Source organism: Deinococcus deserti VCD115 (assembly GCF_000020685.1).
GTDB lineage: Bacteria > Deinococcota > Deinococci > Deinococcales > Deinococcaceae > Deinococcus > Deinococcus deserti.
Window position 1 is genome coordinate 172,366 of record NC_012528.1, and the last position, 55,521, is coordinate 227,886.

56 protein-coding genes and 3 pseudogenes (1 of these 59 only partly in view) are annotated in these 55,521 nt (G+C 64.1%); 32 read left to right on the forward strand and 27 right to left on the reverse strand.

The annotated features are described in order from the left end of the window. Together DEIDE_RS16785 and DEIDE_RS16790 are read right to left on the reverse strand one after the other, a co-directional pair. Positions 1–745, reverse strand: the beginning of a protein-coding gene (locus DEIDE_RS16785; protein WP_012694928.1) for an ABC transporter substrate-binding protein. It extends 788 nt beyond the left edge of the window; only the first 745 of its 1,533 coding nucleotides appear in the window; it begins with the start codon at positions 743–745; its stop codon lies off the left edge, out of view. A 24-nt stretch (positions 746–769) separates the two neighbouring features. Further along, a complete protein-coding gene (locus DEIDE_RS16790) occupies positions 770–1,492 on the reverse strand; it encodes a FadR/GntR family transcriptional regulator (RefSeq protein ID WP_012694929.1) in 723 nt (240 codons plus the stop codon). A 313-nt stretch (positions 1,493–1,805) separates the two neighbouring features. On the opposite strand from DEIDE_RS16790, the gene DEIDE_RS16795 reads away from it, so the two are divergent. After that, the gene (locus DEIDE_RS16795) at positions 1,806–2,933 is read left to right on the forward strand and encodes an N-acetylneuraminate epimerase (RefSeq protein ID WP_012694930.1); all 1,128 of its coding nucleotides are present in this window, start codon (positions 1,806–1,808) and stop codon (positions 2,931–2,933) included. A 202-nt stretch (positions 2,934–3,135) separates the two neighbouring features. Continuing rightward, entirely contained in the window at positions 3,136–3,294 is a 159-nt protein-coding gene (locus DEIDE_RS16800) for a hypothetical protein (protein WP_162485743.1), read from the forward strand. Between the two features lie 36 nt (positions 3,295–3,330). On the opposite strand, the gene DEIDE_RS16805 is transcribed toward DEIDE_RS16800, so the two are convergent. Next, positions 3,331–4,074 carry a tyrosine-type recombinase/integrase gene (locus tag DEIDE_RS16805; RefSeq protein WP_162485744.1) on the reverse strand — a complete coding sequence of 248 codons (744 nt, stop codon included), beginning with the start codon at positions 4,072–4,074 and terminating at the stop codon, positions 3,331–3,333. Between the two features lie 28 nt (positions 4,075–4,102). On the opposite strand from DEIDE_RS16805, the gene DEIDE_RS16810 reads away from it, so the two are divergent. After that, on the forward strand, positions 4,103–4,330 hold the full coding sequence (locus tag DEIDE_RS16810) for a metal-sensitive transcriptional regulator (RefSeq protein ID WP_162485772.1): 228 nt from the start codon (positions 4,103–4,105) through the stop codon (positions 4,328–4,330). 84 nt (positions 4,331–4,414) lie between these two features. Here DEIDE_RS16810 and DEIDE_RS16815 read toward each other — a convergent pair whose 3' ends face one another. The 4 genes from DEIDE_RS16815 to DEIDE_RS16830 form a co-directional block, all read right to left on the reverse strand. Beyond that, positions 4,415–5,461, reverse strand: a complete 1,047-nt coding sequence (locus DEIDE_RS16815) for an Atu2307/SP_0267 family LLM class monooxygenase (RefSeq protein WP_012694933.1) — start codon at positions 5,459–5,461, stop codon at positions 4,415–4,417. Beyond that, entirely contained in the window at positions 5,445–6,713 is a 1,269-nt protein-coding gene (locus DEIDE_RS16820) for an NAD(P)-binding domain-containing protein (RefSeq protein ID WP_162485773.1), read from the reverse strand. The genes DEIDE_RS16815 and DEIDE_RS16820 overlap by 17 nt, the downstream gene beginning before the upstream one ends. A gap of 215 nt (positions 6,714–6,928) precedes the next feature. Further along, positions 6,929–7,516, reverse strand: a complete 588-nt coding sequence (gene wrbA / locus DEIDE_RS16825) for an NAD(P)H:quinone oxidoreductase (protein WP_041228176.1) — start codon at positions 7,514–7,516, stop codon at positions 6,929–6,931. A gap of 257 nt (positions 7,517–7,773) precedes the next feature. Beyond that, complete coding sequence (locus DEIDE_RS16830; RefSeq protein ID WP_012694936.1) at positions 7,774–8,205, reverse strand: MarR family winged helix-turn-helix transcriptional regulator; 432 nt, start codon at positions 8,203–8,205, stop codon at positions 7,774–7,776. Positions 8,206–8,701: 496 nt separating this feature from the next. Here DEIDE_RS16830 and DEIDE_RS16835 point away from each other — a divergent pair, with 496 nt between their 5' ends. From DEIDE_RS16835 to DEIDE_RS16845, 3 genes are read left to right on the forward strand one after another with little or no spacing between them, the layout of a single operon-like run. Continuing rightward, a complete protein-coding gene (locus tag DEIDE_RS16835; RefSeq protein ID WP_012694937.1) occupies positions 8,702–9,118 on the forward strand; it encodes an Rrf2 family transcriptional regulator in 417 nt (138 codons plus the stop codon). A gap of 56 nt (positions 9,119–9,174) precedes the next feature. Continuing rightward, positions 9,175–9,804: an NAD(P)-dependent oxidoreductase gene (locus DEIDE_RS16840; RefSeq protein ID WP_012694938.1), complete on the forward strand. Its 630-nt coding sequence runs from the start codon at positions 9,175–9,177 to the stop codon at positions 9,802–9,804. A 17-nt stretch (positions 9,805–9,821) separates the two neighbouring features. Beyond that, positions 9,822–10,457 (forward strand): DsbA family protein, encoded by a 636-nt coding sequence (locus DEIDE_RS16845; protein WP_012694939.1) that lies wholly within the window; start codon positions 9,822–9,824, stop codon positions 10,455–10,457. Between the two features lie 159 nt (positions 10,458–10,616). On the opposite strand, the gene DEIDE_RS16850 is transcribed toward DEIDE_RS16845, so the two are convergent. After that, the gene (locus DEIDE_RS16850; protein WP_012694940.1) at positions 10,617–11,513 is read right to left on the reverse strand and encodes a LysR family transcriptional regulator; all 897 of its coding nucleotides are present in this window, start codon (positions 11,511–11,513) and stop codon (positions 10,617–10,619) included. Positions 11,514–11,648: 135 nt separating this feature from the next. Between DEIDE_RS16850 and DEIDE_RS16855 the strand changes: the two genes are divergently transcribed. From DEIDE_RS16855 to DEIDE_RS16890, 8 genes and pseudogenes are all read left to right on the forward strand, one after another. After that, the gene (locus tag DEIDE_RS16855) at positions 11,649–12,530 is read left to right on the forward strand and encodes a sulfurtransferase (protein ID WP_012694941.1); all 882 of its coding nucleotides are present in this window, start codon (positions 11,649–11,651) and stop codon (positions 12,528–12,530) included. A gap of 94 nt (positions 12,531–12,624) precedes the next feature. Continuing rightward, on the forward strand, positions 12,625–13,278 hold the full coding sequence (locus DEIDE_RS16860; RefSeq protein ID WP_012694942.1) for an SCO family protein: 654 nt from the start codon (positions 12,625–12,627) through the stop codon (positions 13,276–13,278). Next, on the forward strand, positions 13,275–14,099 hold the full coding sequence (locus DEIDE_RS16865) for a cytochrome c oxidase assembly protein (RefSeq protein WP_012694943.1): 825 nt from the start codon (positions 13,275–13,277) through the stop codon (positions 14,097–14,099). The genes DEIDE_RS16860 and DEIDE_RS16865 overlap by 4 nt, the downstream gene beginning before the upstream one ends. A gap of 482 nt (positions 14,100–14,581) precedes the next feature. Continuing rightward, positions 14,582–15,034: a DUF1775 domain-containing protein gene (locus DEIDE_RS16870; protein ID WP_012694944.1), complete on the forward strand. Its 453-nt coding sequence runs from the start codon at positions 14,582–14,584 to the stop codon at positions 15,032–15,034. A gap of 49 nt (positions 15,035–15,083) precedes the next feature. Beyond that, positions 15,084–15,497, forward strand: a complete 414-nt coding sequence (locus tag DEIDE_RS16875; RefSeq protein ID WP_012694945.1) for a copper resistance CopC family protein — start codon at positions 15,084–15,086, stop codon at positions 15,495–15,497. Next, positions 15,494–16,306 carry a CopD family protein gene (locus DEIDE_RS16880; protein ID WP_012694946.1) on the forward strand — a complete coding sequence of 271 codons (813 nt, stop codon included), beginning with the start codon at positions 15,494–15,496 and terminating at the stop codon, positions 16,304–16,306. The genes DEIDE_RS16875 and DEIDE_RS16880 overlap by 4 nt, the downstream gene beginning before the upstream one ends. 378 nt (positions 16,307–16,684) lie before the next feature. After that, positions 16,685–17,557: pseudogene (locus tag DEIDE_RS16885) on the forward strand (sulfurtransferase). A 90-nt stretch (positions 17,558–17,647) separates the two neighbouring features. Beyond that, a complete protein-coding gene (locus DEIDE_RS16890; RefSeq protein ID WP_012694948.1) occupies positions 17,648–17,851 on the forward strand; it encodes a hypothetical protein in 204 nt (67 codons plus the stop codon). 475 nt (positions 17,852–18,326) lie between these two features. Here DEIDE_RS16890 and DEIDE_RS16895 read toward each other — a convergent pair whose 3' ends face one another. From DEIDE_RS16895 to DEIDE_RS19330, 3 genes are all read right to left on the reverse strand, one after another. Continuing rightward, positions 18,327–19,091, reverse strand: a complete 765-nt coding sequence (locus DEIDE_RS16895) for a nuclear transport factor 2 family protein (protein WP_041228178.1) — start codon at positions 19,089–19,091, stop codon at positions 18,327–18,329. A 187-nt stretch (positions 19,092–19,278) separates the two neighbouring features. Beyond that, positions 19,279–19,695: an Rrf2 family transcriptional regulator gene (locus DEIDE_RS16900; protein WP_012694950.1), complete on the reverse strand. Its 417-nt coding sequence runs from the start codon at positions 19,693–19,695 to the stop codon at positions 19,279–19,281. Between the two features lie 670 nt (positions 19,696–20,365). Continuing rightward, the gene (locus DEIDE_RS19330; protein ID WP_162485745.1) at positions 20,366–20,545 is read right to left on the reverse strand and encodes a hypothetical protein; all 180 of its coding nucleotides are present in this window, start codon (positions 20,543–20,545) and stop codon (positions 20,366–20,368) included. Between the two features lie 101 nt (positions 20,546–20,646). On the opposite strand from DEIDE_RS19330, the gene DEIDE_RS16905 reads away from it, so the two are divergent. From DEIDE_RS16905 to DEIDE_RS16935, 7 genes are all read left to right on the forward strand, one after another. After that, complete coding sequence (locus DEIDE_RS16905) at positions 20,647–21,489, forward strand: IclR family transcriptional regulator (protein ID WP_012694951.1); 843 nt, start codon at positions 20,647–20,649, stop codon at positions 21,487–21,489. 9 nt (positions 21,490–21,498) lie between these two features. Beyond that, positions 21,499–22,032 carry a tripartite tricarboxylate transporter TctB family protein gene (locus tag DEIDE_RS16910; protein WP_012694952.1) on the forward strand — a complete coding sequence of 178 codons (534 nt, stop codon included), beginning with the start codon at positions 21,499–21,501 and terminating at the stop codon, positions 22,030–22,032. 11 nt (positions 22,033–22,043) lie between these two features. Continuing rightward, complete coding sequence (locus DEIDE_RS16915) at positions 22,044–23,537, forward strand: tripartite tricarboxylate transporter permease (RefSeq protein ID WP_012694953.1); 1,494 nt, start codon at positions 22,044–22,046, stop codon at positions 23,535–23,537. 169 nt (positions 23,538–23,706) lie between these two features. Then, positions 23,707–24,702, forward strand: coding sequence for a tripartite tricarboxylate transporter substrate binding protein (locus DEIDE_RS16920; RefSeq protein ID WP_012694954.1), 996 nt, complete (start codon positions 23,707–23,709; stop codon positions 24,700–24,702). A 31-nt stretch (positions 24,703–24,733) separates the two neighbouring features. Further along, entirely contained in the window at positions 24,734–25,729 is a 996-nt protein-coding gene (locus DEIDE_RS16925) for a phosphoglycerate dehydrogenase (protein ID WP_012694955.1), read from the forward strand. 125 nt (positions 25,730–25,854) lie between these two features. Next, positions 25,855–26,544, forward strand: coding sequence for an RraA family protein (locus DEIDE_RS16930; RefSeq protein WP_041228179.1), 690 nt, complete (start codon positions 25,855–25,857; stop codon positions 26,542–26,544). Positions 26,545–26,682: 138 nt separating this feature from the next. Beyond that, the gene (locus DEIDE_RS16935; RefSeq protein ID WP_012694957.1) at positions 26,683–27,240 is read left to right on the forward strand and encodes a hypothetical protein; all 558 of its coding nucleotides are present in this window, start codon (positions 26,683–26,685) and stop codon (positions 27,238–27,240) included. Positions 27,241–27,375: 135 nt separating this feature from the next. Here the strand turns inward: DEIDE_RS16935 and DEIDE_RS16940 are convergent, their stop codons facing one another. The 3 genes from DEIDE_RS16940 to DEIDE_RS16950 form a co-directional block, all read right to left on the reverse strand. Then, on the reverse strand, positions 27,376–28,113 hold the full coding sequence (locus tag DEIDE_RS16940; RefSeq protein ID WP_012694958.1) for a hypothetical protein: 738 nt from the start codon (positions 28,111–28,113) through the stop codon (positions 27,376–27,378). Between the two features lie 505 nt (positions 28,114–28,618). Next, a complete protein-coding gene (locus DEIDE_RS16945; RefSeq protein ID WP_012694959.1) occupies positions 28,619–29,041 on the reverse strand; it encodes a hotdog fold thioesterase in 423 nt (140 codons plus the stop codon). Further along, complete coding sequence (locus tag DEIDE_RS16950; protein WP_012694960.1) at positions 29,038–29,613, reverse strand: PaaI family thioesterase; 576 nt, start codon at positions 29,611–29,613, stop codon at positions 29,038–29,040. The genes DEIDE_RS16945 and DEIDE_RS16950 overlap by 4 nt, the downstream gene beginning before the upstream one ends. Positions 29,614–29,911: 298 nt before the next feature. Here DEIDE_RS16950 and DEIDE_RS16955 point away from each other — a divergent pair, with 298 nt between their 5' ends. After that, positions 29,912–30,520: a TetR/AcrR family transcriptional regulator gene (locus DEIDE_RS16955; RefSeq protein ID WP_012694961.1), complete on the forward strand. Its 609-nt coding sequence runs from the start codon at positions 29,912–29,914 to the stop codon at positions 30,518–30,520. Beyond that, the gene (locus DEIDE_RS16960) at positions 30,507–31,946 is read left to right on the forward strand and encodes an MFS transporter (RefSeq protein WP_012694962.1); all 1,440 of its coding nucleotides are present in this window, start codon (positions 30,507–30,509) and stop codon (positions 31,944–31,946) included. Before DEIDE_RS16955 ends, DEIDE_RS16960 begins: the two co-directional genes overlap by 14 nt. A 122-nt stretch (positions 31,947–32,068) precedes the next feature. On the opposite strand, the pseudogene DEIDE_RS19935 reads toward DEIDE_RS16960, so the two are convergent. The 6 genes and pseudogenes from DEIDE_RS19935 to DEIDE_RS16985 form a co-directional block, all read right to left on the reverse strand. After that, positions 32,069–32,233: pseudogene (locus tag DEIDE_RS19935) on the reverse strand (alpha/beta hydrolase fold domain-containing protein); the annotation flags it as partial. Positions 32,234–32,493: 260 nt separating this feature from the next. Next, complete coding sequence (gene rhaS / locus DEIDE_RS16965; RefSeq protein WP_012694963.1) at positions 32,494–33,495, reverse strand: rhamnose ABC transporter substrate-binding protein; 1,002 nt, start codon at positions 33,493–33,495, stop codon at positions 32,494–32,496. A 72-nt stretch (positions 33,496–33,567) separates the two neighbouring features. Beyond that, positions 33,568–34,572, reverse strand: coding sequence for an ABC transporter permease (locus DEIDE_RS16970; RefSeq protein ID WP_012694964.1), 1,005 nt, complete (start codon positions 34,570–34,572; stop codon positions 33,568–33,570). Then, the gene (locus tag DEIDE_RS16975; protein ID WP_041228057.1) at positions 34,569–35,594 is read right to left on the reverse strand and encodes an ABC transporter permease; all 1,026 of its coding nucleotides are present in this window, start codon (positions 35,592–35,594) and stop codon (positions 34,569–34,571) included. Before DEIDE_RS16975 ends, DEIDE_RS16970 begins: the two co-directional genes overlap by 4 nt. Further along, positions 35,594–37,181, reverse strand: a pseudogene (locus tag DEIDE_RS16980) (sugar ABC transporter ATP-binding protein). The gene DEIDE_RS16975 and the pseudogene DEIDE_RS16980 overlap by 1 nt, the downstream one beginning before the upstream one ends. Beyond that, positions 37,123–37,464, reverse strand: coding sequence for an L-rhamnose mutarotase (locus tag DEIDE_RS16985; protein ID WP_012694968.1), 342 nt, complete (start codon positions 37,462–37,464; stop codon positions 37,123–37,125). Before DEIDE_RS16985 ends, DEIDE_RS16980 begins: the two are co-directional and overlap by 59 nt. A 121-nt stretch (positions 37,465–37,585) precedes the next feature. On the opposite strand from DEIDE_RS16985, the gene DEIDE_RS16990 reads away from it, so the two are divergent. From DEIDE_RS16990 to DEIDE_RS17025, 8 genes are all read left to right on the forward strand, one after another. Further along, entirely contained in the window at positions 37,586–38,371 is a 786-nt protein-coding gene (locus DEIDE_RS16990; RefSeq protein ID WP_012694969.1) for a DeoR/GlpR family DNA-binding transcription regulator, read from the forward strand. Continuing rightward, positions 38,368–39,558 (forward strand): L-rhamnose isomerase, encoded by a 1,191-nt coding sequence (rhaI, locus tag DEIDE_RS16995; RefSeq protein ID WP_012694970.1) that lies wholly within the window; start codon positions 38,368–38,370, stop codon positions 39,556–39,558. Before DEIDE_RS16990 ends, rhaI begins: the two co-directional genes overlap by 4 nt. A gap of 74 nt (positions 39,559–39,632) precedes the next feature. Beyond that, entirely contained in the window at positions 39,633–41,717 is a 2,085-nt protein-coding gene (locus DEIDE_RS17000) for a bifunctional rhamnulose-1-phosphate aldolase/short-chain dehydrogenase (protein WP_012694971.1), read from the forward strand. Next, on the forward strand, positions 41,707–43,200 hold the full coding sequence (locus tag DEIDE_RS17005; RefSeq protein ID WP_012694972.1) for a rhamnulokinase: 1,494 nt from the start codon (positions 41,707–41,709) through the stop codon (positions 43,198–43,200). Before DEIDE_RS17000 ends, DEIDE_RS17005 begins: the two co-directional genes overlap by 11 nt. A 29-nt stretch (positions 43,201–43,229) precedes the next feature. Further along, positions 43,230–43,973, forward strand: coding sequence for a (Fe-S)-binding protein (locus DEIDE_RS17010; RefSeq protein ID WP_012694973.1), 744 nt, complete (start codon positions 43,230–43,232; stop codon positions 43,971–43,973). Then, positions 43,970–45,472, forward strand: coding sequence for a LutB/LldF family L-lactate oxidation iron-sulfur protein (locus DEIDE_RS17015; RefSeq protein ID WP_012694974.1), 1,503 nt, complete (start codon positions 43,970–43,972; stop codon positions 45,470–45,472). The genes DEIDE_RS17010 and DEIDE_RS17015 overlap by 4 nt, the downstream gene beginning before the upstream one ends. Then, a complete protein-coding gene (locus tag DEIDE_RS17020) occupies positions 45,469–46,098 on the forward strand; it encodes a LutC/YkgG family protein (RefSeq protein ID WP_012694975.1) in 630 nt (209 codons plus the stop codon). Before DEIDE_RS17015 ends, DEIDE_RS17020 begins: the two co-directional genes overlap by 4 nt. 116 nt (positions 46,099–46,214) lie before the next feature. Next, positions 46,215–46,565, forward strand: coding sequence for a potassium transporter TrkG (locus DEIDE_RS17025; protein WP_012694976.1), 351 nt, complete (start codon positions 46,215–46,217; stop codon positions 46,563–46,565). A 131-nt stretch (positions 46,566–46,696) separates the two neighbouring features. Here DEIDE_RS17025 and DEIDE_RS17030 read toward each other — a convergent pair whose 3' ends face one another. The 6 genes from DEIDE_RS17030 to DEIDE_RS17055 form a co-directional block, all read right to left on the reverse strand. Beyond that, complete coding sequence (locus DEIDE_RS17030; RefSeq protein ID WP_041228059.1) at positions 46,697–47,410, reverse strand: 3-keto-5-aminohexanoate cleavage protein; 714 nt, start codon at positions 47,408–47,410, stop codon at positions 46,697–46,699. Between the two features lie 94 nt (positions 47,411–47,504). Next, complete coding sequence (locus DEIDE_RS17035) at positions 47,505–48,287, reverse strand: sugar phosphate isomerase/epimerase family protein (RefSeq protein ID WP_242403021.1); 783 nt, start codon at positions 48,285–48,287, stop codon at positions 47,505–47,507. Positions 48,288–48,352: 65 nt separating this feature from the next. After that, on the reverse strand, positions 48,353–49,771 hold the full coding sequence (locus tag DEIDE_RS17040; protein ID WP_012694979.1) for a CehA/McbA family metallohydrolase: 1,419 nt from the start codon (positions 49,769–49,771) through the stop codon (positions 48,353–48,355). A gap of 55 nt (positions 49,772–49,826) precedes the next feature. Then, positions 49,827–51,041 (reverse strand): ABC transporter substrate-binding protein, encoded by a 1,215-nt coding sequence (locus DEIDE_RS17045; RefSeq protein WP_012694980.1) that lies wholly within the window; start codon positions 51,039–51,041, stop codon positions 49,827–49,829. 71 nt (positions 51,042–51,112) lie between these two features. After that, complete coding sequence (locus tag DEIDE_RS17050; RefSeq protein WP_012694981.1) at positions 51,113–51,931, reverse strand: carbohydrate ABC transporter permease; 819 nt, start codon at positions 51,929–51,931, stop codon at positions 51,113–51,115. Next, on the reverse strand, positions 51,928–52,854 hold the full coding sequence (locus DEIDE_RS17055) for a carbohydrate ABC transporter permease (RefSeq protein WP_242403022.1): 927 nt from the start codon (positions 52,852–52,854) through the stop codon (positions 51,928–51,930). The genes DEIDE_RS17050 and DEIDE_RS17055 overlap by 4 nt, the downstream gene beginning before the upstream one ends. Before the next feature lie 335 nt (positions 52,855–53,189). On the opposite strand from DEIDE_RS17055, the gene DEIDE_RS17060 reads away from it, so the two are divergent. Next, positions 53,190–54,026: an HAD family hydrolase gene (locus DEIDE_RS17060; RefSeq protein WP_012694983.1), complete on the forward strand. Its 837-nt coding sequence runs from the start codon at positions 53,190–53,192 to the stop codon at positions 54,024–54,026. Positions 54,027–54,306: 280 nt separating this feature from the next. Here the strand turns inward: DEIDE_RS17060 and DEIDE_RS17065 are convergent, their stop codons facing one another. Beyond that, on the reverse strand, positions 54,307–55,203 hold the full coding sequence (locus DEIDE_RS17065) for an alpha/beta fold hydrolase (protein WP_012694984.1): 897 nt from the start codon (positions 55,201–55,203) through the stop codon (positions 54,307–54,309). Between the last annotated feature and the right edge of the window lie 318 nt (positions 55,204–55,521).

The following is a 55,521-nucleotide window of genomic DNA, read 5'->3' on the forward strand; positions in this document are numbered from 1 at the left end:
CGTCCAGGGTCAGGTACGTGAAGTCGATGTTGCCGCTCTTCAGGGCCAGGACAGCGGCCGCCTGCTCCTTGAAGTAACGGTTCACCAGCCGGTCAACTTTGGGTTTGCCTTTGTAGTAATTGGGGTTGGCTTTGAGTTCGACGTACTGGTCAGGCACGTGACGGCTCCACATGAATGGGCCGGTTCCGACGGGTTCGGTACGCCACCAGGTGGAGGTGCGCAGTTCCCGGGCGGGGATTTTTGAGAGTTCGTGCTGAGGCAGGATCATGAAGCTGGTCAGGGCGTCGAGCAACGCCGCGTTGGGCTTGCTCAGGGTCACGACGACCGTCCGTGTATTGGGAGTCTGGATGCTTCGGATGTTGCCGAACTTCGCAGCGAATGCGCTGCCGGAGTCCGGGTTGTTGGCGAGTTCAAGACTGAATTTGACGTCCTTGCTGGTGAAGGGTTTGCCGTCGTGCCATTTCACGCCGCTTTGCAGGATAAAAGTGTATTTCTTGCCGCCGTCCCCGACCACCCAGGAGCTGGCAAGGTCACCACTGATTTTCTTGAACCCGGCGTCATACAGCACGAGGGTGGAGTAGTACTTGTTCAGCCAGGTGAACCCGGCGGTATTGGTGAGCGGGTTGAACTGTTGCGGTGCGCCTCCTGGGCCTTGATCGAAGGCGCCAGTGATGACCTTGTCGGCGGAGGCGGTGCCCAGGGTGGTCAGGGCGAGGGTGAGGGCCAGCACGGAACGCTTGATCATGGTGTTCTCCTGTTGGGGTAGAGGTCAGGATGCGGGGGTGGAGCGGACGTCAGTGACGAGCGTGGTGTCGGTGGATGGAGCGAGGCGTTCGTTGATCTGCTGGAAGTGGGCGTGCATGGCCTGCGTGACCTTGGCTGGTTTTCTCTGACGCAGGGCGTCGACGATGGCCATGTGGTCCTGAGCGGTCTGTTCGAGGTTCCAGTGGGTGGCGCCAGCGCTGCCGTGCAGTCGGCGGAACACTTCCCAGAACAGTTCGACGAGGCGGTTGAGGAAGAGGTTGTGCAGGGGGCGGTAGAGCACGAGGTGGAATTCGCGGTCTTCATCCTCGAAGGTCTCGCCGCGCTTGGCTTTGTCGATCATCTGCTGGGCGAGACGGTGGAGCTGGTCAATCTGTTGCGGGGTGGTGTGGCTGACGACCATGCCGACGAGCCCTTCTTCGAGGGCAGTGCGGACCTGCAACAGGTCGCGCAGGGATTTCCCGTCGCTGGCGAAGGAGTAGGGCAGGTTTTCGAAGATGCTGTCGAAGGTGAAGGCTTTGACGTACAGGCCTTCGCCTTGTCTGGCTTCGAGGATGCCGACGGCTTCCAGGGTCTTCACGCCTTCGCGCAGGGACAGGCGGCTCATGCCCATGTCTTTGGCCAGCTGGCTTTCGGAAGGAAGCAGATCGCCGGGTCGCAGGTGGTGTTCTTCGATGTAGCGTTTGATGGCGATTTGTGCCTGGCGGTAGGCGGGTACTTTGGTGGTCATGCGGCCTCCTGCATGCGAGAGGTCTGTTCCGAGCGAGAACATCAGATATCTGATAGGTAGATTGAGCATAAGGACTGTGACCTCAAACGTCAAGCACCGGTCATGGGTTGCCTGATCAGCATTCATCGCGCTCCCTCAAGGCCTTCTGCAAGGCGAAATAACCCGACTCAACACGTGAGCAGGTGACTCAGACAGGTGCTGTTTGACAGAACACTATGCCCCCGATACGATGCTCCTGCTTCTCGTCACTTATCAGACATCTAACCTCAGATAACTGAGCTGCGGGGTAGTGTTCCGCTCGCTGGAGGTCCTTATGAGCAGCATGTTTCGGTCTGCCGCCCAGGGCGGCGACAGCGGTGGCGAACACGGCGGCACCTATCCTGACCTGCCGCTGCCGCTCACACATGGCGTGGGCGGAATCATCGGTACGACCGTTTACGCTGGACTGGGCACCGCCGGGCAGAAATTCTTTGCACTGGACCTCACGCAACCCAACCGCGTATGGACCGAAGTGGCTGCCTTTCCCGACCCTGCGCGTGACCAGGCTGCGGCCGCCGTGGCAAACGGAAAACTGTACGTGTTCGGTGGAATCGGGAAAAGCACGCCTGAGGCCACCACCGCGGTATTTCATCAGGTCCACGTCTATGATCCAGGTGCCAACACCTGGGCCATGCTGAACACCCGCGTTCCCCGGGAAATCGCTGGAGGCAGCGCCGTTACCCAGGGCGACCGGATCCTTCTCTTCGGCGGTGTCAACCGCACCATCTTCGACAGGTACTTTGAGGACATGGCGGCCGCCGGAACCGACAAGGACAGAAGAGACACAGTGACACTCGCGTACTTCAACCAGCGACCTCAGGACTACCGCTTCAGCCGGGACCTTCAGGCCTACTCTCCCGCCACCAACACCTGGGAATCCCTGGGGGTTGTGCCCTTCGCTGGTCGGACTGGAGCCGCCCTCCACTTAGAGGGCAATATCCTGACCGTGATGAATGGCGAGCTCAAACCTGGCCTCCGCACGCCCGCTGTCCATCAAGGCGTCGTCAGCCCGGCGGGCGTCACCTGGCGCGCGTTGCCTGACCTTCCCCCCCCAGCGGCTGGCCAAGTCCAGGAAGGTCTGGCCGGCGCCTACACCGGGTGCAGTGGTGGTGCGCTCCTGCTGGCTGGAGGCACGAACTTCCCCGGAAGTAGCGCGCAATTTGCCCGGGGTACCCTTTACGCCCACCAAGGGCTGAAGAAGACCTGGCACACCACCGTGTACGCCTTACGGGGAGGCCGCTGGAGTATCGCCGGCCAGCTGCCACAAGCTCAAGGACACGGCTTGAGCATCCAGTTCGGTGACGAGGTCCTGCTGATCGGCGGGGAGCTTCCAGGTGGAACAGCAAGCGCGAAAGTCATCTCAGTGCAGGTCAAAGACGGCCAACTGCTGACTGCCCGCTGAGGAGACAGCCGTCCCTTTGTGCGCGCCGGCCGGGTGCCTGGTGCTGTCAATGAGCTGTGGGCCCTGTGCTTAACCCGGTCCTCGCGCACCCTGACCCCAGGAAAGTCAGGTCGCCTGCTGGCGCCGCACGTGGTTGCCACTGGTGGTCGCATGGTTCTGGAAGAGGGTGTCGTCCCGCCTTGGGAGACGCCAGGCGCAGATCGTGCGACTCACCGGAGATCGTCTCGAGACATATGGAGAGTGGTCCAGCCTGCGCGTGCTCCGGCAGCACATGCAAATCCTCGCTGAGCAGGGACTGCTGGAGCCGGTGTTCGAGGGCCATAGCTACCAGCTCCCGATGGACGCAATCACCGTTGAATGAAGGTGCCGCCCTTCCCGACCCGTCTGCCGAGTGCACTCATCCCATGCAGCCGGATGTAACGGTTTGGTCAGTGCGTTTCAAATCTGCGACAGGTTGGTGATGAAAAAGGCGGCCAAGTGGCCGCCTTTGATGTGAAACAGTATAGCCCAGGATCCACGTATGCGCAACGTATGCATTCCGATTCTCGGGGCTGAACTCTGAAAGACCGGGATACGCGCTCCTGACGGTCGCAGACTCTTCAGAGATCGGCGAGTTTACCAGCCAGGTCATCTGCCGGCACATCAACGTACGCCCGTGTGTGTTGACGTTGGCATGGCCCAGATGGTGTGCCACACGAACAAAATCCCGCGTCCGTCGGTACAATAAGGTTCCGTTGTATTTCCGGAAAGCATGAAAGCCCGCCCAGGGGAGACCCTCCTGTTCCATCAGGCGCCGCAGGTGATAGGTCGCACCAGACCGGTGAGCGTAGGTGAACAGGCGGTCCCCTTTACCCTGACCAGCATGTGCCTGAAGGGCGTCGAGGAGGCTGCCGGAGATGCCGACGATGCGGCGCTTGCGCCCTTTGCCCTGAACGGTCAGGCGGCGGCTGGCGAGGTCCACCTGAGTCCAGGTGAGGGTCAGGGCTTCCTCGATGCGCAATCCCGCATGTGCTGTCAGCAGGATCAGAACCCGCAGGTCGGTGCGCTGCTCCCGTTCCGCGGCGGCCAGCGCCCGGTGCACCACCGTCTCGCGGTGGGGAGGCCGCCGGGTGATCGCATCGGTCCGGTCCCGCGGCTGCATCAGGATCGGCTTCCTACACGGCATCCAGGTGCTCAATCGCCTGCGTCGCCTGGAGGACCAGGTGCGCGGCCTGCATAAGATGGTCGACGAGGAGCGGCCGTGTCAGGAGATCCTCACGCTGCTCAGCGGTGTCCGCAGTGCCCTGGACGCCACCGGGGAAACCATTTTTGAGCAGTACCTGCTGAGCTGCGCGGCCGAGGAAGGGGAGCCTCTGCCGACCAAGGAGATTGTCAAAACAGCGCGTCTGCTGCGCTGACGGGAACAGCATATGGGAAGAGTGAGGACGGCCAGCAGTTCGAACACTCCCCCGTCATTGGTTGACCACCCAGTTCAAGCTGGCTCAGCGGGTGTGTTCGAGCAGACGCTCACGGACGAGTGGAGCCACTTCCTGGCCAAGCAACTCGATGGCGCGCAGCATCCGCTCATGCGTCATCACCACGTTCGTCATCTGGAACGTGAGGCGCGAGACGCCCCCCAGCACCTCATTCACGTGCAACACCTTGTCCACCACCTCCTGAACACCCCCGATCAGGTACGCCCCGGCCGGACCACACTCCGCATCGAACCGGGCGCGTGACGGCGCCGGCCACCCCCGTTCACGGCCGATGGTCTCGATCATCCGCGCGTACCCCGGATAGAACGCGTCACGCGCCTCCTGCGACGTGGGAGCCACGAAACCAAACGCATGAACACCGACCCGCAGCGACTCCGCTGGATGCCCGGCCGCCAGACCAGCCTGCCGGTAGAGATCCACCAGCGGCCGGAAACGCCGGAAGCTCCCGCCGATGATCGCCACCATCAAGGGCAGCCCGAGCGTGCCCGCGCGCACGAACGATTCCGGGGTGCCGCCCACGCCAAGCCAGATGGGAAGCGACTCCTGCTGCGGACGCGGGTAAACGCCCTGACCAGTGAGCGGCGCGCGAAAACGCCCCTGCCAGTGCACCTGAGGGTCATCGCGAAGTTTGAGCAGCAACTCGAGTTTCTCGGCGAACAGCGCGTCGTAATCGTGCAGGTCAAGCCCAAACAAGGGGTAGGCTTCCACGAAGGAGCCGCGTCCCACGACGATCTCCGCACGGCCACGCGAGAGCAGGTCGAGGGTGGAGAACTGCTGAAAGACCCGGACAGGGTCGTCCGCGCTGAGGACCGTGACGGCGCTGTTCAGGCGGATGCCTTGGGTGCGCGATGCGGCGGCGGCGAGGATGATGGCGGGCGCAGCATCGAGGTACTCACGGCGGTGGTGTTCGCCGACGCCGAACGAGTCGAGACCGACCGCGTCGGCACGTTCGATTTCTTCGATGAGGTGGTTGAGGCGGTCTGCGCCTGAGAGAGTAAGGTTGGTGTCGGGATCAGTGACGGTGGCGGCGAACGAGTCAATGCCGATTTCCATGATGGGTCTCCTTAGACGTGGCTTTCGCCGTGTGGGTGAAGGGCAGCGCCGATACGCGCCTATCGTTCCTATTTCGCTGCTTTGATGTCGTCTCAGAGCGGCCCCGCTTCCCTCTCCCGCCGCATGTCATATGCGGTCGCGCGGCCGCCAGTGAGGTCAGGAGTTCACTGGCGGCCGCGCGACCGGCCCGGTTGGCACCGATGGTGGACGTGGACGGCCCGTATCCCACCAGGTGAATCCGGGGCTCGCTCGCCACCTGCGTGGCCAGGCGTCCGGTCATCACGATTCCATCCTCCGCGTCCGGCCTGCGCAACATCAGCGGAGCGAGATGATCAAGAGAACTGCGAAAGCCGGTACACCACAAAATCACGTCCGCATGCACTTCTGAACCATTCGCCCAGCGCACGCCATCCTCAGTGATCTCAGTGAACATGGGGTGGCGGCTCAGCACCCCCCGCGCCCGCATCTCTTCGACCGCGGGGGTCACCGGGAGTCCAGTGACAGACACGACCGATTGTGGACTCAGGCCGGCCCGGACCCGGTCCTCTACCAGGGCCACGGCGGCGCGGGCCGCCTGATCATCGAAGGGTCCCTCACGGAATACTGGGGGCTGGCGCGTCACCCAGGTGGTGGTGGTGACCTTGGAGATCTCGCCCAGCAGCTGAAGGGCTGAGATTCCCGCGCCCACGATCACGACGTGTTGACCCGCGAACGCCTGGGGGGTCCGGTAGTCCCGGGTGTGCAGATGCTGGCCCTGAAAGCGCTCCGCACCGGGGTACTCCGGGATATACGGGGCGTCCCAGGTACCGGTGGCGTTGATCAGGCCGCGCGCGGAGAATTCTCCCCGGTCGGTCTCCACCCTGAAGCGGTCACCGCGGCGGCTCACGAGGATGACCTTCACTGGCCGGAGCACACGAAGGCCGAAGGCTTGCTCATACGCCGCGAAATATCGCGGCACCGCGACCCTGGCCTGCACGTGGGTCTCGCCGGACGCCATGTCCGAGAAGGGCAGGCCCGGCAGATCATGGATGCGGTTGACGGTGCTCAGGGTCAGGCTCGGCCAGCGGAACTGCCATGCCCCTCCAGGGGCCGCCGCGGCGTCCAGGATGACGAATTTCTTGCGGGGTACGAGGCCGGCCTGCTTGAGGTGGTAGGCCGCAGAAAGGCCAGCCTGACCGCCCCCGATCACGACTATGTCGGTTTTGAGTGCCGCACCAGGGGGAGCCAGGCGGCCAGCCGGACCAGGGGTCATATCGGGGTCATCGTCAGTGGACGCTGGAGCCATGCGTGCAGTGGGCCCGATCCTGAGGGTAAGGTTCTGGATTCCGAAAAGGGAGGCGCACGCTGGCCGTGCGCCTCTCCTGTCCATGATGTGGTTGCCGTATTTACCGACGCAGGTGGACTTAGCGCCCGGGTAAGGGCCGACGGTGGTGGCTGCGCCCGTCAGGCCGGAGTCCTGAGAAGGCTTTACTGCGCTTTGAGCTTCTGGGTGATCTCGATCTGGCGGCGCACCTGATGGCGGATGGAGGCCTTGTCTGCTTCGCTCAGCGGTTCGCCGTTGGCGGTGACGCTGGCGCCGTAGGGGTTGCCGCCGGAAGCGAAGAGCACCGGATCGGTGTAGCCGGGAGGCGTCAGGATGGCGCCCCAGTGCATGGCGGTGATGTACAGCGTCTGGAGCGTGGTCTCCTGCCCGCCGTGGGGGTTCTGCGCGCTGGTCATGGCGCTGAAGGTCTTGTTGGCCAGGGCGCCGGTGCCCCACAGTCCACCCAGCGTGTCGATGTACGCGCGGATCTGGCTGGTGGCCCCACCGAACCGGGTGGGGGAGCTGAACAGGATCGCGTCGACGTTCTCCAGGTCAGCCGGCGTGGCTTCGGGAACGTGGGCGGTGCGTTCCTGCTGTGCCCTCCAGGCGTCCTGACCGTTCACGACTTCCTGGGGAGCCGTTTCGCGCGCCTTGACCAGGCGCACCTCGGCGCCGGACTCGCGGGCGGCTTCAGCAGCCACTTCGGCCATCTGGTGGTTGGTGCCGTAGGTCGAGTAGTACACGATGGTCATCCTGACGGGGCTGGGGGTGGTCACGGGGGACTCCTGGGGCGCATCCTGCGCCTGCGTGCGGGGGTAGAGGGCTTTGAGGAGGCGGTCGAGGAACGTCATGGGCCTGCCTTTGAATAGAGGTTGAAACGGGGGTCTGGCCTTGCTTGCGTACGCACTAGAACACTTTAATATTAAAGTGTCAAGGGAAGATCCTTCGACGTTTCCACTCCGTCCCTGACTGGTTCACGCAAAACGCCGTGTCAGTAACCCAAAAAAACCTACTGCAGGAGACGCAAGAGCCCTTCGAGCTGCTGGAGCTGGTCGGTGGTCAGCCCGGCGAACTGCGCCTCGTGGATGTCCACCACGACTGGAAGGGCCTGGTTCATCAGTGCGCTGCCCTCAGGGGTCAGGGACAGCCGTTTGGTTCGGCCTGCCACCTCCCGCCGGATCAGTCCACGACTCAGCAGGCGCTGCGCGTGATACGTCATATTTCCCTCTGTGAACAGCATGTGCTGAGCGAGTTCCTGTTGCGTGGCCCCGGGATGCGCCCGCACCACGGCCAGCAGGTCGAACTCGGTGGGCGTCAGCCCGAGAGGAGACAGCGCACTCTCAACATCCCGGATCTTGCCCTGAGTCAGACGTATCAGACGGCGCCACAGGCGAATAGACGGCTGCCGCAGCGCCTCGTCCACGTCCAGTGAGGCAGGCATCTCGGTCACGCGATCACTATACGGGCGCCATGCAGTCTCGGGACGAGCCCGCCACAGCCAGCTCCGGGGGACAGTGAACGACGAAGGGCGAACGCCTTCACCGTCCTTGTCTTGTGTACTCCGGACGTACTCCACGACAGAGGCCGCCCAGGTGAAGGCGGCGGGCAGGCCTCACCTCAGCCGTGTGGCTCTTGACTGCCCCGCGAATCAGGAGACTCCCGCGACTCGCGCGGCATAACCTGGCCGCGGCGTGTTCAACAGGCTGCCAGGCCATTTTTTCCTATGCAGCACACGAACCGTGCCACCGATGAACAGGAGATTCCAGCCGACCCCCATCAGCCATCCGCTCGTCACCCCTACCGTCCTGACCCAGGGAGTGCTGCTGCCTAAGCCGGAATGCTCGGTGCGCAAGCGGACTACAAAGCTATATGACCGTGCTTGACAGGGGAAGAACATGTAAGTATTATCATTACATGTTGAGCGGAGATCCACGAGCATGAACAGCCACTACGCGATGGCCGTCCACGTGCTGGCCCTGATCAACATGTACCCCGACAGCGCCCGCACGTCCGAAGACATCGCTGCCAGCATCGGCACCAACCCCGTCGTGGTGCGCAACGTCATCGGCCACCTGCGCCGCGCCGGGCTGCTCGATACGCGCCAGGGCGTCGCCGGAGCCCACCTGACCCGCGCCCCTCGTGACATCACCCTGCTGGACGTCTACCGCGCCGTGAACGCGCCAGCGTCCGTATTTAAGCTTCACGAACAGCCGAACCCACGATGCCCGGTCGGATCGAGAATTCAGGGCAGCCTGACCCAGGTGTTCGGCGAAGCGCAGGGGGCGTTGGAAGCGCATCTCGCATCGCTCACCCTCGAGGATGTGACGGGTGACCTGGCCCGGCGTGTCAGCTGATTTTTTTACCTAACATGTAAGCACTCGCGTTACACCTTCTCACTCAAGGAGTCCCCATGAACATCCTGCTCATCGGCGCCACCGGCTTTCTCGGCACCCGCATCCTCCACGAAGCCCTCAACCGCGGTCACACCGTCACGGCCCTCGTCCGCCGCGAACACGCCCTCACCCCCGCCCCGAACCTCCACATTGAAGTTGCCGACGCCAGCCTCCCCAGCGACGTCGCCCGCCTCGCCACCGGCACCGACGCCATCATCGCGTCTGTCAGCGCCCGGAAACCCGGCGACACCCCCATCCCCACCACCATCCAGGCCATCGCAGACGGCGCCCGCCAGGCCGGCACGCCCCGCCTGTTCGTGGTCGGCGGCGCCGGCAGCCTCGAAGTGGCCCCTGGCGTCGCGCTGATGGACGCCCCTGGCTTCCCCGACGCGTACCGCACCGAAGCCGAACAGCACGGTCAGGCGCTGGCCTTTCTGCGTGGCAGCGACCTGAACTGGACCTACCTCAGCCCCGCCGCTGAAATTGCACCCGGTGAACGCACCGGCACCTTCCGCCTGGGTGGCAACCAGTTCTTCACCGACGCCGAGGGGCGCAGCTTCATCACGGCCGAGGACTACGCGGTCGCCGTGCTCAACGAACTCGAACACCCCCAGCACGAGCGCCAGCGCTTCTCCATCGCGTACTGACCCTCACGAGGATCCTCATGTCTGATCTGCACCTCCTGTATGTCACCGACGCCTACTGCGGCTGGTGCTGGGGTTTCGCTCCAACCCTGAGCGCCTTCCACGCGCGGCACCCCCACCTTCCCCTGCGCCTGATCTCCGGCGGGCTGTTCACCGGCGAGAAGATCGCCCCCATAGCTGCCTACCCGCACATTCCCGGCGCGAACGACCGCATCACCCACCTCACTGGCGTCACGTTCGGCGACGCGTACCAGGCGCGCCTCCAGGAAGGCATCCTGGTCCTGAACTCCGATGACGCGGCCGCCGGCCTGGCCGCGCTGCGCGCCCTCGCCCCTGACCGGGCTCTGGAAGCCTTCCATGCCATCCAGCATGCGTTCTACATGGAAGGGCAGAGCCTGAGTGATCCCCGCACCTACCGCGCGGTCGCCCAGACCCTGAATCTCGACCCGGACGCCGCCGAAGCCGCATTCCATGGCCCGCAGGCCCGAACTGAAGCGGCGCAGGATTACCAGCTGGCCCGCACGCTGGGCGTAGACAGTTACCCGACCCTGCTGGCGCAACAAGACGGACAGCGCACGGTCCTCGCCCGTGGCGCGGCCACCGTGGAACAGGTTGAAACGCGCCTCCAGCGCGCCTTGAACCCAGCGACACCCTGACCATCAATCGTACCAGGCAGGGAGGGCATGTTGCCCTCCCTGCCTGGTGCCGTGATCATCACGCTGGCCCTCGTGGCCGTCACGGCAAACGCGGGTGGCCGCATGTCACCCCTGGTGGGCCTGACGTGGTCTCCACAAAGGCTCTGAGATGGCCAGCCGCTACAGCCGAGTACTCCGCCGGGACCGCAATACCAAATCCAGCAGACGCCGGGCTTCAGGCCGGACCACCACATCGCTGGGCACCACCACCACATACGACACCGTCACGTTCAGGGCCTCGATCAACACCGGACTGACCTGCCCCGCCTCGATTTCCAGTCTGGCCACGCTCGGCGGCAGAATGGTCACTCCCAGGCCACGCCCGACGGCCTCGCGCACGGCCGTGAGGCTTCCCAGTTCGAACTGGACGGCGGGCAGCACGGTGGCCTCATTCAGCAGACGCTCAGCGTGCCGGGCCACGGTCGAGCCCACCATCGGCCAGAGGAAGACCTCCTGGGCGGCAGCCAGCAATGGTGTAGAGCCCCGGTCCTCCAGCGGGTGCCCGGCCGGGACCAGGAGACACAGGTCCTCAGCACTGAACCGGTGGCCCTCCAGCCCAGCCGGTAAGGGTCCGGGTGGCTGGACAATCAACGCCGCGTCAGAGGCTCCCGAAGCGACCGCCTCCATCAGGCTCGTGGAATGCCCGCTGGTGACCCGGACTTCGTGCCCGGCCTCATGGGCGCCGGACACCAGGCTGACGGCCTGCCCGCTGAGCGTCCACGACAGGCCCAGGCGGAGGGGGCGGGTGCGGGCCTGGCGGGTCCGGAGGTGCTCCGCAGCACCAGAGAGCGTCGTCGCGATCACGCGGGCGTACCCCAGCAGGTCCTGCCCGGCTTCCGTCAGCGTGATGCCGTACGCCGTGCGGGTGTAGAGCCGCTCGCCCACCACGTCCTGAAGCGCCTTGAGCTGACCGCTGACGGCCGGCTGGCTGAGCCGCAGCGCCTCGGCCGCGCGGCTGATGTTGCCGTACTCTGCCACGACACTGAACGTCACCAGGTAGTCCGGATCCAGGCGCATCCACCCAGCATACGCGGGCCCACTCCAGTAGTTATCTGATTTTCCGATAACTGAACGCAGGTCTGCTTTCTTGTTCATGCCGGAGCCATTCCGTAGCGTGAGTTTAGCCCGGTGAAACCGGCCCTGAGGGAGAAAATGACCAATTCAACTGCACCGACACCCTACGCCCGCGACGTCCTCGTGAGCACCGCCTGGGTTGCCCAACACCTTGGAGACCCCACCGTCCGCCTCATCGAAGTGAATGAGGACATCCTGCTGTACGACACCGGTCACCTCCCCGGCGCCCTCAAGATCGACTGGCAGATAGACTTCTGGCACCCCGTGATGCGGGACTTCATCACCCCCAAGGAAGTCAGCGCCCTGCTGGGCCGCCTGGGCATCCGGGAATACGACCAGATCATCCTGTACGGCGACAAAAGCAACTGGTGGGCCGCCTACGCGTTCTGGTTCCTGTCCTACAGCGGCGTGCAGAACCTCAAACTAATGGACGGCGGGCGCCAGAAGTGGATGGCTGAGGGCCGCGAAGTCACCACCGACGTTCCTGAAGTCAGGCCGACGGTGTATCCCGCGTTGCAGTGCGATGAAAGCATCCGGGCATACCGCGAAGACGTGCTGGCCCACCTTGACGGGGTGCAGGCTGGTCGCGGCGCCCTGCTTGACATCCGCAGCCCCGACGAGTTCTCCGGCAAGGTCACGCACATGGCCAACTACCCGCAGGAAGGCGTGCTGCGCGGCGGCCACATTCCCGGCGCCCGAAATGTTCCGTGGGCGAAAGCCGCGAATGAGGACGGCACCTTCAAAAGCGTCGAAGAGCTGCGGGCCCTGTACGAGGGTGAAGGGGTCACCCCGGACAAGGACGTCATCGCGTACTGCCGCATCGCGGAGCGCAGCAGCCACTCCTGGTTCGCCCTGACGCAGCTGCTCGGCTACCCGCGCGTCAGGAATTACGACGGCAGCTGGACCGAATGGGGCAACGCGGTCGGGCTCCCCATCGAGAAAACTTACGTTCCTGAGTGAACCTCCCCCTCGCGTGGCCACCCTCCGGGGGAGACCAGCTGACCTTCACCCGTCTGGTGCTCTTCCCTGTGGTCCACGCCCTGAAAGGAGTCCGGTGACCGTCCCGTCCCCTTCGCCTGCCGCCCGTCCCTGGACCACGTCCGCGTTGCTGGCCCTGCTCGCCGTCCTTCTCCTGCTGGGCAGCGCGTGGGCTTACGCGCGAATCCGCAGTCCCTTCCCCTATTACGGCACCGCGTACACCCCGCCCGTGGCCGCGCAGCCGTTCCAGGGCACGGACCACACCGGCCAGCCCTACACGTTCACACCAGGCAGTACGGGTCGCACGACCGCCGTGTTTTTCGGATTCACCCATTGCCCGAACATCTGTCCGCTCAGCCTGGCGTACCTCGAAAAAGCCCGGCAGGCCCTGACCCCGCAGGAACGCCAACAGCTGGACATCGTGCTGGTCAGCGTCGACCCCGCGCGCGACACTCCCGAGCGCCTTGGGGCGTATGTGGAGTTCTTCGGGACCGCCACCGGCGTTCACATCCCTGAACCCGCGCTGGCCAGAACCGCGCAAGCGTACGGGGTGGCGTACCAGCAGGTGAAGCTTGACGGCGGCGCCGGGTATCAGGTGAATCACACGCCCGCCACGTACCTGGTCGACGGGTCTGGTACCTTGCGCGTCCTGTGGGACTACACCCAGCTCACGCAGGTGGACCGCGTGGTCCGCGATCTCCGCCACGTCCTGGAGAACCCGCTCCCATGACGGCGGCACCGGCCAACCTGAATCCCACCCTGCTGGATCTGCTCTCCCTACGCTTTGATCCTGGAGTGTGGCTGCCCATCCTGGCGATCACCGGCGTGTACCTCTGGCATGCGCAGCGCGCCCGCCGGTCATGGGTGGGACGGGCCGGCTGGCCTGCCTGGAGGACCGGACTGTTCCTGCTGGGCATGCTCCTGCTGCTCGTGGCCACGCAATCGGCCGCCGCGACCGTCACACAGAGCAGTATGGCGGTGTACATGGCGCGCCTGATGGTCCTGGCGGAAGTGGTGCCGCCCTTGCTGGTGTTGGGTCTGCCGCGCACGCTGCGGCCCCACCCCGACCGTCCGCTGGGCCGGGCGCTGAGCGTGCTGCTTGACCCCTGGGTCGCGCTGGCGGTGTGGACGGCCGTCATCACCTACTGGAACGTCCCGGCGGGGTTCAACGCTTCCGTGGTGTCCAACACGGCCGAAGCGCTGCTGCCGACCCTGTACCTGCTCAGCAGCCTGATGGTGTGGGCGGTCGTGCTCAGACCCCTGCCTACCGTGCAACCCGCCAACATCGGCTCCCGCGGCTGGTTCGGCCTGCTCGCGGCACTGCCGATGATGGCGGTCGCGGGCGTGTGGCTGAATGCGCCGGACGTGCTGTACGCCCCGTACGTGGCCGCGTTGTGCCTGTGGGATCTGACGCCACTCCAGAATCAGCAGCTCAGCGGCTGGATCATGATGATGGCCGGCATCCCGGCGATGTGCGTAGCACTGATGCAGCTCATGGCCTGGTTGATCCAGCTGGCCGACGGCGACGCGACCCCTAAAGCCCGTGGGTAGATCCTGCACCCGTGCCCTCCCGGTCGACCTTCGGCGGCACCTCGTGAGGACCGCGGCGCACCCTGAACTGCCCTGGCGGAACCTGCTGACCGTCTTGGTGCTGGCGGCCGCATTTGCCTTTCCGTTTCGGGCCACCCCGGGTGGAGCGTCCTCACCCGGGATCGGTTCTGAAACGCTTTCGCAGGCTGCCCCTGGGAATGCCACCGGACACGCACCACATGAACCGCGGGCGGGCTGGACGTCCGGAACCAACGGGCATCCGCATCCCCACTGTCTGTTCTGCCTGACCCAGGCGTTCGCCCTGGCGGTGGGAGCGCCCTGGGCAGCCGGTGGACACCTCGGCGCGGTGCCAGCACCCCAACCGTCCTGGCCTGTCGTTCGCCTCCTGACGGCCCGGCAGGCAGATGCGCGGGCACCTCCAGCGGAGGTCTGCACCACCTGTTCCCGTCCCACGCGCCCATTTCATCAACCAGGAGTTGTTTATGTCCATTGTCCTGCGCGCCGCGTCCCTGCTGGCCGCTCTGCTGCTGTCCGCCGCCGGTGCCCACGCCACCATCCGCACGGAAGGCGGCCTGACCGAAAGCAAGGCAGGCGCTTCTGAAACCTACCGGCTGAACGTCCCCACGGAGAAAGCCATCAGCACCACCCAGGTGCGCCTGATCGTGCCGGCCGGCGTGACCCTCAGCCGGTTCCAGGTCACGCCTGGGTTTACCCGCACCGTGACCACCAATGCTGCCGGCCTGGTCACGGAAGTTATCTGGAAGGGCCGCATCGGCCCCATGGAATACGCCCGGTTTTTCTTCCAGGCGGTCAACCCTGAGCAGCCGGGTTCCATAACCTGGAAGGTGTACCAGACCTACAGTGACGGGTCCGTGGTGGCCTGGGACGACAGTGATCCCAGCCAGGCTCCTGCCAGCAGAACCACCGTCAAGTAAACCGGGAGGCACCTTCCCCCTGCCTTCTCGTCCTGCCAAGGAGCATCCCATGATCCGTTTCTCGCTGCTGGCTCTCCTGCTGGCCATGCCCGGTGCGTCGGCGCACACGGCCGTCACCTCAGTCACTCCTGCCGCGAACACTACGGTCGCCGCCCCCGGCGCGGTCAGGATCTCGTTCAGTGAGCCGGTCAACCTGCGCTTCTCGACGTTCAAGGTCTACCCGCTCAAGGCCACCGGCACCACCCTGACCCAGGCCGCGAAACGCCTGGCACCGGTGGCCCTCGCCGCCCGCGACGACGCGTCCGTCCGGGCCGACACCGCCCCGATACTGACGGGGAGAGCCGCGCGCGTCACCCTGCCGCTGAAACCCAACCTGCCGGCCGGGCCTTACCTGATCGTGTGGCGGGTCCTGTCGGAAGATGGCCATCCGGTCACCGGACACCACCATTTCCACGTGAAATGACCGCTGGATTCGCGCATTTTCTGATGTTTCTGGCTGTGGCCGTGCTGCTGGCCGCCAGCCTGGTGTGGAGACGGTTGGCCCCTCATGGTCTGACCCTCCCTCGCCACCCGTTCGCGTGGCTGGGTGCCGGGTTCTGGCTGATGCTGACTGGACTCGCGCTGAACGTTGCTGCCACGCTGAGTGCCCTTGGATTCACGACTCCTGGTGACGTGATCGACTACCTGCTGACGACTGGACCAGGCCGGGCTGCCCTGGTGACCTTATTGGGCACGACGTTGCTGCTGGTGGCGGAGGTGGGTGAATGGTCCGCCCCGGTAGCCCGAAGTGGCGCCGCCGCGGGCGTCACCGTGATGTTGTGGGGCCTGGCCGGCCTGGGGCATGGCGCGGATCATGAGAGCGTGCTGGTGCGCGCCGCACACGCCCTGCATAGCGGGGCGATGGGCGGCTGGGTAGGCGGGATGCTGATGCTGGTCGTCGGACGTCCAACCCACTGGACGCGGATGGCCCGCGCTTTCTCACCGCTGGCCCTGACGTGTGTGGTTGTGCTGGGTGTGAGTGGGGTGCTGATGGGCGTCTCCCACGCGGGCCCACCTGGACAATGGACCGCCAGCCCGTACGGCCGCACGCTGCTGCTCAAGCTGTTGGCGGTGCTGGGCGTGCTGACAGCTGCATGGCGCGTGCGGCGCCACCGGTCAGACCGCCCCGCGGACGTCCCCTTCCTGGCGTTGCGTGTGGAACTGGGCCTGCTCCTGGTGGTGCTGGTCCTCACGGCTGTACTGGTGATCAGCGCGTCCCCGACCCACGGCTGATGCCCTTCCCAGGGTGCGGGCGGCGCGCGAGGCGCGAGCTGCGTGCCGGGCGGCCTGCCTTGTTCAAACTCACCAGCCGGAAGCTGCCGCTACGCTCAGGAACTCCAGTCACGTAAGGGCATCACCCTTCCCTGGCGCAAGCAGAATCCCGGGAGAGCCGGTGGACACTGCGGGGCAGATTCCACACCAGACAAAGGTGTCACCGCGTTCTGGCGGGTCGCGAAGCGCAGCAGCCTCTCCTGGCTGGCCATGACGCAGCGTCTCGCTGGACGCGCCTGCCTGTTATCGGCATTTCCAATAACGTTACCCCTGCCCGCTTTCTTGAGGCGTCCGGCACCTGGCGGTAGGCTGAGCACGTCAGAACCCGAGGTCAGGATGATGCGAACGCCCACCACCACGCCCTACGCCCACGATGTCCTTGTTGATACAACCTGGCTCGAACAGCACCTTGAAGATCCCACGGTCCGCATTCTTGAGGCCAGTGAGGACACCTTGCTGTAAGGCGCTGGTCATGTGCCGGGCGCGGTGCAGCTGGACTGCCGGGCTGACCTGTGGGATCCGGTCATCCGCGATTTCGTGTCTCCTGAAGCCTTCGCGGCCCTGATGGGGCGGCTGGGAATCACGCCTGATACGACCGTGGTGCTGTACGGCGACAAAAGCAACTGGTGGGCGACGTACGCCTTCTGGGTCCTGCGGTACTGCGGCCATGAGCGCGTCCGGCTGGTCAATGGTGGCCGGCAGAAACTGATGACCGACGGGTTCGACCTGACCGACGAGATACCAGACGTTCAACCCTGCACCTACCCGGTGCAGGAGCGCAACGAACAGCTGCGCATCTACCGGGATGAAGTGCAGCATCACATCCACGCAGTGCGTGCCGGCCGGGGGGCCCTGGTCGATGTTCGCAGTCCGGATGAATACGCCGGGCACGTGACGCACATGCCGGAGTACCCGCAGGAAGGCGTGCTGCGAGGCGGTCACATTCCAGGGGCTGTCAATCTGCCCTGGGCCATGGCGGTCAAGCACGACGGCACCTTCAAGGCCGCAGATCAGCTGCGGCGCATGTACGAGAAGGCGGACGTCACCCCTGACCGGATGGTGGTGACGTACTGCCGTATTGCGGAGCGCAGCAGCCACACCTGGTTCGTCCTGACGCAACTGCTCGGCTATCCCGACGTGCGGAATTACGACGGCAGCTGGACCGAGTGGGGCAACGCGGTGGGCGTCCCCATCGAGACTGCACCTCGCTGAAAGAAGACTGAACTCGAAGCTGACGCCTGAGGTGAAGCCCACCCGGTGTCCTGACACCTGCCCGCGGCTGATGGGCAGAGGAGGAACGATATGGACCTGGAATCCTGGACCCCGAAAGACAAAGCCCGACGCCTGGCGGTGCTGGTCGCGCTGTATCTCTCGACGATGCTGATGGTGGTGAGTGTGCTCGCACTCAAATGGCCGTGGTTTGTGGCGCCCCTGGTAGGGGCCGTCGGCTACGCAGTGGCATTTTATGTGGCCTACGCCATCCTGCGGAACACATTCCGCAGGTAAGCGGAGGCGTGACGTACCCAGGGCGCCAGGCTCCGAAATGATCTGAAGCGCGTCTCAGCGCTCCACCACGCGGTCCTCGTCGAGGCAAAACGGCCATCCCGGCGACCTTGAGTACGCCGGGATACAGCTGGCGGCAGTACAGCGCCACTGAATTTTCTTCAGCGATCACGCGCTTCACTTCATCGTGCTTGCTGGGGTACTCGCGTGCCATCCGTTCTGAGTACTGGACGAAGCCTTCCAGGGTGTTCTCGACGTGCGGGTTCTGCCGGATGTAGTTTGCGCCCGCGTAACTTCTGGTCGGGCGTTGCTGGTTGAGCATCAGGTCATGGAAGGAGAGGACTCGGCGCGTGTTTCACTCGAGGATGCCAGTCATTCAGGGACCTTCAGCGGGCTCAGGAGTGAACAAATGGAGCCGCCCTCCCAGGATGAGTGGGAAGGCGACCTTTGCCTATGGCCTGGGCTTGAGATCAGTGCTTCAGAATTTGCCGTTGCCGTTCTTCCACTCGCTGCGCGCAGGAATGGTTTCGACGGTGTCCCAGTGCTCGGCAATCTTGCCATTCTCCACGCGGAAGAGGTCATAGAAGCTGGTGGGCTTCCCGCCGAGGGTGCCCTCGCTCATGACGAGGACGAAGTTACCTTCACCGAGGACCTTATGAACTTTGGTGTACCGCATGGTGACGCCCACTTTCGCCATCGCGTCGAGGGCCGCGCCGAGGCCGCTGAGACCGTCGGCAATCTGGGGGTGGTGCTGGATGTACCGGTCGCCGTCGAAGTAGGCGGTGAGCTTGTCCATGCGGCCGTGGACGAGGATGTCGTCGACGAAGCGCGCGACAAGTTGTTTGTTCCGCTGGGTGTGCTGAAGGTCGGTGGCGGTGGTGGGGCCGTCAATCATGGTGTGCCCGCTGGGGTTGGGGCCTGTGGGAGTCTGCTGGACGTTGTTCCAGTGCTCGACGATCCGGCCGTTCTCGAAGCGGAAGACATCAATGCCGATCTTGGGGCCGAAGAAGTTGTAGTCGGTGTGGGTGAAGACGTGGTTGCCGTCCTGGAAGACGCGGACGGTGTTGACGCGGGCACTGCCCGCCGGGAGGGCCTGGAGCAGGGCACGGTAGCCTGTGAGACCATCCGCAGCGCCGAGGATGTGGTGAGTGTAGTTCTGGGGGTTGATCACGGCGAAGGGGGCGGAGGCACCGGTTTCGATGGCTTTGAGGACGTCGATGACCTGTTGCTTGGGGGTGCTCATGGTGGCGCTCCTGTTCGCGGGAGACTTGAGGGCCGCAGGCTTGGTGGATGCGGGACCGCCGCCACCGAGGACGGCGGCTGTAGCGGTGGCGTTGAGGAGGAGGGCTGTGATAGCCAGAAAACGGGTCTTGTTCATGATTTCCTTTCAAATCTTGTAATGATTTTCTTTACAGGTGGTGTAAAAAAAATCAGAGGGCCAGCTGGACGAGATCAGCCATGATGTCTGCGAGGGTCACTGTCGCAAGGTGGTCTTCCATCGCCTGCTGCGCGTTTCCGAGGACCGTTGTCAGAGCCGCCTGAATGTTCCCGCCGACCGGGCACTGCGGGTGAGGCTGGTCATGCAGCTTGAACACAAGTTCTGGTGCATTGACCGCGTGGTAAACGTCGAGCAGGGTGATGGCTTCGGGCGGGCGGATGAGCCGTGCGCCTGGAGAGCCTTGGCGGGTATCGAGCAGTCCGGCCTTGCGCAGGAGACTCATAACATTACGGACGACGACGGGATTGACGCCGACGCTGGCGGCGATTTCGTCACTGGTACGGGCGTTGTGGGGGTACAGGCTGATGAGGGTGAGGATGTGGACGGCGATGGCGTACTGGCTGTTCATAAATCCCTCCCTTTCAAACCTGTAACAATTTTAATTACAAGAGGTGAAATTGTCAAGCACTTCCAAAAATGAGCGGCCAGTTTCCTGGACCCGCCGCGCGCCGGACGTAACGTGCTCTGGCCAAAGCCTGGCCGTTCCGGTAGCGTTCTGATGCCCGCCCATAGGTGTTCCACCATGAGGGCCCGGGCCTTGAGCCACGCTCAGGGGATCGCGCTGTTGAACTGATGCGTACCGGTGCCATCATTGACGTCTCGCCGTTCGACCGCAGCAGGAGGGATGCAGGCACGCACACCTGCAAAGGCCCCTCGCACGTTCACACGCAGGATCGTGTCGATCCATTTATCGCTCAGGCGATCTAGGTCCGCGTGCGGCACGGGCGTGGTGACCCCGCCAGGTCAGATCGTTTTTCCCTGATGAGGGACTCCGGTGTCCCGGTTAATGAGCAGGACTGAACTCAGGAGCGCACACGTGTAGCAGTTCGGAAACGGTCATTAGCAGAGTGCTACAGATAGGGAATGAAAAAGGCGGCCAGGTGGCCGCCTTTGATGGTGCACATTCTACCTCAGCATACAAGGATGCACACCGGATGCATCCGGATGATCCCATCCCGAGATTCGGACTGATCAGTGCAGCTGGACTTCACGCTGTGCCTGCACCTTCAACGCGTAGGTCACCGCTCCCAGCATCGTGGGGTCGTAATACCGCGCTCCAGGCCCAGATAGGCCGCCGAGTGCAGCGCGTGATACGCCACCCGTAGCGGTTCATCCCAATGCACCATCAGCTTCCGGTACACGTCCTCGCCCGGCGCCGTGAGCAAGCCGGACCAGTGACATGTGAACAGCACACGCACTGAAGAGATTCTGGTCTCAATGTGAGCCCTTCCGCCTTGACGGGGGGTTCCAAGCTGCCTACAATTATAAAAACTAAAACAAAGGTTCACTAGGTGAAACAATGGTAGAAAAAGACCCAGCAGTGGGTTCCATCCGTTCCGTCGAACGGGCCTTCACCCTGCTTGATGCACTGGCCCGCTCCGACCGCCCCCTCACCCTCACTGAACTCAGCAACCGCACCGACATGTCCAAAGCCACGGTGCTCCGCTTCCTGGCCACCCTCGAGCAGTGGGCCCTTACCCAGAAAGTCAACAACGGGTACCAGCTCAATGTCGGCACCCTGCCGCTGGCCTACGCCTTCCTGATGAACGACAGCCTGAACAGGGCCGCGCTGCCCGTCCTGCAACGCGTGGCCCTCGCCACCCAGGAAACCGTCACGATGTACGTCCGCGCCGGCATGGAACGCGTCGTCGTGCAGCGCGTCGAGGGACGCACACCCTTCGCCCACACCCTGCCCGTCGGCCAGCGCCTTCCTCTGCTGCTCGGCGCCCCCGGCCTGGTACTGGCCGCCGCAATGAAAGCCGCTGACCGTTACGCTCTGCTGGAACACCACCCGGAAGTGGTGCTGGCCAGCGGCGAACGGTTCGACCGGCCAGCCATGGAAGCGCGTCTCGATCAGGTCCACCAGCAGGGCTACGCCATCAGCCGCAGCGAGCGACTCTCCCAGATCTTCGCCGTGGCCGCCCCCGTCAAGACGGCGGATCAGACCGTCAAGGCGGCTGTGGGCATCACTGCGCACGAGAAACGCATCACGGACGAGCAGGTCGAGGTCCTGATCGAAGAAGTCATGTTCGCCAGCCGGGCGATCGGCGAAGCGTCCGGATCCTGGTCCACCGGACACCAGGCCTCCAGCCCTCAGACCGAAGTGACGTCGGCCCGCAGCACGCGCCGTCGTCCACGCTGAGGCCTGCCCGTGGAACACACCATGCAGCGATACCAGCAAGCCGCCGCCGTCCTCTTTTTGTTCTTTGCCGTGTTCATCGTCTGGCAGGGCCTGAAACTCCAGTACTACACCCCCCTCGGCCCGGGTTCAGGCTTTTTCGCTGTCTGGCTCGGCGCCCTCCTCGGCCTCCTCGCCCTGATGCAGCTGGTCCAGACCATCCGCCCGGCACGCCCGGCCACCCCGCCGGTGATGGACGCCGACCTGAACGCGCCAGCAGAAGTTGAACCCGAACAGGTGCTGCCGGACCGTTCCGGGGTTATACGCATCGCCGCCGTAATCGGCGCGCTGATCCTGACCGCTCTGCTGCTGCCCCTGCTGGGCTTTCAGATCACCGCCTTCATCCTGCTTATCTTCCTGCTGCTGGGACTGGAACGCGTTCGCCCCGTCACAGCCGTGATTATCGCCCTCGTGTTCAGCGTTGGCCTGTTTCAGCTTCTGACTCGCTTCCTGAGTGTTGAACTGCCGCACTCCTCCCTGGCCGTACTCAAGCAGCTCGGGCTGTAAGGAGACCCGTTATGGAATCATTCACTGATCTGCTGCTCGGCTTCAGCGTGGCGTTGCGCTGGGAGAACCTGCTCTACGCGCTGGTGGGCTCCATCCTCGGGACCCTCATTGGCGTCCTGCCTGGTATCGGACCGGTGGCCGGCACGGCCCTCCTGATCCCTTTGACCTTCGACATGCCTGCCGTCGGCGCCATCATCATGCTGACCTCGCTGTTCTACGGCACCGCGTACGGCGGCACCATCACCAGCGTGCTGCTCAACGTTCCCGGGGAGGCGGCCTCCGCCGTCACCGCCATCGACGGTCACCAGATGGCCAAAAAAGGTCGAGCAGGGGCGGCCCTCGCCATCGCCGCCATCGGCTCGTTCGTCGGCGGCACCGTGGCCACCATCGCGCTGGTGTTCGCCGCGGGCAGCCTCGCCCGCCTGGCCCTGAACTTCGGACCGGTGGAATTCGCTGCCCTGACCGTGCTGGGCCTGTCGCTCCTGATGGGTCTGGCCGGCAAGTCCCTCGTGAAGGGCCTGATGATGGGTCTGTTCGGCCTGCTGCTCGCCCTGGTCGGCCTCGACCCGGTTCAGGGTCTGCCGCGGTTCACCTTCGGACACCTTGAACTGCTCGATGGCCTGAGCTTTGTGGCAGTGGTGATGGGTCTGTTCGGCCTGAGCGAGATCATGCTCCTGATCGAAAACCGCCTGCGTCCCGTGGTGGCGCACGCCATGAGTTCGATGATGCTCAGCCGGCAGGATGTCCGGGACTCCACGGCCCCCATCCTGCGTGGCAGCGTGATCGGCACGGCCCTGGGCCTGGTGCCGGGCATGACCGGCTCCGTGTCCTCGCTGCTTTCCTACGTTGTTGAACGCAAGTCCTCCAAGCACCCCGAGCGGTTCGGCACCGGCGCCATCGAAGGCGTCGCCGGACCGGAAACCGCCAACAACGCCCACGCCAACGGCGCCCTGATTCCCCTGTTCACCCTGGGGATCCCTGCCTCACCGACCGTCGCCGTGCTGATGGGCGCGTTCCTGATGAAAGGTCTGGTGCCTGGCCCCCTGCTCTTCACGGAGCAACCCGAGCTTGTCTGGGGTGTTATTGCCAGCTTCTACGTCGGCAACATCATCCTGCTGATCCTGAATCTCCCCCTCATCGGCATCTGGGTCCGGGTGCTGCTGATCCCGCAGGCGATCCTGATCGCCATCATTCTCGCCCTGCTGGTTGTCGGCGCGTACACCATCAACAACAGCGTGTTTGACATCTACGTGATGCTGATTTTCGGCGTCATCGGCTACCTGCTGCGCAAACTTGACTACCCCATCGCCCCGATCATTCTCGCGCTGGTGCTCGGGCCCCTCATGGAACGCTCCCTGCGCCAGTCGCTGGAACTGTCCCAGGGCAGCGCGCAGATCTTCCTGCAAAGCCCCATCGCGCTCACCTTCCTGATTGCAGCGGCGCTGGTGCTGCTCTCACCCACCTTCCGGCCGCTCCTGACCCGCTGGCAACGCCGCCGCGCCTAGCCGGCGCCCGCACCCTGACCTGTTCCTGCACGTCCTGCCGCGTAGTCCGAGGTTTGCGTATGACCTACACCGCCCAACATCCTCCCTGAATCCCTCCTCGCCTATCGTCCGCTCTTCCTCCACATGCCACTCCCCGCCGCCCAGCGCGGCTCCCCCCAGAGGTCACCCCATGAAAATCACCCCCAAGCAAGGCCTGATGACTGCCACCGCCCTCCTCGTCTCCCTGAGCCTGTTGTCTTCCACCGCTTCCAGCCAGTCGCGTAAGGTTACGTTCCCGGAGAAAGGCAAGACCATTCAGATCATCGTGGGGTTCGCCGCTGGTGGCAGCACCGACGTTGGCGCGCGACTGCTCGCCAAAGGCCTGGAAAAGGAACTGGGCGTACCGGTCGTGATCGTAAACCGCCCCGGCGCGGGTGGTCAGCTCGGCTACGTCGCCCTGACGCAGGCCAAGCCCGACGGGTACACCATCGGGAACACGAACTTCCCGTCCGCCGTGGTGACGTACCTCGACCCAGCGCGTCAGGCCACCTACAAACGCAACGATTTCATCCCGCTGGCCCTGCATGTGGTGGACCCCGGCCTGTTTGCCGTCCGGAAAGACAGCCCGTACAAGAGCCTCAAGGACGTGATCGCGGCCGCCAAAGCCAACCCTGGAAAGATCACCATCTCCACCACCGGACTTCAGACCGATGAGCATTTCGCGATTCTGCAACTCGAGAAGATGGCCGGCGTGAAGTTCGCCCCGGTGCACTTCTCGCAGGGAATTGCTTCCGCCACCACCGCCCTGCTGGGTGGGAAAATTGACGTGTTCGCCGGGAATGTCGGTGATCTCCTCGGCCAGTACAAGGCCGGTGAGGTGCGCATCCTGGGCGTGATGGACGACCGGCGCAGCCCGTTCTACCCGAACGTCCCCACGTTCGCCGCGTACGGCTACAAGCTGGAGAACTCCGCTTCACGCGGTTTCGCCGCTCCGGCCGGTACGCCCACCGAGGTCGTCAACGTCCTGAGCAAGGCCATCCAGAAGGTCGCCAGCTCAGAAGCGCACAAGCAGGAAATGAAGAACTTGGGCCTCACCCTGCGGTACATGACTCCGGCGAAGTACCGCGCTTACTGGAGTACCTACGAAACGGATATTCAGGACCTGCTGCCCCTGTCGCGCCAGTGAACCAATCCGTCATTACCGAACGAGGGCTCCTATGACACAGAAAGTACTTGTCACGTCAATTTTCCTCCACGCTGGTGGGGAGGTCGATCACCTGCTCCGGGCGGAAGGCTTCGAGCCTACCTACGCCCCCGCGCTTACGAAGCGCACTGAAGATGAACTCATTGGCCTTCTCGACGGCGTGTCCGGGGCGATCATTGCCAACGAACCCTTCACGGACCGAGTCCTGGCAGCTGCTCCGGATCTGAAAGTCATCTCCCGCACCGGCGTGGGTTTCGACAGCATAGACGTGGCGGCGGCCACCCAGCGCGGCGTCGTGGTGTGCAACACGCCCAACGTCAACCGGTACGCGGTCGCGGAATGGACCCTGGCGATGATGCTCGGCTGCGCGCGCCACGCCGTGAAGAACTGGACGGAAATGAATGCCGGAGGGTTCAAACGGTTCGAGGGCACTGAACTGTACGGCAAGACCCTGGGCCTGGCCGGACTGGGCGGCATCGGCAAGGAGGTCGCCCGGCGGGCCCACGCGTTCGGGATGACGCTCCTGGCCGTCGAGGAGTACCAGGATCAGGCCTTCGCGGCGCAGTACGGCGTCACGTATGTCGACCTGGAGACCGCACTCGAGCAGAGCGATTTCCTGAGCCTGCACCTGCCCCTCAACGCCCAGACCCGTCATCTGATCAACGCGGAGCGCCTCGCGCGGATGAAGCCCAGCGCGTGCCTGATCAACACGGCACGTGGTGGCGTCGTGGACACGGTGGCCCTGGCGCAGGCCCTGCGTGAAGGCACCATCGCTGCTGCCGCCCTGGACGTGTTCGAGGAAGAACCCCTGCCCGCGGACAGCCACCTGCACGCCCTCGAGAACCTGCTGATGAGTCCCCACGTGGGCGGCGTCACGACTGAAGCCCGGCAGATGTCCGGCGTCCGCGCCGCGGAGAACCTCATCCTGGCGCTCAAAGGTCAGGCGCCTGCCTCGCCGGTCAACCCGGAAGTGATTCCCACGGCCCGGTACGCGGTCAGCGCCACCTGAAGGCAGGCCCGCCGCTTTCCAGCTTTCCAGCGGGCCTGCGCACCGTCATCCCACCCGCCACGCCGTGTTCTCACTCCTAACAACGGGCAGGGCAACCTGCCACCCGAAAAGGACCAACTGTGCTGATTCCTGATTCCCCCTACTTCCAGAACCACGTCGAGCGAACTTCACCTGAACTCGTCACGCGCGCCTCGGGCTTCGCGGCTTCCATCCTGGCGGACGTTGCCGGTCGCCGCGGAACCATGCATGGCCGCGTTCGCGCGCTGGCGCCATCCATGCGTGTGGCGGGGCCAGCCATCACCGTCGAGGTGCGTCCGGGGGACAACCTGATGATCCACGCGGCCATGGCCATCGCTCAGCCCGGGGATGTGCTGGTCATTGACGGGAAAGGGGACCAGACCTGCGCGCTCATGGGCGAGATCATGATCAGCCAGTGCATGGCCCTCGGCTTGGCCGGGGTCATCATCGACGCCGCGGTGCGCGACTCGGCAGAAATTCAGGCCCTGGGGTTCCCAGTCTTCTCGGTCGGGACCAACCCGAACGGGCCCACCAAGTTCGTCCCGGGCCGGGTCAATCACACCATCAGCGCAGGCGGCGTCACGGTCCGGCCGGGCGATCTGGTGGTGGCGGACGCGGACGGGGTCTTTGTGGCCGAGCGTGAGCAGGTGGAGGCGCTGCTGCCGCTGGCGCAGAAGAAAGTCGATTCGGAGTCCGCGCGGTTGCAGGACATCCGCAGCGGCCGCAACCTGACCCCAGGCTGGCTGGCTGCGGCACTCGCGGCGGCCGGCGTGCTGGAGGAAACCGCGACAGCGTAGTAGGGTGCCCTGAAAGCAAGCGTCCCGGATCGTCCCTGGGGTGTGAGGCAGGACCTCACACCCCAGGCTTGTTCTCCGAGGCTATCGCCGCAGGAGCGGGAGAGTAACCGGAGTGTGAATCTTGAGGAGGGCAGGCAGATGAGCCCAGAGGCACCACAGGGCCATGGCCCGAACGAGGTTCAGCTGCTCCTCTGTCAGCGCCTGCGCGCAGAGGAATTGTTGGAGGTGAATACGGTGGCGGTTCGCCTTGGACTGCTTCCTGTGGAGGTCCAGGAGCGCATTCACCTCGGGAAGCTTCCGGCCGTGCGGATGGGCGGGAAATTGTATGTCCAGCAGGATGATCTCACGTTCTACGTTGACCAGCTTGAACATCCGCCCGGCCTGATGGCAGCCTGGACGTGGGCGACCGCTACGGTGCACCTGGCGGGGACGCTGGACGACCTTCAGGAACGCCTGCCGGAGCGGCTGCGCTGCTTACGAAAGGAGCTTCTCGGTCCGCTCCAGCCGTTCGCGGAGCGCGTCAAGGAGTACCTGAAGGGGGGAAGGTACGGCGCGGTGGCGCTGCATGTCCGGGGTGCGGAGCGGATGGTCCTGGCTTTTGAGCGGGCGCATGGGCCCCTCAGCGTCGAGATGCGGCACACGGTGGCACCGCGGAGCGTCACCAGCCATCCCTGTGAAGATGATCAACCAGGTTAGGTGAGCGGGGCTCAGGGGGCCGATGACGATGGTGCCGGCATACGGCGTTCAGACAGAGAACACCGCTGTTTCGCTCTTGCTCACCTCCCGGATCACCATGCGCCAGTCATCCCCGCGTTCTCAGTTCAGGCACACCTAGCCAGAAGTGCGCTGGCGGGGACGCCATTCACGCTGGTCGCCGCTGAGGCTCAGAGCGAGCCAGGGATGGTGCGGGTCGTTTTCCACGGAGGCATACAGGGTGTACAGCCGACCGTCGTCCAGCGCGCCTTCCTCCTCGCCTGACCAGTCCGACACAACAACTTCACCTGGATGCAGCGGCACCGGCAGCGACAGGCGGCCGAACACTTCGTGACGCCATTCGGCCCACGCCTGCTCCACACGTCCGCGAAACGTCATCAGGTACTGGCGCAGCGGCGTGTCGTCGAGATCAGTCAGGGCACCGCCGAGGGTCTCGCGGCGGAACACGTTCGGTTCAACCTGACGCTGACTCATCACGATCAGGCTGTACGGGAGGTTTCGTTCGGTGGCGAGATGACGCAGCGTATGGAGATGCATCTGCTCATCAGCAAAATCACTCAACACGATGTCCCGCGCGTAGTCCGGTCGGCGCAGGATGATCAGCCCGTTGCCGCCGTGATGTCCGAGCCACTGGCCATCTGCGGTGTAAAACGCGCAGTAGCCGCAGCGGGCACACAGCCGCTCAGAGTGGGTCGCGAAGGTCGTCACGATGGTCGCCTGTTCGTCACAGGTGGTATGGGCCCAACCGGGCGTGTCCACCAGCCGAGGAGCAGGCGCTGGAAGAGGAGCGCCCACGCGAGCGAGTTCCTGGTGGATCAGGGTGGTGTTGGCGTTCAGGAGCAGTCGAAGGTCCATGTCTCGCCTCTCATCACAGCATGGTCTTCCGGGCAGATGGAGTGTTTTTTCTCTCATGAGAGATGTGTCTGTTTCACCACATCTTGCAGATGCAGCAGAGTGTGCTCCGCCACCGGCGGACGGGATGATGAGAAGCTGGGTTCGACGTGTTGATTTTGAATTACATCTAATATCTCTTCGATGTAAATCACCGGTCTGGAGGCGCAGTACCGGCAACATCACTCTCCCCTTGCCCACCGTCCTACACCCACGCCGGCCCAGTACCAAAGCCACGTCGTTGACGCCAGGACACCAAAGTTTTTGGCTTCAGGACCCTCTCTCCAGTTCCATTTCTCAAGGGTGAACGCTCATGCGCACGTCCAGTGAGCTGGGCCCGGATGGGTGTCCGTGTGGAGCTCAGGAACGTGCGGCGCACCTAGATTCGTCATGCCTTACCGCAGGGGCGCGGGATAAGCACTCGAGCGCCTGTACCGCCAGACGATCCTGAAGACGTGCAGCGCGCCTTTTACGACCCCTGGGGAGGAACTGGAATGACTGCCAGGGTGCACCGTGACACGCATACGCCCCGGTCCTGCTCATCGACAATCTCGATCTGCCACACCTGGGTCGTGCGTCCCTGATGCACGGGCGTCGCGGTGGCCGTCACGACGCCGCTGCGGACGGCGCGCAGGTGGTTGGCATTGATCTCCATTCCCACGGCCGTCATGCCGCGCTCCGCGACACTCAGGTGCGCTCCCAGACTGGCGACAGTTTCGGCCAGCGCCACACTCGCGCCGCCGTGCAGCACCCCGAACGGTTGATGCACCCGCCGCTCGACGGGCATGCGCGCGACCACCCGCTCGCCGCTCGCTTCCAGAAACTCAATGCCCAGATGATCTGGCAAGGCGCCGCGGGCCTGTTCAGTGAACTCAGCAAGAGACAGGGTCATGGGGCGCTCCTCTGCGGACGCAGGATCAGGCAGGTGGTGGTGGCATGAGCACACAACCTGTCGTTTGCGTCCAGGAGTTTCGCGTGTGCCGTGGCCACCTGGCGCGACACACTCAGCACCTCGCCCACCGCGCGCACCTCCCCCATACCCACGAGCAGGGGCCGCAGGTAGTTCACCTTGAGCTCAAGGGTGGTGTAACCCACGCCCGCCGGCAGCCGGGTGTGGATCGCACACCCGAGCGCGGAATCCAGCAGCGTCGCATACACGCCGCCATGAACGCTGCCGATCGGGTTGTAGTGAAATTCCTGCGGGGTCATCCGGAACGTCACCCGGCCGTCCTCGATGTCGTCCTCAAGCGCCAGCGAGAAGTCGAGGCTCGCCGCAATGGGTGGGCCTGGGAACTCACCGCGCACCATCGCCCGCAGGTAATCCAGTCCGCTGATATGCCGCGCGGCTTCGGCACCGACCAGTGGATCTTCCCAGGTGTACGTGCGAACGCGGTCCCCCTGGAGAGGCCCGTTGTGGAGCGGAGTAGGGGGTGAGACGGGGTCTGGTGTGGTGGGGTGGGTCATGCTGGCTCCTGGGACAGGGGGCTAAGCGTTCGGCGGGTGCGGCTTGTGAAGTTTGAGAACAAGGGCTGCTGCGCTTTGGACCACCTGGTGGCATCAGGCCCGCCACCTTCGCTATTTATATGATACATATCATATAAAGAGCTACCTGGTGGCATCTCTGACGCAGGAACCCCGGGACCGCTGATTTCAAGGAGAACCCCACCTCACTCGTGCATAGCCGAAAGAAGGAGCATCATGCTGACCCACCGGACTGCCCGAACATTCGCCACCCACGCGTTCCGCCCACAGGTGACCTGAGATGGCCCGCTACCGCAGTGACCATGCCCAGGAGACACGCGAGAAAATCCTGAATGCGGCGACCCTGGCCTTTAAGGCGGACGGGCTCAACACCGTCGGCATCGGGCGGCTGATGGGAAAAGCGGGACTGACGCACGGCGGGTTCTATGCCCACTTCCCCAGCAAGGACGCTCTGGTCCAGGAAACGCTCGCGCGGAGCCTTCAGAAGACTGCCCGCAACCTCCTGCAAGCCGCCACCGACACTCCCCCTTACGGCCTCGGCGGCGTCATCCGCAGTTATGTCAGCCGCCAGCACCGCGACCGGCCCGCCGCAGAAGGCAGCTGTGTCCTGCCGGCCCTGGCGGCTGAGGTCGCCCGGCAGTCGCCTGACGTCCGGCAGGCGGTCACCGAGACCATTGCAGTCCTGATCGACGAACTGAGCGCACTCTCACAAGCGGGCGACCCCGCAGCCCAGCGGGCGGAGGTGCTTCCCATTCTTTCCGGCATGGTGGGCGCCATTCTGCTGTCCCGCGCGGTATCCGACCCGGACCTCAGTGACGCCATCCTCAAAACCACCCGCGACCACCTGATGGGTCAACTCCTGCCCGGGAACGCCCATGACCGCGGGTAACCGCCTCATCCAGCGCTCCACCCTGATCGCCTCCAGCCTGGCGGTGGTGGTGGTCATGCTCAACGTCGCTGCCGTGAACCCAGCACTCCCGAGCCTCCAGCAGGCCTTTCAGACGAGTACGACAGACCTCCAGTGGGTGGTCAACGTGTACAACATTGTCTTTGCCGCGCTGCTGCTCGTGGGCGGGCTGCTCGGGGCCAGGCTGGGATTTCGCCGCGTCCTGCTGGGGGGGCTGGCTCTTGGGGCGTTCGGCGCGGTCCTGACCGCCCTGGCGCCCTCGTATGCCGTGGTGCTGCTGGGGCGGGGAATCACTGGCGTGGGCGCCTCCCTGGTGCAACCTGCCACTCTGGTTCTCCTCACTCTCGCCTTCAGCGATCCTGCGGCCCGCGCCCGGGCGATCGGGCTGTGGGCCGGCGTATCCGGACTGGGCATCGCCGTGGGACCCGTCCTGGGGGGTGTGCTGGTGGACGCCTTCGGCTGGACGGCGGTGTTCTGGACTCTCGTCCTGGCAGGCGCAGTCACCTGGGCCGCTTCGCTGTGGGGAACCCGGGAGTCCCCGCGCTTCGCGGCGCGTCGCGTCGACCTGCCCGGCCTCCTCCTGGTTGTCCTGACGCTGGGCAGCCTGATCTACGGACTCACGCAGGGCAATGGGTTGGGCTGGGGTTCACCCCTGGTCCTGGGGTGCCTGCTGGGCGCCGGGGTCTTGTTCGCGCTTTTTCTGTGGGTGGAGGGGCGCGAACAACACCCCCTGGTCGACCTGGGCCTCTTTCGCAACCTGACCTTTACTGCGTCGAATCTGGGCGGCCTGCTGATCTTTTTCGGGCCCTTCAGCCTCCTGGTTTTCTTCACGCTGCTGCTCCAGGGTGTCATGCGGTACTCGGCCACCCGCGCCGGGCTAATCATTGTCTTTTTCCCGCTCGGCGCCGCCCTGGGTTCCGTGTTGGGGGGGCACCTGACCGCCCGTCGCGGCACCCGGCTCACCGCCACGCTCGGCCTGGGTCTGATCGGGCTGGCCACGCTGGTCCTGGTGCGCGTGTCCTTGAGGACGACGGGGTGGGACTTGTGGTGGAACTTCGCCGTGATGGGGCTGGGGGTGGGCCTGTCCCTGGGGGCCCTCACGACAGCGGCGATGGCGAGCGCGCCGCGCGATCAGATGAGCCAGGCCTCCAGCCTCCTGAGCGCGCTGCGTCAGGTGGGTGCCGCCCTGGGGATCGCCCTGCTGGGGGCGGTCATTGCCCTTCACCCTGGTGAGGACGAAGCCGCTTTCCTGGGCGGCCTGCGCGACGCCCTGTGGTTGGCTGGAGGCGTACTGCTGCTGAGTGCTCCGGCAGTCTGGTGGGCGATGGGCCGGCCGGAGGGGGAAGGGCGGCCTGCCGGGGGCACCCTGACAGCTCCGGTCCAGGATGCGGCGTCGCAGGAAGGCTGACGGCATCAGAGCACGCTTGCGGGTTGAAGGGCACGGCGCGGCCCGTCGAGTCGCGTGCGGGTGATCCGCCGGCTGAGTTCCGCCTCTGGCGCGGAAAATTCTGAGGCATCAAATGCTCCCGGTTATACATTCAATTCTGTAGGCGTTCCTGCCTGCATCAGCCGCATGGCGAAGGTCACGTCCTGATTCCGTAATAGGTCCAGTTCGACAACCGCGATGAATACCGGCGGCAGCCCGGACAGGGTGGTCTCCCGGGGCCGAGCCGCACAAGGATCGGCCTGCTGCTCCGTGACGTACCAGGTTCCGTGTTCAGCCTGGGAACCAGCAACACCTCACTTGCAACGCCTCTCCTGTCCTTTCTGCGTCACCACTCGTCTTCACTGCGCCCACAGCAGGGCCGTCAGTAAGAACCCCGGATCAGGGCTGAAGCGAGACCAGCACTTCATATCCGGACACATTCCGCAGGAGGCGCGGGTGAAGAACATATGCGGGCCGTACCCATAAGATGCGCCGCCAAGGTATGGCGGCGCATCTTATGGAGTAAACCTCAGAAGTTGAACTTGTCGATGTTGGCTTTGTCGAACACGGTGAGGGGCCCGAGGATGACCACACCATCTTTGCCGATGGTGCGCTGCCCAAGTTTCCCGGCGCTGAACTTCTCGCCTTCCTTACCCGTGATCTGGCCGCTGACGAGCGCAGCTGCGGCGTAGGAGGCCAGGTACCCGAGTTCTTCCGGGTTCCACAGGGCAAAGCCCTGTACAGTTCCGTTCTTCACGAAGGCACGCATCTGGTTCGGGGTGCCCAGACCAGTCAGGGCAACTTTGCCTTTGTACGGGCTGCCGGAAAGGTAGCGGGCGGCGGCGCTGATGCCGACCGTGGTGGGGGAGATGACGCCCTTGAGGTTCGGGTAGGCCTGCATCATGCCCTGCATTTCAGTGAAGGACTTCTGGTCATCGTCGTTGCCGTACGCGATCTTGACCAGTTTCATGTCCTTGTACTGAGGCTTTTGCAGTTCTTCCTGCATGACCTTGATCCAGGCGTTCTGGTTAGTGGCGTTCGGAGTGGCCGACAGGATGGCAATTTCACCTTTGCTGCCGATCTGCTTAGCGAGGATCTTCACCTGATCGCGGGCGATGGTGTCCGCGCTGGCCTGACTGACGAACACGTGCCGGCCACCAACCGCGACGTCACTGTCGTACGTAACGACTTTGACTCCCTGCTGCATGGCGCGCTTGAGGTACGGCACCAGGGCGTTGGTGTCGCTGGCGGACACCACGATGGCGTTCTGCCGCTGGGCAAGCAGGGTATTGATGTAGCTGACCTGGCTTGACGCGCCCGCATCGGACGGCCCGACCTGCTTGCCGACGCCGGCGATTTCCTTGATGGCAGCCTGGCCACCTTTCCAGGCGGTGGTGAAGTACGGGTTGTTGACCTGTTTGGGCAGGAAGGCGATGGTAATGCCTTTCTTGAGGGTGCCCTGAGCGGTCGCGACGGCGGCGGCTCCGAGCGTGAGGGTCAGGGCGGCGAGCAGAACAGTGCGGTGTTTCATGGTTCCTCCAAAGGGAAGCGGATGGGCGGGTGAGGTGGAAAGCAGGGCGCGCTGTGCAGGGGCTTCAGGGGCTCACAGCGTGCCTCCTTGGGGCTGGGTGTTAAGCCGCTGCTGTCGTGCTGTTTTAAAGCGCGCCGCTAGATTCGGCCCAAGGACCGAGAGGATCAGCAGCAGACCCGTAACGATGGTCAGGATTTCATTCGGCACGTCAGCAAGGGTCAGGGCGTTCTGAATGATGCCAATCAGGAACACGGCGGCAATCACGCCAATCACGCTTCCCCGTCCGCCGAAGATGCTGACGCCGCCCAGCAGTACGGCGGCAATCACGGCGAGTTCCAGGCCAGCCGCGTTGTCCGCCCGGGCACTGGAGAAGCGGAAGGTGTAGATCACGGCTGCAAAGGCGCTCATCAGGCCGGAGAGGATGAACAGCAGCAGTTTGGTGCGTTCGACCCGCAGGCCCGCGAAACGCGCCGCAACCTCGTTTGCGCCGATCGCGTAGAGGGACCGGCCGAACGGTGTGGCATGAAGGACAACGGCCGTGATGATGGCGAGAAGCACGAACGCTACGGCCGGAATCGGAATCTGCGTGCCGGGTACCAGACCGAACCCCAGGTTGGTCCAGAAGGGTGGAAAATCCGCCACTGCGCGGTCCCCCAGCAGCGCGTACGCGAGGCCCCGGTACAGCGCGAGGGTGCCAATGGTGACCGCCAGCGACGGCAGCCCGAGCCGGGTGACCAGCCAGCCGTTCAGGAAGCCTGCGAGCGCCCCCAGGGTGAGGGTGGCGAGAATGGCGAGGGGCATCGGTACCTGCGCCGCCCACAAGACGCCCAGCAGGGCGCTGCACATGCCGACGATCGACGCCACGGACAGGTCAATTTCGGCCGCAATGACGACCAGGGTCATGGTGAGGGCGATTAGGGCGATCTCCACCAGATTCGAGGTGAGGTTCGACAGGTTCGGGCCGGTCAGAAATGCGTCGTGCAGGGCCGAGCCCATCAGCAGGGCCACGACGACCAGCGCGAGGATGGTGGATTCCCAGCCGAGCAGGCTGCGTCTGGGCCGGTTCGGGACGCTCATCGGTGGCTCCTTTCCTGCATGACGCGGGCTGCACGCCGCGCCACAACAATGTCGATGCTGATGGCGAGCAGCAGCAGCGCGCCCTGGATGGCCTGCTGCCAGAAGGCCGGGGCGCGCAGGGCCACCAGGGCGCTGCCAATCACTCCGAGCAGCAGCGCGCCAATTCCGGCGCCAGCGATGGTGCCGACACCGCCGGTGATGGCCACGCCGCCCACGACAGCTGCGGCGATCACCTGCAACTCCAGCCCGGTGCCGGCGGCCGCGTCGACTGTGCCGTACCGCGCGAGGTACAGCACCCCCGCAAGCCCAGCGATGGCCCCCGAGAGGATGAAACCAGTCATGACGCGCCGGCTGACGTTGATCCCGGCCAGGGAGGCGGCCTCCACGTTGGATCCGACCGCGTAATACTCGCGGCCCGCGCGGTACGACCTCAGGTAGATGCTGAACAGCGCCATGACCACGAGGACCAGCAGGACTAGGGACGGCACCCCCAGGACACTGCTGCTCGCGAACGAACTGAACGCCGCCGGGAGGTTGCTTGCCGTAATCTGCCCACCTTGAACGACAGCGTAGTCCACGCCACGGAACACGTACAGCGTCCCGAGGGTTGCGACCAGGGCCGGCACTTTCCCGTACGCGACCAGCAAACCGTTTACGGCGCCGAGCAGTGCGCCGATGCCTACGCCGGCCACGAACGCCAGCCCGATCGGCATGCTGGGGTTCGCGACAAAAAGCGACCCGGTGAGGAACGCAGTCAATCCGAGGGTGCTGCTGACGCTCAGGTCAACGTGCTTCATCAGCAGGACCAGGGTCTGCCCGACGACGACCAGGCCAATGATCGCGACGTTTAATGCCAGATCCCGCATGCTCTGCGGAGTAAGAAAGCGGGGATTGATGGCCGTGGTCATCGCCACCAGGGCCAGCAGGATCAGAATCAGGCTGGCTTCCCGGGCGCGGAACAACCGGGACAGGAGGTTCGGAGGAGGAGTGCTGGCAGTTCCAGGCGTCGACAGTCCAGTCATCACGCCACACCACCCACGGCGGTCTGCCGGGCGGGAGTGGGAGTGCCCTGGCCGGTGGCGAGGTACATCACGGCTTCTTCCGAGGCGTCCTGACGGGGCAGTTCGCCCACCAGTTCGCCTTCACGCATGACCAGAATGCGGTCTGCCATTCCCAGCACCTCCGGAAGGTCACTACTGATCATCACCACGGCGAGTCCTTCGGCAGCGAGCTGTGCGAGGGTGCGGTGCACTTCCGCTTTGGCGCCGACGTCCACTCCGCGGGTGGGCTCATCCACGATCAGGACAGCTGGGCCAGTGGCAAGCCATTTGGCCAGCACGACCTTCTGCTGATTCCCGCCGGAGAGCGTGCTGACCGCGTCGGTCAGGCGGTGGGCTTTGAGCTGGAGTTTGCTGGTCCAGTCGCTGGCCGTCTGGTATTCCCGCGCGCGGTCCATCAGGGGGCCGCGGCGCAGGCGGCCGAGGATGGCCAGGGTGGCGTTGCGTTCAATGCTCATGTCCATCACCAGGCCCTGCTGCCGGCGGTCTTCCGGCACCAGGCCAATCCCGGCCTGCATAGCGGCGCCGGTGCTGCCGGCCGGTACCGGGTGTCCCTGGACACGAACTTCTCCGGCGTCCCGGGGGTCGATGCCGAAGATGACGCGGGCCACTTCGCTGCGGCCGGCACCCACCAGGCCGGCCAGGCCGACGATCTCTCCCCGCCGGACCTGGAAGCTGACATCCCGGAATACGCCCCGGCGGGTGAGGCCGCGGACGTCCAGGGCAATGTCGCCTGGCGTGACGGGAATCTTGGGGTAGAGCTCGCTGACGTCACGGCCGACCATGCCGCGGACCACGCTGTCGATGGTGTACTCCAGGGCAGGTCCACTGCTGACCCAGCGGCCGTCACGCATGATTGTGAAGCGCTGGCATTCCGCAAAGGCTTCCTCCAGCCGGTGAGTGATGAACAGAACGGCTGCCCCACGGGCGCGCAGGGCGCGGACAACGCGGAAGAGCCGTTCGGTTTCCTGACCGGTCAGGGCTGCGGTCGGTTCGTCCATGATCAGCACGCGCGCCTGGAAGGACAGGGGCTTTGGCGATCTCCACGATCTGCTGATCGGCGATGGACAGGCCCCGCACGGGCCGGGCCGGATCGAGGGGTACGCCGAGGTCGCGGAGAATCTCCCCAACAGTGGAAAGCATGGCCCGACGGTCGATGCGCCCGCCGCTTTTCAGAGGCTGGCGTCCCATCAGGACGTTCTCAGCAACTGTGAGGTCCGCGAAGAGGGTCGGTTCCTGGTAAATGATGGCGATGCCGGCGTCGCGCGCTTCAGCGGTGTTGTAAAAGGTGCGCGGCTGACCTTCGAGCAGCAGTTCCCCTCCGTCGGCGCGGTGAACACCGGCGAGGATCTTTACCAGGGTGCTTTTGCCGGCGCCATTCTCACCGAGCAGCGCGTGAGCTTCGCCGCCATACAGCTCCAGGCTGACGTCCACGAGCGCTTGGACCGGTCCGAAGCTTTTGCTGGCGTGATGCAGGGCAAGGATGGGCTGGTCAGTCAAGGTGGAAGACCTCCTCAAGTTGCAAGAAGCCTTCGTCAGGGTTTTTTCCATTGAGGGCTTCAAAGTAGGGAGCCATGGTGGCCTGCCAGCGGGCGTTCACTTCGCGCCCAGCCATGCCTTGTTGGGCCGCAGCCAGGTCTGGCGTTTCGAAGTAGCCCACCAGAAGTCCGTCGCCGCGCAGAAAAAGGGAGTAGTTGTGCCAGCCGGTCTCGCGCAGGGCCTGGAGCATGTCCGGCCACACGGCCTGATGGTGAGTCTTGTACTCGGTGAGGCGGTCAGGGCGTACCTGCAACAGAAAGCAGACACGGTGGAGCGGCGGTGCAGGTGTGGGCATGGATTCTCCAGCGGGCGGTTCCCGGTTTTCGGTTGGTTACGTTGTTACAGTTATCTAACATGATCAAGCAGAAAAATACAAGGGCTTGTAATCTTCTGTTCGAATGATGTTAGATTTGGGTATGACCACCGACACTCCAAAAGTGAGCAGTGAGCGCCAGCACCAGATCCTGCGCCGCGCACTGGCGGACCGCGTCGTGAAAATCAAGGATCTGTCCGCGGAGCTCGGAGTTCACGAGATGACTGTCCGGCGCGACATCGACCAGCTCGCCGAACAGGGCCTCCTCGAACGTATCCACGGCGGCGCGCGCATCGTCGAGAAAACCAGCGAGGAAGTCGCTCACCAGCTGCGCGCCACCAAGAACACCGAAGCCAAAGAAGCCATCGCCCGCGCCGCCCTGAACCTCATTGAGGACGGGGACGTCGTCGCCCTGGACGCCAGCACCACCGCCCTGGCGCTCGCCCGCCTTCTGCACGCCCGCAATGTCAGCGCCATTGTCAGCGGACTCGACGCCGCCAACGTTCTCGCCGCAAATGGCGTGCCGTTCCTGATGGTCGGCGGAAACTTCCACGCTCCCGCCCGTTCGTTCGTCGGCGCGTTCTTCATGGACACCATGACCCGCCTGCACCCCGACAAGGTCTTCTTCTCCGCCAAGGCCTTCTCGCCCGACACCGGCTTCACCGACCCTCACCTGCCGGAAGTGGGCGCCAAGCAGACGCTCATCCGGTCCGCCGGTACCGTCATCGCCCTGCTGGACAGCACCAAGTTCGAGCGGCGCGCCCTGGCCACCATCGCCACCCTCGATGAAGTTGACGTACTGATCACGGACCAGACGCCCTCCGAACGAACCCTGAGCGCCCTTGAAGCCGCCGACATCCAGCTCACCATGACGCAGGAGACACCATGAACACCAGTACGCTCTTCCAGGCCCTCGACCAGCAACGCATCGAAACACCCTCCTGGGGGTACGGTAACAGCGGCACCCGCTTCAAGACGTTCACCTCTGCCGGCGCTGCCCGTGACGTGTACGAGAAGATTGAAGACGCCGCTGAAGTTCACCGCCTCACTGGCATCGCGCCTAGTGTGGCCCTGCACATTCCGTGGGATGAAGTGGCGGACTACAGCGAGCTGCGCCGGTTTGCGGAAGGACGCGGCGTCGCTCTTGGTGCCATCAACCCGAACGTCTTTCAGGACGATGCGTACAAACTCGGATCCATCGCCCATCCGGACGCTGGGGTCCGCGCGCAGGCAGTGGATCACCTGCTGGACTGCGTGGCGATCATGAAGCAGACTGGCTCCCGTGACCTGAGCCTGTGGTTCGCTGACGGCACCAACTACGCCGGCCAGGACGATCTTCGCGCCCGGAAACGTCGCGTTCGGGAAGCCCTCGCGCAGGTGCATGACGCGCTACCGGAAGGCAGCCGCATGCTGGTCGAATACAAACTGTTCGAACCTGCCTTCTACGCCACCGACCTGTTCGACTGGGGCGCCGCGTACGCGCACTGCCTGGCAATCGGTGAGAAGGCTCAGGTGCTCGTCGACCTGGGGCACCACGCGCAGAGCGTGAACATCGAGCAGATCGTCGCGTTCCTCCTCGACGAGGGCCGGCTGGGAGGCTTCCACTTCAATGCCCGCCGCTACGCGGACGATGACCTGATCGTTGGCACCACCAATCCATTCGAGCTGTTTTGCATCTACGCTGAACTTGTCGCGGCGCAGCGGTCAGAAGACGACCTGACGCGTTCCACCGCGCAGAACACTGCATACATGATCGACCAGAGCCACAACATCGAGCCGAAAGTCGAAGCCATGGTGCAGAGTGTTCTGAACTGCCAGGACGCGTACGCCAAATCCCTGCTGATCGACCGGGAACGCCTCGCAGCTGCGCAGCAGACCGGCGATGTCCTCGAGGCCCACCGCACGCTGACCGACGCCTTTCGCACTGACGTCCGCCCCCTGCTCGCAGACTGGCGGCGCGCACGCGGCCTGCCCGAAGATCCCATCGCCACGCACCGTGCCAGCGGGTACCAGCAGGGAGCCGCGCGGAAACGCGGCACCGCAAGCGCTGGTGGTGGATTTCCCGTCAAGAGCTGACCCTGCTGCCCCTGAAGACCCGCCCTCCCATCCGGCTGGGTCAGGCCTCTCACACCCCTTCCCCGGAGGACCACATGACCACCACCCAAGCCAAGACCACCATCACCAACCGCTGGAACGACGCTGAAGCTCCGCAGAGTGACGGCCTGGCCGCGCTGACCTACCGCTCCAACCTCCTCGGCGCCGACCGCACGCTGGTGAACATCTACGGCGGGAACACCAGCACCAAGAGCGTCGAGAAAGACCACCTCGGCCGGGACGTGACGGTGCTGTGGGTGAAGGGCAGCGGCTCCGACATCGCCAGCATCACCGAGAAGGGCTTCGCGGGGCTGAAGCTCGACGAGGTGCTCCCCTTATTTGACCGTCCGGAGATGACCGACGAGGACATGACCGCGTACCTCGAACGCACCACCTTCGAACCCGGTCGTCCACGCCAGAGCATCGAGACATTGCTGCACGCCTTCGTGCCCGCCAAGCACGTGGACCACACCCACCCGGACGCCATCATCGCCATTGCCTGCACCCCGAACGGCCCCGACATCATGCGCGAGATCTACGGCGAGCGGGCCGCCTGGGTGGACTACATCCGCCCCGGCTTCACCCTCAGTCAGCAGATCGGCGCGGCCGTACGCAACAACCCGAACCTGGAAGCGGTCGTTATGGGCAAGCATGGCCTGGTCACCTGGGGCGATACCGCGAAGGAGAGTTATGAAACGACCCTGCGCATCATCGGAGAAGCCCAGGCGTACCTGGACGCCCGTCAGGAAGCCCAGCCGTTCGGAGGCCAGCGGGTAGCCAGCCTGCCGGAAGAGGCAGCAAATACCCTGCTTGCCGCAGTGCTGCCCGTCCTGCGCGGCGCGATGAAGGGTGCCCGGCCCGTGATCCTGAACGTAGACCGCAGCCCGGAAGTGATGGAGTTCGTAAACTCCAAAGCTGCCGCGGAACTGTCTCAGGTGGGTGCGGCGTGCCCGGATCATCTGGTGCACACCAAACGCACCCCGCTCTTCCTGAACTGGACGCCCGAGCAGGGCAAGGACGCCCTCCTCACCGCCGCCAGGGACGGTGTCGAGCAGTTCAAAGCCGAGTACGCCGCGTACTTTGAAGAGAACAAAGGCGCAGGCGACGTGATGTTCACGCCCAGCCCCCGCGTGGTGCTGATCCCCGGGCTCGGCATGGTGAACAGCGGACCCGACGCGCAGGGCGCGGACGTTTCCCGGCAACTGTACCTGCGGGCCATTCAAGTGATGAAGAGTGCCAGCAGCCTCGGCGGGTTCGTCAGCCTTACGGCCGCCGAATCCTACGCGGTGGAGTACTGGCCGCTCGAACTGTACAAACTCGCACAGAAACCCGCCCCGAAGGTGCTGGAAGGTCACGTGGCCCTCGTGACCGGCGCGGCCAGCGGCATCGGACGCGCCATCGCGCGGCGCCTTGCACAGGACGGTGCACACGTCGTGATTGCCGACCTGAACGCTGAGGGAGGCCAGCAGGTCGCACAGGAAATTATTCAGGAACGCGGGTACCAGCGGGCGGCCAGTACCGGCATGAACGTCACCAGCGAGGAACAGGTGCAAGCCGCGTATCAGACGGCCATTCTCCAGTACGGCGGCGTGGATATCGTCGTAAACAACGCCGGCATCGCGTCCAGCGCCCCCATCGAGGAGACCAGCCTGGAGATGTGGAATAAAAACCAGAGCATCCTGTCTACCGGTTACTTTCTGGTAGCCCGCGAAGCGTTCAAGGTACTCAAGGCCCAGAACACCGGCGGGAACCTGGTGTTCATCGGCAGCAAGAACAGCCTGGCGGCCGGCAAGAACGCCGCGGCGTACAGTACCGCCAAAGCGGCGGAAATCCACCTGGCCCGCTGCCTTGCCGAAGAAGGCGGCGCTCACGGCATCCGGGTGAACAGCGTTCTGCCCGACAGCGTCCTGTCCGGCTCGGCCATCTGGGACGGGAAATGGCGCTCCGAGCGGGCCGCGACCTACGGCATCCGTGAGGATCAGCTAGAGGACTTCTACCGTCAGCGCAACACCCTCAAGGTCAACATCCTGCCTGAAGACATCGCAGAAGCCACGTTCTACTTCGCCACGCCCGCAGCGAGCAAAACGACTGGTGGCATCCTGACCGTCGATGGTGGCGTGCCGATCGCGTATGTCCGCTGAGGCCACCCTGACAGACGTGAAGCGTCACGTCGCGATTGACCTCGGCGCGTCGAGCGGACGGGTGGCACTGGGGACCGTGCACGCCGGAAAGCTCACCGTGGAGGTCCTTCACCGCTTCCCAAACGGCGGGATCCCCGTGCAGGGCGGGTTGTACTGGGATGTGCTGGGCCTGTGGCGGGAAATCCTGCATGGACTCAGGCTCGCAGCGGGTCACGGACCCATCGACAGTGTGGGGGTCGACTCCTGGGCGGTCGATTATGCGCTGATCGATGAACACGGCCTGCTGATTGACGGTGTCCGTCATTATCGCGACGCACGGACGGACGGCGTGATGGACCAGCTGCTCGGCGTGTTGCCCAGAGACGCGGTGTACGAATTTACCGGCATTCAGTTCCTTCCGTTCAATACAGCCTTTCAGCTGGTCGCGCACAGGCAGCAGGCGCCGACGCAGCTGGACCGGGCGCGCACCCTGTTGATGGTCCCGGACCTGCTGCATTACTGGCTGACAGGCCGGCAGGTCACAGAAATGACCAATGCCAGCACCACGCAGTTGTACGACTCGCGTCAGACAGCATGGTCCGAGCCAGTCCTGAACGCCTTCGGGATCCCTGCACACCTGTTGCCTGACGTAGTTCATCCCGGCACTGACCTGGGAGCGGTGCAGCCTGATGTGGCGCGTGACACGGGCCTCCACGGCACCCGGGTCATCGCCCCTGGAACCCATGACACCGCCAGTGCTGTCGCGGCCGTTCCGGCAGACGGGAAGGGCTGGGCCTACCTCTCCAGCGGCACCTGGTCCCTGGTCGGCGTCGAAACGGACCGCCCGGTAATCACCCCGCAGGCCCTCGCTCTCAACCTGACCAACGAGGCGGGCGTGCACGGCACGACCCGCCTGCTGAAAAACGTGATGGGGTTATGGATCGCGCAGGAATGCTCCCGCGCCTGGGGGAATCCCTCGTTCGCTGAACTGTACGGCGCAGCCGCGTTGGTCGAAGCCAATGGCCCACTGATTGACCCGGATGACGTCCGGTTCCTGCCCCCAGGCCTGGACATGCCCGCCCGGGTCCAGGCGTACTGCGCGGAAACCGGCCAGGTGGTCCCCAGCACGCCCGCAGAAATCACCCGGTGCGTACTGGAAAGCCTGGCCTTCCGCTGCGCGGAGGTGCTGAGTCAGCTGGAGGAGGTGACCGGTGAGTCCATCCACACCTTGCATGTGGTGGGAGGCGGGTCCCAGATCCGCTTTCTCAACCAGCTGCTGGCGGACATCTCTGGACGCACGGTGGTGGCCGGGCCAGTGGAAGCAACGCTGCTGGGGAACCTGCTGGTTCAGGCCGAAGCGTGCGGCAGCATTCCACGCGGCAGCATGCGGGAAGTCAGCCGCATCTGTGAAATCCTCACTACCTATACACCTGTCAAAAAGCGAACGGTTACGCAGCACACCATATTCGCCGAACTGACCACCCGGCATGCCGCTTCCACCTGACTTTCCCCATTTCCTCTGAGGCTTAACCCGTGCGAATTGACCTGTTTATCACCTGCCTGAATGACGCCATGTTTCCCCGCACCGGCGAAGCCACGGTCAAGTTGCTGGAGCGCCTCGGCCATGAGGTGCATTTCAACGACCGGCAGACCTGCTGCGGGCAGATGCATTTCAATTCCGGGTATCAGGGCGAAGCGCTTGGCCTGGTCCGGCACTTCGTAGACACATTCCAGGACGCGGACGTGGTCGTGGCTCCGAGTGGTTCCTGCGTCGGTATGGTCCGTGACCTGTACCCCAAAGCGGCCGAATGGGCAGGAGATCGGGAGTTGCTGGACGCGGTCACTGCCCTCGCCCCCCGGGTGTTTGAACTAAGCGAGTTTCTCGTCAAGCACCAAGGCATCGAGGATGTCGGGGCCTACTACCCGCACCGGGTGACGTACCACCAGACCTGCCACGCCATGCGCGTCCTGCGCGTGGGGGACGCACCGCTGCGGCTGCTCCAGAAGGTGCGGGGGCTAAGTCTGGTGGGACTGCCCGCCGTGGAGCAGTGCTGCGGTTTCGGGGGCACGTTCAGCGTGAAGAACGCCGAGACCAGCACGGCGATGCTGGCAGATAAGGTACAGAACGTGATGAGCACGAAAGCCGAAGCGTGTACGGCGGGAGATAACTCCTGCCTGATGCACATTGGGGGCGGCCTCAGCCGCCTGCAAAGCGGCACCCGCACCGTGCACCTCGCCGAAATTCTGGCCAGCACCGAGCAGGAAGTGTTCGCATGAGTGCCGGTGGGATCAAACCGGCCAAACCCTTCCAGGACGCGGCGCGGGTGACGCTCGCGAACCCGCAGATGCGCCGGAACCTGCGCCATGCCACCACCACCATTCGTGACAAACGGCAACGGGCTGTGGATGAGCTGCCGGACTGGGAGGCGCTGCGGGACGAGGGGGCCGCCATCAAGGACCACGTCATGGCGAACCTCAGCGAGTACCTGCTGGAGCTCGAAGCATCGGTCAAGGCGCGCGGGGGGCACGTGCACTGGGCTCGTGACGCGGAAGAGGCCCGCGAACTGGTTGCCGGAATTGCGGCGTCCCACGGGGCCCGTGAGATCATCAAGGTCAAGAGCATCTCCACCGATGAGATCGAGCTGAACGCCGCCCTGGAGCGGCACGGCATTCACGCCATCGAAACGGACCTCGCCGAACTGATCGTGCAGCTTGCTGAGGATCGCCCGAGCCATATTCTGGTGCCAGCCATTCACCGCAACCGCGCGGAAATCCGGGATCTGTTCCGCCGCAAGCTGGGCGCGGAATTACTGACCGATGAGCCGAAAGTGCTGGCGGAAGCGGCCCGGGTATACCTGCGGGAGAAATTTCTGACCACGAAGGTCGCCGTCAGTGGCGCGAACTTTGCGGTGGCAGACAGCGGGACGGTGTGCATCGTGGAATCCGAGGGCAACGGCCGCATGTGCCTGACCATGCCGGACGTGCTGATCAGCGTGATGGGCATCGAGAAGGTTCTGCCCACCTGGGAGGACCTCGCGGTGTTTATGCGCCTGCTGCCCAGGAGCAGCACCGCCGAGCGGATGAACCCCTACACCAGCTTCTGGTCCGGCGTGACTTCAGGTGATGGTCCGCAGGAGTTTCATCTGGTGCTGCTCGACAACGGACGCACCGATGTGCTTGCAGACGAGGTGGGCCGGCAGACCCTGCGCTGTATCCGCTGCTCGGCGTGCCTGAACGTCTGCCCAGTGTATGAACGCGCGGGCGGGCATGCTTACGGCAGCGTGTACCCCGGTCCGATTGGCGCGATTCTCACCCCGCAACTGCTGCACCTGGAGGACAAGCACGCCAACACCCTCCCGTGGGCGAGCACGTTGTGCGGTGCGTGTTACGACGCCTGTCCGGTGAAAATCAACATCCCCGAGGTGCTGTTGTACCTGCGTGGAAAGATCACCGACGATAAACCTCTGAACTCCGAAGCAGTGGCGTTCAAGACCGCTGCCTGGGTGATGAGTGAACCGTTCCGTTTCGAGGGCGCCCTCAAACTCGCGCGAAAGGGTCAGGGCCCGCTGGTGAAACACGGAGCCATTCATGCCCTGCCGGGAATGCTGGCCGGCTGGACCGACTCGCGTGATCTGCCGCCGCTGGCTGGGCAATCCTTCCGGGAATGGTGGCGGACACGGCCAGCGCCCGAGATTCACGCGACGGACGGGAACGCGCAGGCGAGCCAGGGGGAACCCATTGCTCCGCAACGAACCGACGAGCAGGGACCCATATGAGCAGTGAGGCCAGGCTCGACATTCTGACGCGGATCAACCGCATCGGCGCCCAGGAATCCCAGTCGTTCAAGCGTGCGCCTCTCCGACCTTCAGACCGCGCCCACGATGTTGTTGTGGAGCAGTTCGCCAAGTTCGCCGCGGAGTACCGGGCCAATGTTATGCGGCTGAGCATCGACCAACTGCCACAGGTGATTTCCGACCGGCTGTCCGCCCGCGGGAGCGCGCGTGTGGTCGTGCCTCACGATCTGCCTCAGGACTGGCTGCCCACCAGACTCAGCGTGACCCGGGACAACACTGGGGGGACGGACCTGACCTCCTTCGACGCTGTCATCACGGCCGCCGCTGTGGGCATCGCGGAAACAGGCACCGTGGTCCTCGATCATGGGTCCGGGCAGGGCCGGCGTGCCCTGACGCTGGTACCGGATCATCACATTTGTCTGGTGCGCGAACGTCAGGTGGTGGACAGCATCCCCGAGGCCGTCGCGCTTCTCCAGCATGCGGTGCAGCGCGGTCAGCCCCTGACGTGGATCAGTGGACCGAGCGCCACCAGTGATATTGAGCTTAGCCGCGTCGAGGGCGTGCACGGCCCCCGCATCCTGGATCTCCTGCTGGTACGTGATACCTGAGACCAGTCCGGCTGATCGGGCATCTTTGCGTACACGCTTCCGGCCGAACTTGTCGGGGCACTGCTGCTGATGTTCCGCTTCGTGAAGACGGCTCGAACCGCGGCGTCCACCTCGCCGTGTTTCATTCGGTGAGTGCCTTCAACAACGCGGGGTTCGGGCTGTACCCGGACAACATGATCCGCTTCGCCGAGGACCCTCTGGTGCTGCTGACCACCAGCACCCTTGTTATCCTGGGCGGTCTCGGATACCTGGCAGTGCTGGGAGTCGCGCTCTACCTGCGCGACCCGCACCGGAACCGTCTGAGCCTGAACACCATCATCATTCTGGTGACCTCAGCCTCCCTGGTCGTGCTTAGGACGGTGGTCGCGGGAGAGCAGCAGCATCGTGGCGGCGGTGACTCCGCGCTCCGGTACAAAGGTGCGCCCACCGGACGGGCGGGCTGCGGCCTGAGAATTGTTCACCAGTGAAGCAGTGTCCTCATCGTCTTTGATGCGTTGACGGCAGTCCTGACAGTGGGAATGCTCGCCGGGACGCTCATTGCCAACATTAACGACTTTGAGACCGAATGTCAGCGCTGTGCTCAATTGCAGAGCGTGGTTCAGTTCATGAATGCGGCCCGTATCAGGTCTGTGTTGCTCGACGTGTAGCCTCCACCAGGCAGGGTGAGCACATCCTCAAAACCCATGCGGACCTGCTGCCCCCGGGCCGATCCCCAGCGCAGCAATGGCCATGCTGTCGCATCCTCGCCGTGAACCAGGCGTGGTTCAGCCACGTTCGCCGCAGAAAGCAGGCTCAACAGGTGATCAGCGGTCACGAGTGCCGCTTCAACATTGGTCTCCCAAAGCACTTCAATCAGCACCCGGACGCACCTGCCTTGCAGCCCGCTGCTCAAAAAAGCGTTGACATCCGCCGGTGTGGACACCCCTGCCTCAATCCCAACGCCACGGTCACGCAGTGACCTCGCGATCTCCGTAGCCCCGGCTTCCCAGAAGTTGACCGACGCAAAGTCAGGAAGGACAGACCACGCGCAGATAGTGCCGACACGACGGTTCAGGTTCTCGTCGATCTCCTGCGTTGTGCTGACCCCAATGGGGAGGCCAGGGCACACCAGGCGAATGGCGCTCACGGCGCTGGCGACACTCTTGGCGTCGAGGGATGGGCGACCGCAGCTTGCTCGAGGGTGAATATGCACGGCGCTGGCACCGGCAACTCGCGCTGCCTGTGCGTCCCGGGCGAGTTCATTTGCGCCAATGGGCACGGCCGGATGCTCATCCAGACGCCGGTTCCCGTTGAGGCAGGCCTGGATGAACATGCCCTTAGCATACAAAGGGCCAAGCCCATCAGGACGCATGCCTCAAACAAAGTCTGTGGGCTGATTTTGGTTTCTCACCGCAATCAATGGAACCCTAACGGGCAAGCCCCTCTTGCACCAGCCATTGCTGCCCGGCCGTAATCTCCTCCGGTTTGAGCTCCAGGATCAAGCGGGGATCGGCCTGAACTTCCCGCAAGGCACGAAACACCATGCGCCAGTTGATGCTGCCGTCCCCCGGCTTCCAGTGCCGGTCGAGCAGCCCGTCAGTGTCCTGAAGATGCACGTGTCCAAGCCGCCGACCTGCTTCACGGATCCAGTGGTCCGGGGAAGGCCCTCCCTTGGCCTGCATCAGGGCAGCGTGGCCCACGTCGATGCTGATCTGCACCGTACCACTGTCAAACGAGCTCACCAGGGCGAGCAGCGGCGCCGGGTTCAGGTCACGAATGTTCTCTATCACCAGCATGCAGCCGATCTGGCGGGCCTCATCGACCACCTCGCGTAGCGTCTCATGCACCTGTTCAAGCTGATCGTCAAGTCCTGTGACGCCGGTGTGGGCCACCAGCGGATGGCCGAAAAAATCGAACGGGCTGTGTACCACCATATGTGTCGCCCCGATTTCTGACGCCATCGCCAGACCGCCCCGCAGGCGCGCGCTGGTCAGGCGGCGGACCGCCGGGTCCTGGGCCATGACCGTCAACCCCCAGAACGGACCATGAATGCCCAACCTACCGGTAAAGCCGTCCAGATCCCGGCGGATGTTCTGCGCATGAGTACGCCAGTCGCCGTCGAGTACTAGGTGGGATACTGGGTCCTGGAGTTCCAGATCCCGGCCTTCCCAGAGCCATTCGCGGTGCGCCGCCAGGTGCGCACTGGGCATAGCGGCACCGAGAAGCGGGAGGGTGTGCACAGAACGCGCGTGCCTGGTCGTGGGTGCGGTTATGGTCATGATTCACCTCGAATGAAAATGGGGTTGCTGAGCAGCAGGGTGTTCTGCCACTCCCGCCCCCCGGAGAAACCGCTCTGCGGGGCTCGTGCATAAGCTTCGAGCCGGTAGTAGCCTGGTCCCGGATTGGGATCGAGCACCTCGAGCTGTACGGGTGCCGCACTGGCCGCGAGGTCGAGATGCGTGTGGTACAGGCCATTTTTCATGACGAACAGTCGGGTCGGATGGGCGAGGTTGCCTACTTCGACCAGCAGCCGGACACGGCACGGACTCGCGTGCCCGCCCGGCAGGACCAGTTCGCCGCCCATGTCAGCCCGCTCTCCGCCACACTCGGCGGCAAACGTCAGTTCTGGGCCGAGTGAAACGTAGGCCCGATGTTTCCGGACCCCGTCGATCAATCCGGCTGGCGTCAGATTCCGGGCATTGATCACGGTGGTGACCTGACCAAGACGGTGGCGTCCGGCCAGTGGATCGTGCGAATCCGTGCCGGCCACTCCAGTGATGCGGTGGCCAGCACGCAGCAGGCCGTCCCAGAAGATTAGTTGCGCGGCATTGTTGGGGCCTTCAAGGTGATGATAGATCTCGAAAGCCCCGCACAGGGACCAGTCGAACTCGTGGTACTGCCAGCCGAGGCTGTTCGAGAAAGCGTGATTCACGCAGAACACACCGCCCTGATCCCGCACGCCCCGGGCTACGTCGTTGACGGTCCATTCCTTAGCGGGATCGTCAACGAACACATCGACCCACCCATTGAGCCCGTGCAGGTTGGCGTGCCCGCGGTGACCGGTCAGCTCCAGCGAGTGAATCACAGCCAGGTCAGGACCAGCATGGTGGTCGATCTCGGCCCAGCCCGCCGGAGTGAAGTGATCGGTCAGGGCCACGAAGTCCAGTCCAGCGCGCCGGGCGGCCCCGGCCAGCTCACCCGGTGTGGGGCGACCGTCACTGTGGTGCGTATGGGCGTGCAACTCCCCCCGGTACCACCCTGCCCCGGGACGCCCGTTCACGGTGACCGGATCAGGAGACGTCTGGGTTGGCGACTCTCCGAACCCGGCCGCTACGGTCAGAAAGTACTCTGCGGTTTCCTCGGTGCTTTCCACGTCAATCTGCGCACGCCATCGTCCAGGCTCGATGAGACCCGCGAGGGCGCCGGGAGAAGCGGAGTGCGCTCCAAACGTCAGCTCGAGGTGAATGTCCCCTACGCCACCAGGGTTCATTCGAGTGCCGCGGTAGTTCATGGGGCCGAACACCGAAAGGAACAGCTGACAGCGGCGCTTCTTATGAAACCGCAACGAGACGGTGAGGGTCGTGGCGCCGTCCGGTACCTCAAATTCGTGATACAGATACGGCACGTGGAGGACAGGGGAAACCTGACCGCGGACGCTCAGGAGGCTTTCTGAGGTGGGGGCAATGGTCGTCATGGGCTCCTTGCAGCCAGCGCGCTCGTTGCTGAGGCGCGCCGGGGACGACTGAAACCTATTTGCTGTCCTTGAACAGGGGCGCGGTGCGCTGGACCAGGTCCTTGAGGGTCGCTTCAACCGGCGCATTCTGCAAGAAGATTCGGTCGAGTGACTTGATGATTTCCTGGGTGCCCTGCACGTATCCCGCGCTGGAAGGGCGAGGGCGGGCAAAAGGCAGCTGGCGGTACCCCAGATCCAGTCCCGCGGAGGTGCCCATGTACTTGCGGAACACGGCCAGATCGGAAGTCGCGCGGGTCACGGGAACATAGTTGCTTTTCTTGATCCAGGTGAACTGCTGCTGCGGCTGCGCCAGCCAGTTGATAAACGCCCACGCGGCTGCCTGACGCTCTTTGGTGATGTTCTTGCTGATCGCCAGGGTCGCGCCACCCACCGGCACCACGGCCTTCTTGTAGTACGGCAGAGGCGCCGTCCCGAATTTGAACGGCACGGCCGCGGTCAGCGACGGCCGGCTGGCGACACTGTTCATGACCATAGCGACTTTTCCGGCTGCGAAATCGGCATTGGTGTTGCTGTCTTGCAGCACGGCCGTGCCGTCGCGGAAGAAGCCCGCCCAGTGCTCGATCACTTCCCGCGCCTTCGGCTGGTCCAGGGCGAGCCGGCCGTCCTTGATCATCTCACCGCCGTTGCTCCAGATGGCGCCTTCCAGCACCCACGGGAATGAAGGCAGGGCGATGGCGGACATGCCGGTCGCTGCCTTGATCTTTTTGGAGGCTTCACGCAACTCGGTGTAGGTGCGGGGAGGTTTGCTGAGCCCAGCCTTCTTGAGCAGCGCCGGGTTGTAGTACAACACCGGGTTGCTGTTGTTCCAGGGCATGGCATACACCGCGCCGTCCGGGCGGCCCACCTGTTTTTTGAAGACCGGCCAGAAGTTGTCGAAACTCTTCTGAAACCCAGGCATGGTTTTCAGGTTAGCCAGCGCGCCGGACTCGGCGATGCGCGGAACGTACGACACTTCCAGCTGGAGAATGTCTGCCGCTGGCTGGCCTGCGGCGATGCCCGCGAGGGCTTTTTGGACGACACCTTCGTAGGTGTTGGCGAACTCGCCGCGTACGACCACGTCATTCTGAGATGCGTTGAACTCCTTGATCATGCTTTCGATGGCTTTGCCCAATTCACCGCCCAGGCCGTACATCATGGTGACCTCGGTTTTGGCTGAAGCGGTGCTGCCAAGCAGCAGGACGGTGGACAGGGTGATCAGGGTACGGTGCATGGGTAAATCCTCCAGAGGGGGGAGAGGGCGGCAGAGGGAAAACATTCGCTTGGGCAGGAGCCCAGGAAGCGTTAGCCTTTGAGCCCGCTGGCCGCGGCACTCTCGATGAACCATTTCTGCGCGAGGGCGTACACGATCAGCACGGGTGCAATGACAATCACGGTCGCGGCCATGACGAGCGGCAGGTTGCTGCCTTCCAGGTTCGAAAAGCTGGCGAGACCCACCTGGACAGTCCGGAATTCATCTCGGTTGGTGGCGACAAGCGGCCAGACCAGGGCGTTCCAGGAGCCGAGAAAGGTCAGGACCCCCAGCGCGCTGACGGTCGCGCCGTTGACGGGAAGCAGGACATAACACAGGTATTGAAGGGCCGTGGCGCCATCGAGCCGGGCGGCTTCCTCCAGCTCCGCAGGGGTGCGAAGGAAGGCCTGGCGCAGCAGGAACACGCCGAAGGCACTGGCTGCAAACGGGGCGATCAGGGCCTGATAGGAGTTGATCCAGCCGAACTCGCGGATGGTAATGAAATTAGGAATGAGCAGGGCGTCACCTGGAATCATCAGGGTTCCCAGGGCAAACAGGAACAGCACCGGCTTGCCAGGAAAATTCAGCCGGGCGAACGCGAAGGCAGCCAGCGCGCTGGTGATGACCACGAGGATGGTCGTGAGGCTGGCGATCAGCAGAGAGTTCAGCAGGTACTGGCCGAAGGGAGCGCTGTTCCAGGCCTCCACGAAGTTCTGCCAGACCCAGGTTTCAGGCAGCAGCGGGCCGGTGTACACCGCCTTCCGGCCTTTGAAGGCGGCCAGCAGCATCCACACCAGCGGCATCAGGAACACCAGGGTCACTACCAGGGACAGCAATTCCTGGGCTGCGCGGGTCGTCCAGGGCGTTCTCACTGGTAATGCACCCGCCGTTCCGCGACGCGCAGATGCAAAAAGCCCAGCAGCATCAGCAGCAGGAACAACGCCACGGACAGGGCGCTGGCGAAGCCCATCTGGAAGAACGAGAAGGCGTTCTGATAGATGTGGTAGCCGAGTAGGTTCGTGCTGCCGGCCGGTCCGCCCTGCGTAAGCAGCAGGACCAGTCCGTATGACTGAAAGGTGCCCACCAGCGAGATAAAGAACACGACCATGGTGGTGGGAGCGAGCAGGGGAACCGTGACGTGCCGGGCAATCTGCGCCCGGGTGGCCCCGTCGATGGCGGCGGCCTCTTCCAGCTCACGTGAGATGGCTTGCAGGCCCGAGAGGAACAGCACCGCTGGCAGGCCGACACCTTTCCACACTGCGACCAGGATGACTGACGCAAGGGCAGTTCTCGGATCGCTGAGCCAGCCCGGCCCCGGCAGACCGATGGCCTCGAGCAGCCGATTGACCGGTCCTGACGCAGGGTTGAGCAGGTAGTGCCACACTACGGCCGTGGCGGCGATCGACACAACCACCGGTGTGAAGACGGCGCCGCGCAGCAGTCCCTGAAGTCGTGTCCTGGCGCTCATCAGGAAGGCGAGCGCCATCCCCAGAACGACTTCCAGGATGGTCACACCAAGGGCGAACAGCGCGGTGATCCACAGGCTCGACCAGAACTCCCGGCTGCCTACCATCTGCTGATAGTTGTGCAGGCCGATGAACGACGGGCTCGATTTGAGCATGTCCGAATCGGTGAAGCTCAGGTAGATCACGCGTGCCAGAGGGTAGTACGTGAACAGCGAGAACACCAGCAGCGCGGGAAGCAGGTAAGCCATGGCCCCCAGGAAGCTTCGGAATTGCGGAACATACAGTGGGAGCGTCTTCGGTTGATGCGGCAGGGCCTTAACGGTTGTCACGTTCACCTCTGCCGGCACCTTAGTCACCGTTCATCAGCTGTTTGCAAGTCACCGTGCCCTGACAGACCGGCCGGGGTGATGACACCCGGCGCCGTGTGATGGGCGACAATGGCCCTGCTCTTTCCTGTGTTCCAGCCTCAGGACCGCTCTGGGTCCGCTGGCTTTGGATCAGGCCGAACTGACACTGGTCCCCGCAGCAGGAGGGGCTGGTAGAGGCGGGAAGTCATCCACCACCAGTGGATGACTGGCGTCGCGTGTGGATACACACGGGGGCTGGAATCCAGTTCGGCGGGCCGGTCTGATAGTGGGCTGATCCTGGCTGATTAAGCTCAGTCATGCTATTTGCTTTTGACCTTGACGGCACCATCGTCACCAAAGGAAATGTCCTGCCTCCTGCCATCCGCGACGCCATCCTGGCCCTACGCCAGGAGGGCCACCAGGTCACCATCCTGACCGGCCGGCACCGAACCGGAGCCAGGATGGCACTTGATGCTCTGGGGGTGGTGTGCCATTACGGCACGTGCAACGGTGCGCGCGTGCATGGGCACGGAGACGAGCACCACGTGGAGTTGCATCTGGAGCCGGAGACGGTCAGTTACCTCCTGGAGCGCTTCACCCACGATTCTAAAGCTGAATTCTACCTGTCTGGTCGCGAGCGAATGTTCGTCCGTGATCCAGACACCGACCAGTGGGCCCAGGCACGTGTGGAAGGAAGAGACCTGCGGCCGGCCGGCGATTACGACGGGGAACCCGCCCATAAATTCATTCTCATCAGTGAGCACGCCGGGCAGGTGCAGGATGAACTCGCCGAACGTTTTCCGGAAAACGCCTACTACCTCTGGGAGGGTCGCTACCTGGAGGTGATGGCCCCAGGAGGACACAAAGGAAATGCCCTCGCCCGTATCGCTCACGAGTACGGCATCCACCGCTCAGAAACCGTCGCGTTCGGGGATGGCCCGAATGACCTGGAGATGCTGCGGTGGGCAGGCCGGTCGATCGGGGTGGGTCAGCTGGCCGCGGGCGTTTCAGATGTAATCGACGAGCATGTTTCCGGCCCGGATGAACTCGGGGTCGCCCGGTGGCTGACGCAGGAGATCCTGGGCCGGTCCGGGAAACGGCAGGATCATGGAATACGGCCGAGTATGCCTCTCAACGCTGGAAACTGTTCTTGAAGCGCGGGGTGGCTGGAAGACCGGGCGTACCCTTGTGGGCGAGACGTGACTGGGGCTCACGTGGCCGAAAGGCTCGGTGGTGAGCTCCCAGAGCCACCATTCCTCCTTCACCCTTCTGTCTGCTCAAACACAAGCACCAAAGCCAGGATCAACACCTCCTGCCCTGAAGCCAGCTCTCTTCCCGTACCCCCGCCCGACTGGATTCTCCCTGACACCCTGCTTGGGCGTGTGCTGGCGCGGGAAGCGGGAGAGGAGGGAGGTGGGTGGGGATGCCTCAGGATCAGCAGGCGCTGTGCGTTGCCGAGCCGAGCCGACGCTCACCATGCAGAAATTGAGTCACGGTATCGAAATACGGTTCCGGCTCTTCCATCCATGGCAGGTGCCCGCTGTCCTCGAACACCTCGAGCTGCGAGCCCTGGATGCCGTCATGAATGATGTCAGCCTGAACCGGCGAGCAGATAAAGTCGTGACGCCCCACCAGCACCAGCGTGGGCACCGTAATTTCCCCCAGCCGGTCCCTCACCAGAAACCGCCCATCCGAAGCTCCCGCAGCCTGACTTGTGACCAGCGAAATACGGTTCGACCGCGCGTACTCCCGGAACATGGCGGCCCCCTCACCCTCCGGATCACGGAAGTACAGGGGCGCGATTCTATGCAGGAAAACGCTGACGTCCTCGTCCGTCTTGAGATCCAGAGGCCCACTGAACGCCTTGACCGCCTCCGCACACCGGGGATCGAGCGCAAGGACTGGTAAGGTCCGCTGCATGTCCTCCCCCGGCTCTTTCACGCCAAGCTGCGCGTCTACCACCACCAGGTGGGACAGGTGCCGCGGGTACCGCAGAGCGTAGTTCAACGCGATGTATCCCCCGTGGGAATGCCCGATCAACCTGATCGTCTCCAGCCCAAGGTGGCTGCGCAGAGCGTCAAGGTCTTCTATAAAACGCCCGACATTGATGTCCTCCGGATTGGAGGGGCTCTGCGAGCGACCACTTCCGCGCGGGTGCAGGTAGACCACGGTGAAGTGGCGTTCCAGAGGCCCGAACGACCGTTCGTACAGACCCGCGCCGATCCCCCATCCGGGAGGCTGGACGACCAGGGCTTCCCCCCGTCCCGCGACCCGGTATGCGAGATTCAGCCCGTCGGTGGTGAAGGTGTGGTCCCCAGGAGTCATGGACATGTCGTTCTCCTTGGTTGGTTGTGAAAGTATTTCCCGCAGGTCGGCTGGAGGGCGGATGGTCTGACCTGATCGTAAAGGAAGAAATGAAATCACGGGTGATCAGGAACCCAAGGGGGTTGAGGGATCTGATCAGGACGGTGGCCTCATCGGATTCGTCCATTGCGGAAAGGTCAGTCGCTTCCGTACGGCCGTCAAGGGTGCTGGGCGGCTCTCTCCGCCCCTTTCCACTCCTCTGTGGCTCGCGCAACAGGGGAGAACAGCCTGGATTCCTCAGGTGCGCCGGCATCCGGCGTCAGTCCAGACGCAGGCGGGAACTCA

What these genes read in the sequence shown, in the direction of transcription:
- DEIDE_RS16870 (WP_012694944.1), top strand. Translation starts at nt 14,582, where the DNA reads ATGTCCATTGTCCTGCGCGCCGCGTCCCTGCTGGCCGCTCTGCTGCTG.
- DEIDE_RS16985 (WP_012694968.1), bottom strand. Translation starts at nt 37,464, where the DNA reads ATGCCCACACCTGCACCGCCGCTCCACCGTGTCTGCTTTCTGTTGCAG.
- DEIDE_RS16925 (WP_012694955.1), top strand. Translation starts at nt 24,734, where the DNA reads ATGACACAGAAAGTACTTGTCACGTCAATTTTCCTCCACGCTGGTGGG.
- DEIDE_RS17020 (WP_012694975.1), top strand. Translation starts at nt 45,469, where the DNA reads ATGAGCAGTGAGGCCAGGCTCGACATTCTGACGCGGATCAACCGCATC.
- DEIDE_RS16875 (WP_012694945.1), top strand. Translation starts at nt 15,084, where the DNA reads ATGATCCGTTTCTCGCTGCTGGCTCTCCTGCTGGCCATGCCCGGTGCG.
- DEIDE_RS17040 (WP_012694979.1), bottom strand. Translation starts at nt 49,771, where the DNA reads ATGACGACCATTGCCCCCACCTCAGAAAGCCTCCTGAGCGTCCGCGGT.
- DEIDE_RS17015 (WP_012694974.1), top strand. Translation starts at nt 43,970, where the DNA reads ATGAGTGCCGGTGGGATCAAACCGGCCAAACCCTTCCAGGACGCGGCG.
- DEIDE_RS16790 (WP_012694929.1), bottom strand. Translation starts at nt 1,492, where the DNA reads ATGACCACCAAAGTACCCGCCTACCGCCAGGCACAAATCGCCATCAAA.
- wrbA (WP_041228176.1), bottom strand. Translation starts at nt 7,516, where the DNA reads ATGACCATCGTGTACTACTCGACCTACGGCACCAACCACCAGATGGCC.
- DEIDE_RS16815 (WP_012694933.1), bottom strand. Translation starts at nt 5,461, where the DNA reads ATGGAAATCGGCATTGACTCGTTCGCCGCCACCGTCACTGATCCCGAC.
- DEIDE_RS16920 (WP_012694954.1), top strand. Translation starts at nt 23,707, where the DNA reads ATGAAAATCACCCCCAAGCAAGGCCTGATGACTGCCACCGCCCTCCTC.
- DEIDE_RS16895 (WP_041228178.1), bottom strand. Translation starts at nt 19,091, where the DNA reads ATGAGCACCCCCAAGCAACAGGTCATCGACGTCCTCAAAGCCATCGAA.
- DEIDE_RS16890 (WP_012694948.1), top strand. Translation starts at nt 17,648, where the DNA reads ATGGACCTGGAATCCTGGACCCCGAAAGACAAAGCCCGACGCCTGGCG.
- DEIDE_RS16905 (WP_012694951.1), top strand. Translation starts at nt 20,647, where the DNA reads ATGGTAGAAAAAGACCCAGCAGTGGGTTCCATCCGTTCCGTCGAACGG.
- DEIDE_RS16850 (WP_012694940.1), bottom strand. Translation starts at nt 11,513, where the DNA reads ATGCGCCTGGATCCGGACTACCTGGTGACGTTCAGTGTCGTGGCAGAG.
- DEIDE_RS16805 (WP_162485744.1), bottom strand. Translation starts at nt 4,074, where the DNA reads ATGCAGCCGCGGGACCGGACCGATGCGATCACCCGGCGGCCTCCCCAC.
- DEIDE_RS16820 (WP_162485773.1), bottom strand. Translation starts at nt 6,713, where the DNA reads ATGACCCCTGGTCCGGCTGGCCGCCTGGCTCCCCCTGGTGCGGCACTC.
- rhaI (WP_012694970.1), top strand. Translation starts at nt 38,368, where the DNA reads ATGAACACCAGTACGCTCTTCCAGGCCCTCGACCAGCAACGCATCGAA.
- DEIDE_RS16975 (WP_041228057.1), bottom strand. Translation starts at nt 35,594, where the DNA reads ATGACTGGACTGTCGACGCCTGGAACTGCCAGCACTCCTCCTCCGAAC.
- DEIDE_RS17000 (WP_012694971.1), top strand. Translation starts at nt 39,633, where the DNA reads ATGACCACCACCCAAGCCAAGACCACCATCACCAACCGCTGGAACGAC.
- DEIDE_RS16915 (WP_012694953.1), top strand. Translation starts at nt 22,044, where the DNA reads ATGGAATCATTCACTGATCTGCTGCTCGGCTTCAGCGTGGCGTTGCGC.
- DEIDE_RS16935 (WP_012694957.1), top strand. Translation starts at nt 26,683, where the DNA reads ATGAGCCCAGAGGCACCACAGGGCCATGGCCCGAACGAGGTTCAGCTG.
- DEIDE_RS16955 (WP_012694961.1), top strand. Translation starts at nt 29,912, where the DNA reads ATGGCCCGCTACCGCAGTGACCATGCCCAGGAGACACGCGAGAAAATC.
- DEIDE_RS16990 (WP_012694969.1), top strand. Translation starts at nt 37,586, where the DNA reads ATGACCACCGACACTCCAAAAGTGAGCAGTGAGCGCCAGCACCAGATC.
- DEIDE_RS17005 (WP_012694972.1), top strand. Translation starts at nt 41,707, where the DNA reads ATGTCCGCTGAGGCCACCCTGACAGACGTGAAGCGTCACGTCGCGATT.
- DEIDE_RS16945 (WP_012694959.1), bottom strand. Translation starts at nt 29,041, where the DNA reads ATGACCCTGTCTCTTGCTGAGTTCACTGAACAGGCCCGCGGCGCCTTG.
- DEIDE_RS16845 (WP_012694939.1), top strand. Translation starts at nt 9,822, where the DNA reads ATGTCTGATCTGCACCTCCTGTATGTCACCGACGCCTACTGCGGCTGG.
- DEIDE_RS16970 (WP_012694964.1), bottom strand. Translation starts at nt 34,572, where the DNA reads ATGAGCGTCCCGAACCGGCCCAGACGCAGCCTGCTCGGCTGGGAATCC.
- DEIDE_RS16795 (WP_012694930.1), top strand. Translation starts at nt 1,806, where the DNA reads ATGAGCAGCATGTTTCGGTCTGCCGCCCAGGGCGGCGACAGCGGTGGC.
- DEIDE_RS16900 (WP_012694950.1), bottom strand. Translation starts at nt 19,695, where the DNA reads ATGAACAGCCAGTACGCCATCGCCGTCCACATCCTCACCCTCATCAGC.
- DEIDE_RS17060 (WP_012694983.1), top strand. Translation starts at nt 53,190, where the DNA reads ATGCTATTTGCTTTTGACCTTGACGGCACCATCGTCACCAAAGGAAAT.
- DEIDE_RS16840 (WP_012694938.1), top strand. Translation starts at nt 9,175, where the DNA reads ATGAACATCCTGCTCATCGGCGCCACCGGCTTTCTCGGCACCCGCATC.
- DEIDE_RS16830 (WP_012694936.1), bottom strand. Translation starts at nt 8,205, where the DNA reads ATGCCTGCCTCACTGGACGTGGACGAGGCGCTGCGGCAGCCGTCTATT.
- DEIDE_RS16960 (WP_012694962.1), top strand. Translation starts at nt 30,507, where the DNA reads ATGACCGCGGGTAACCGCCTCATCCAGCGCTCCACCCTGATCGCCTCC.
- DEIDE_RS17045 (WP_012694980.1), bottom strand. Translation starts at nt 51,041, where the DNA reads ATGCACCGTACCCTGATCACCCTGTCCACCGTCCTGCTGCTTGGCAGC.
- DEIDE_RS16950 (WP_012694960.1), bottom strand. Translation starts at nt 29,613, where the DNA reads ATGACCCACCCCACCACACCAGACCCCGTCTCACCCCCTACTCCGCTC.
- DEIDE_RS16865 (WP_012694943.1), top strand. Translation starts at nt 13,275, where the DNA reads ATGACGGCGGCACCGGCCAACCTGAATCCCACCCTGCTGGATCTGCTC.
- DEIDE_RS17065 (WP_012694984.1), bottom strand. Translation starts at nt 55,203, where the DNA reads ATGTCCATGACTCCTGGGGACCACACCTTCACCACCGACGGGCTGAAT.
- rhaS (WP_012694963.1), bottom strand. Translation starts at nt 33,495, where the DNA reads ATGAAACACCGCACTGTTCTGCTCGCCGCCCTGACCCTCACGCTCGGA.
- DEIDE_RS17030 (WP_041228059.1), bottom strand. Translation starts at nt 47,410, where the DNA reads ATGTTCATCCAGGCCTGCCTCAACGGGAACCGGCGTCTGGATGAGCAT.
- DEIDE_RS16835 (WP_012694937.1), top strand. Translation starts at nt 8,702, where the DNA reads ATGAACAGCCACTACGCGATGGCCGTCCACGTGCTGGCCCTGATCAAC.
- DEIDE_RS16855 (WP_012694941.1), top strand. Translation starts at nt 11,649, where the DNA reads ATGACCAATTCAACTGCACCGACACCCTACGCCCGCGACGTCCTCGTG.
- DEIDE_RS17035 (WP_242403021.1), bottom strand. Translation starts at nt 48,287, where the DNA reads ATGCCCAGTGCGCACCTGGCGGCGCACCGCGAATGGCTCTGGGAAGGC.
- DEIDE_RS16940 (WP_012694958.1), bottom strand. Translation starts at nt 28,113, where the DNA reads ATGGACCTTCGACTGCTCCTGAACGCCAACACCACCCTGATCCACCAG.
- DEIDE_RS16880 (WP_012694946.1), top strand. Translation starts at nt 15,494, where the DNA reads ATGACCGCTGGATTCGCGCATTTTCTGATGTTTCTGGCTGTGGCCGTG.